Origin of the sequence: Motilimonas cestriensis (assembly GCF_021295315.1) — a bacterium.
In the GTDB taxonomy this organism is placed as follows: Bacteria; Pseudomonadota; Gammaproteobacteria; order Enterobacterales; family CBDFNC01; genus Motilimonas; species Motilimonas cestriensis.
In genome coordinates, this window is the sequence record NZ_JAIMJA010000027.1 from 1 (window position 1) to 56,015 (window position 56,015).

The 56,015-nt window shown below is 44.3% G+C and carries 49 protein-coding genes and 1 rRNA gene; 35 read left to right on the forward strand and 15 right to left on the reverse strand.

The features are described from left to right. Positions 1–112, forward strand: a 5S ribosomal RNA gene (gene rrf, locus K6Y31_RS19110); the annotation flags it as partial. 112 nt (positions 113–224) lie between these two features. Here rrf and K6Y31_RS19115 read toward each other — a convergent pair. From K6Y31_RS19115 to K6Y31_RS19125, 3 genes are all read right to left on the reverse strand, one after another. Next, a complete protein-coding gene (locus tag K6Y31_RS19115) occupies positions 225–434 on the reverse strand; it encodes a hypothetical protein (RefSeq protein ID WP_233054639.1) in 210 nt (69 codons plus the stop codon). A gap of 181 nt (positions 435–615) precedes the next feature. Further along, a complete protein-coding gene (locus K6Y31_RS19120; protein ID WP_233054640.1) occupies positions 616–1,071 on the reverse strand; it encodes a DUF3592 domain-containing protein in 456 nt (151 codons plus the stop codon). Positions 1,072–1,086: 15 nt separating this feature from the next. Further along, complete coding sequence (locus K6Y31_RS19125) at positions 1,087–1,542, reverse strand: DUF3592 domain-containing protein (protein ID WP_233054641.1); 456 nt, start codon at positions 1,540–1,542, stop codon at positions 1,087–1,089. 131 nt (positions 1,543–1,673) lie between these two features. Between K6Y31_RS19125 and K6Y31_RS19130 the strand changes: the two genes are divergently transcribed. The 4 genes from K6Y31_RS19130 (at position 1,674) to K6Y31_RS19145 (ending at position 4,877) form a co-directional block, all read left to right on the forward strand. After that, a complete protein-coding gene (locus tag K6Y31_RS19130) occupies positions 1,674–2,285 on the forward strand; it encodes a chromophore lyase CpcT/CpeT (protein ID WP_233054643.1) in 612 nt (203 codons plus the stop codon). A 95-nt stretch (positions 2,286–2,380) separates the two neighbouring features. Beyond that, positions 2,381–2,797, forward strand: a complete 417-nt coding sequence (locus K6Y31_RS19135; protein WP_233054645.1) for a globin — start codon at positions 2,381–2,383, stop codon at positions 2,795–2,797. Next, positions 2,743–3,351, forward strand: a complete 609-nt coding sequence (locus tag K6Y31_RS19140) for a hypothetical protein (RefSeq protein ID WP_233054647.1) — start codon at positions 2,743–2,745, stop codon at positions 3,349–3,351. Before K6Y31_RS19135 ends, K6Y31_RS19140 begins: the two co-directional genes overlap by 55 nt. Next, the gene (locus tag K6Y31_RS19145) at positions 3,348–4,877 is read left to right on the forward strand and encodes a hypothetical protein (protein ID WP_233054648.1); all 1,530 of its coding nucleotides are present in this window, start codon (positions 3,348–3,350) and stop codon (positions 4,875–4,877) included. Before K6Y31_RS19140 ends, K6Y31_RS19145 begins: the two co-directional genes overlap by 4 nt. Here K6Y31_RS19145 and rarD read toward each other — a convergent pair. Further along, entirely contained in the window at positions 4,867–5,784 is a 918-nt protein-coding gene (rarD, locus tag K6Y31_RS19150) for an EamA family transporter RarD (protein ID WP_233054649.1), read from the reverse strand. The two genes, K6Y31_RS19145 and rarD, sit on opposite strands and share 11 nt — an antisense overlap. A gap of 93 nt (positions 5,785–5,877) precedes the next feature. Next, positions 5,878–7,092 carry an RsmB/NOP family class I SAM-dependent RNA methyltransferase gene (locus K6Y31_RS19155; RefSeq protein WP_427901920.1) on the reverse strand — a complete coding sequence of 405 codons (1,215 nt, stop codon included), beginning with the start codon at positions 7,090–7,092 and terminating at the stop codon, positions 5,878–5,880. Positions 7,093–7,246: 154 nt separating this feature from the next. Between K6Y31_RS19155 and K6Y31_RS19160 the strand changes: the two genes are divergently transcribed. Continuing rightward, positions 7,247–8,185, forward strand: coding sequence for a L,D-transpeptidase family protein (locus K6Y31_RS19160; protein ID WP_233054651.1), 939 nt, complete (start codon positions 7,247–7,249; stop codon positions 8,183–8,185). A gap of 299 nt (positions 8,186–8,484) precedes the next feature. On the opposite strand, the gene K6Y31_RS19165 is transcribed toward K6Y31_RS19160, so the two are convergent. After that, positions 8,485–8,748: an Lpp/OprI family alanine-zipper lipoprotein gene (locus tag K6Y31_RS19165; protein ID WP_233054652.1), complete on the reverse strand. Its 264-nt coding sequence runs from the start codon at positions 8,746–8,748 to the stop codon at positions 8,485–8,487. 651 nt (positions 8,749–9,399) lie between these two features. Between K6Y31_RS19165 and K6Y31_RS19170 the strand changes: the two genes are divergently transcribed. The 3 genes from K6Y31_RS19170 (at position 9,400) to K6Y31_RS22405 (ending at position 13,472) form a co-directional block, all read left to right on the forward strand. Then, positions 9,400–9,768, forward strand: a complete 369-nt coding sequence (locus K6Y31_RS19170) for a hypothetical protein (protein WP_233054653.1) — start codon at positions 9,400–9,402, stop codon at positions 9,766–9,768. A 175-nt stretch (positions 9,769–9,943) separates the two neighbouring features. After that, complete coding sequence (locus tag K6Y31_RS19175; protein ID WP_233054654.1) at positions 9,944–11,134, forward strand: BaiN/RdsA family NAD(P)/FAD-dependent oxidoreductase; 1,191 nt, start codon at positions 9,944–9,946, stop codon at positions 11,132–11,134. A 289-nt stretch (positions 11,135–11,423) separates the two neighbouring features. After that, entirely contained in the window at positions 11,424–13,472 is a 2,049-nt protein-coding gene (locus tag K6Y31_RS22405) for a chitinase (protein ID WP_282560212.1), read from the forward strand. Positions 13,473–13,560: 88 nt separating this feature from the next. Here K6Y31_RS22405 and K6Y31_RS19185 read toward each other — a convergent pair whose 3' ends face one another. Further along, entirely contained in the window at positions 13,561–15,999 is a 2,439-nt protein-coding gene (locus K6Y31_RS19185; RefSeq protein WP_233054655.1) for an EAL domain-containing protein, read from the reverse strand. Positions 16,000–16,268: 269 nt separating this feature from the next. On the opposite strand from K6Y31_RS19185, the gene K6Y31_RS19190 reads away from it, so the two are divergent. From K6Y31_RS19190 to K6Y31_RS19240, 11 genes are all read left to right on the forward strand, one after another. Next, positions 16,269–17,414, forward strand: coding sequence for a methyl-accepting chemotaxis protein (locus K6Y31_RS19190; RefSeq protein ID WP_233054656.1), 1,146 nt, complete (start codon positions 16,269–16,271; stop codon positions 17,412–17,414). Positions 17,415–17,442: 28 nt separating this feature from the next. Further along, positions 17,443–17,727: an STAS domain-containing protein gene (locus K6Y31_RS19195; protein ID WP_233054657.1), complete on the forward strand. Its 285-nt coding sequence runs from the start codon at positions 17,443–17,445 to the stop codon at positions 17,725–17,727. Then, a complete protein-coding gene (locus tag K6Y31_RS19200; protein ID WP_233054658.1) occupies positions 17,714–19,402 on the forward strand; it encodes a fused response regulator/phosphatase in 1,689 nt (562 codons plus the stop codon). Before K6Y31_RS19195 ends, K6Y31_RS19200 begins: the two co-directional genes overlap by 14 nt. A gap of 2 nt (positions 19,403–19,404) precedes the next feature. Then, positions 19,405–19,770, forward strand: coding sequence for a response regulator (locus K6Y31_RS19205; protein ID WP_233054659.1), 366 nt, complete (start codon positions 19,405–19,407; stop codon positions 19,768–19,770). A gap of 27 nt (positions 19,771–19,797) precedes the next feature. After that, positions 19,798–21,849: a chemotaxis protein CheA gene (locus tag K6Y31_RS19210; RefSeq protein WP_233054660.1), complete on the forward strand. Its 2,052-nt coding sequence runs from the start codon at positions 19,798–19,800 to the stop codon at positions 21,847–21,849. Further along, complete coding sequence (locus K6Y31_RS19215) at positions 21,846–22,352, forward strand: chemotaxis protein CheW (protein WP_233054661.1); 507 nt, start codon at positions 21,846–21,848, stop codon at positions 22,350–22,352. Before K6Y31_RS19210 ends, K6Y31_RS19215 begins: the two co-directional genes overlap by 4 nt. A 2-nt stretch (positions 22,353–22,354) precedes the next feature. Continuing rightward, complete coding sequence (locus tag K6Y31_RS19220) at positions 22,355–24,676, forward strand: methyl-accepting chemotaxis protein (protein ID WP_282560213.1); 2,322 nt, start codon at positions 22,355–22,357, stop codon at positions 24,674–24,676. Positions 24,677–24,789: 113 nt separating this feature from the next. Further along, positions 24,790–25,626, forward strand: a complete 837-nt coding sequence (locus K6Y31_RS19225; protein WP_233054662.1) for a CheR family methyltransferase — start codon at positions 24,790–24,792, stop codon at positions 25,624–25,626. A 2-nt stretch (positions 25,627–25,628) separates the two neighbouring features. Further along, positions 25,629–26,249: a chemoreceptor glutamine deamidase CheD gene (gene cheD, locus K6Y31_RS19230; protein WP_233054663.1), complete on the forward strand. Its 621-nt coding sequence runs from the start codon at positions 25,629–25,631 to the stop codon at positions 26,247–26,249. Further along, positions 26,242–27,294: a protein-glutamate methylesterase/protein-glutamine glutaminase gene (locus K6Y31_RS19235; protein ID WP_233054664.1), complete on the forward strand. Its 1,053-nt coding sequence runs from the start codon at positions 26,242–26,244 to the stop codon at positions 27,292–27,294. The genes cheD and K6Y31_RS19235 overlap by 8 nt, the downstream gene beginning before the upstream one ends. Before the next feature lie 78 nt (positions 27,295–27,372). Next, a complete protein-coding gene (locus K6Y31_RS19240; RefSeq protein WP_233054665.1) occupies positions 27,373–28,227 on the forward strand; it encodes a class I SAM-dependent methyltransferase in 855 nt (284 codons plus the stop codon). A gap of 236 nt (positions 28,228–28,463) precedes the next feature. Here K6Y31_RS19240 and K6Y31_RS19245 read toward each other — a convergent pair whose 3' ends face one another. After that, positions 28,464–29,294 carry an HDOD domain-containing protein gene (locus K6Y31_RS19245; protein ID WP_233054666.1) on the reverse strand — a complete coding sequence of 277 codons (831 nt, stop codon included), beginning with the start codon at positions 29,292–29,294 and terminating at the stop codon, positions 28,464–28,466. A gap of 338 nt (positions 29,295–29,632) precedes the next feature. Here K6Y31_RS19245 and bufA2 point away from each other — a divergent pair, with 338 nt between their 5' ends. From bufA2 to K6Y31_RS19285, 8 genes are all read left to right on the forward strand, one after another. Continuing rightward, positions 29,633–30,088, forward strand: a complete 456-nt coding sequence (bufA2, locus tag K6Y31_RS19250) for a BufA2 family periplasmic bufferin-type metallophore (protein WP_233054667.1) — start codon at positions 29,633–29,635, stop codon at positions 30,086–30,088. An 84-nt stretch (positions 30,089–30,172) separates the two neighbouring features. After that, positions 30,173–31,063 (forward strand): MNIO family bufferin maturase, encoded by an 891-nt coding sequence (gene bufB, locus K6Y31_RS19255; protein ID WP_233054668.1) that lies wholly within the window; start codon positions 30,173–30,175, stop codon positions 31,061–31,063. Beyond that, positions 31,060–31,845, forward strand: a complete 786-nt coding sequence (locus K6Y31_RS19260) for an HvfC/BufC N-terminal domain-containing protein (protein ID WP_233054669.1) — start codon at positions 31,060–31,062, stop codon at positions 31,843–31,845. Before bufB ends, K6Y31_RS19260 begins: the two co-directional genes overlap by 4 nt. A gap of 212 nt (positions 31,846–32,057) precedes the next feature. Continuing rightward, entirely contained in the window at positions 32,058–35,663 is a 3,606-nt protein-coding gene (locus K6Y31_RS19265) for an ImpA family metalloprotease (RefSeq protein ID WP_233054670.1), read from the forward strand. A 245-nt stretch (positions 35,664–35,908) separates the two neighbouring features. Then, positions 35,909–36,253 carry a hypothetical protein gene (locus tag K6Y31_RS19270; RefSeq protein ID WP_233054671.1) on the forward strand — a complete coding sequence of 115 codons (345 nt, stop codon included), beginning with the start codon at positions 35,909–35,911 and terminating at the stop codon, positions 36,251–36,253. 175 nt (positions 36,254–36,428) lie between these two features. Continuing rightward, positions 36,429–37,454: a DUF2157 domain-containing protein gene (locus K6Y31_RS19275; protein WP_233054672.1), complete on the forward strand. Its 1,026-nt coding sequence runs from the start codon at positions 36,429–36,431 to the stop codon at positions 37,452–37,454. After that, positions 37,451–38,548 (forward strand): DUF4401 domain-containing protein, encoded by a 1,098-nt coding sequence (locus K6Y31_RS19280; protein WP_233054673.1) that lies wholly within the window; start codon positions 37,451–37,453, stop codon positions 38,546–38,548. Before K6Y31_RS19275 ends, K6Y31_RS19280 begins: the two co-directional genes overlap by 4 nt. Next, a complete protein-coding gene (locus K6Y31_RS19285; protein ID WP_233054674.1) occupies positions 38,545–39,054 on the forward strand; it encodes a GDYXXLXY domain-containing protein in 510 nt (169 codons plus the stop codon). Before K6Y31_RS19280 ends, K6Y31_RS19285 begins: the two co-directional genes overlap by 4 nt. A 67-nt stretch (positions 39,055–39,121) precedes the next feature. Here the strand turns inward: K6Y31_RS19285 and K6Y31_RS19290 are convergent, their stop codons facing one another. Both K6Y31_RS19290 and K6Y31_RS19295 read right to left on the reverse strand, forming a co-directional pair. Then, positions 39,122–39,544 carry a hypothetical protein gene (locus tag K6Y31_RS19290; protein WP_232800016.1) on the reverse strand — a complete coding sequence of 141 codons (423 nt, stop codon included), beginning with the start codon at positions 39,542–39,544 and terminating at the stop codon, positions 39,122–39,124. Positions 39,545–39,702: 158 nt separating this feature from the next. Then, entirely contained in the window at positions 39,703–41,310 is a 1,608-nt protein-coding gene (locus tag K6Y31_RS19295; protein WP_233054675.1) for an NAD(P)/FAD-dependent oxidoreductase, read from the reverse strand. 184 nt (positions 41,311–41,494) lie between these two features. Between K6Y31_RS19295 and fdxA the strand changes: the two genes are divergently transcribed. The 5 genes from fdxA (at position 41,495) to K6Y31_RS19320 (ending at position 45,964) form a co-directional block, all read left to right on the forward strand. Continuing rightward, on the forward strand, positions 41,495–41,818 hold the full coding sequence (gene fdxA / locus K6Y31_RS19300) for a ferredoxin FdxA (RefSeq protein WP_232800014.1): 324 nt from the start codon (positions 41,495–41,497) through the stop codon (positions 41,816–41,818). A 281-nt stretch (positions 41,819–42,099) separates the two neighbouring features. Then, positions 42,100–42,669 carry a DUF4124 domain-containing protein gene (locus K6Y31_RS19305; RefSeq protein ID WP_233054676.1) on the forward strand — a complete coding sequence of 190 codons (570 nt, stop codon included), beginning with the start codon at positions 42,100–42,102 and terminating at the stop codon, positions 42,667–42,669. Positions 42,670–42,974: 305 nt separating this feature from the next. Next, entirely contained in the window at positions 42,975–43,514 is a 540-nt protein-coding gene (locus K6Y31_RS19310) for a hypothetical protein (RefSeq protein WP_233054677.1), read from the forward strand. A 136-nt stretch (positions 43,515–43,650) separates the two neighbouring features. Next, complete coding sequence (locus tag K6Y31_RS19315) at positions 43,651–45,003, forward strand: hypothetical protein (RefSeq protein WP_233054678.1); 1,353 nt, start codon at positions 43,651–43,653, stop codon at positions 45,001–45,003. A gap of 52 nt (positions 45,004–45,055) precedes the next feature. Further along, complete coding sequence (locus K6Y31_RS19320) at positions 45,056–45,964, forward strand: hypothetical protein (protein ID WP_233054679.1); 909 nt, start codon at positions 45,056–45,058, stop codon at positions 45,962–45,964. A 110-nt stretch (positions 45,965–46,074) separates the two neighbouring features. Here K6Y31_RS19320 and K6Y31_RS19325 read toward each other — a convergent pair whose 3' ends face one another. From K6Y31_RS19325 to K6Y31_RS19335, 3 genes are all read right to left on the reverse strand, one after another. Further along, complete coding sequence (locus tag K6Y31_RS19325; RefSeq protein ID WP_233054680.1) at positions 46,075–46,845, reverse strand: ABC transporter substrate-binding protein; 771 nt, start codon at positions 46,843–46,845, stop codon at positions 46,075–46,077. A 204-nt stretch (positions 46,846–47,049) separates the two neighbouring features. After that, a complete protein-coding gene (locus tag K6Y31_RS19330; RefSeq protein WP_233054681.1) occupies positions 47,050–47,706 on the reverse strand; it encodes an START domain-containing protein in 657 nt (218 codons plus the stop codon). Between the two features lie 173 nt (positions 47,707–47,879). Beyond that, positions 47,880–50,678 (reverse strand): M16 family metallopeptidase, encoded by a 2,799-nt coding sequence (locus tag K6Y31_RS19335; RefSeq protein ID WP_233054682.1) that lies wholly within the window; start codon positions 50,676–50,678, stop codon positions 47,880–47,882. A 227-nt stretch (positions 50,679–50,905) separates the two neighbouring features. Here K6Y31_RS19335 and K6Y31_RS19340 point away from each other — a divergent pair, with 227 nt between their 5' ends. Then, positions 50,906–52,579, forward strand: a complete 1,674-nt coding sequence (locus tag K6Y31_RS19340) for a SulP family inorganic anion transporter (protein WP_233054683.1) — start codon at positions 50,906–50,908, stop codon at positions 52,577–52,579. Positions 52,580–52,850: 271 nt separating this feature from the next. Further along, positions 52,851–53,501: an NINE protein gene (locus K6Y31_RS19345; protein WP_233054684.1), complete on the forward strand. Its 651-nt coding sequence runs from the start codon at positions 52,851–52,853 to the stop codon at positions 53,499–53,501. 229 nt (positions 53,502–53,730) lie between these two features. Here K6Y31_RS19345 and K6Y31_RS19350 read toward each other — a convergent pair whose 3' ends face one another. Continuing rightward, positions 53,731–54,651 (reverse strand): manganese-dependent inorganic pyrophosphatase, encoded by a 921-nt coding sequence (locus tag K6Y31_RS19350; protein WP_232800000.1) that lies wholly within the window; start codon positions 54,649–54,651, stop codon positions 53,731–53,733. A gap of 157 nt (positions 54,652–54,808) precedes the next feature. Beyond that, on the reverse strand, positions 54,809–55,753 hold the full coding sequence (pfkB, locus tag K6Y31_RS19355) for a 6-phosphofructokinase II (RefSeq protein WP_233054685.1): 945 nt from the start codon (positions 55,751–55,753) through the stop codon (positions 54,809–54,811). Positions 55,754–56,015 lie beyond the last annotated feature (262 nt).

The window sequence follows — 56,015 nt, forward strand, 5'->3', positions numbered from 1 at the left end:
GCGGCAATAGCGCTGTGGAACCACCTGAATCCATGCCGAACTCAGAAGTGAAACGCAGCAGCGCCGATGGTAGTGTGGGGTTTCCCCATGTGAGAGTAGGACACCGCCAAGCGCCAATTAGGCTCATAGTGAGCAGTAGAAAGCCCGATTCGAAAGAGTCGGGCTTTTTTACGTTTGAAGAAAAAACTCACATCAAACAAAACAAAAAACCACCCGAAAGTGGTTTATTTTTTATCATGCTCAAAATAATAGCTGGTTCTCACCCTCGGGTTAAGGTACTCATGCACCGAGGGCGGTAGGCTTTGTGGTTTAATCACTTTTTCAATGGTCAACTCAGCTTCTTCGAGGTCAATAATCGGCGCTTCTGTTCTTGGTACAGCAGGATCAAACACTAGTACCTTGGGAAACAATAAACGATCCGAGGCAATAGACATTACCATGCCTAAGTGGCTGCTTATATAACTTATTAGACTTTATATGATGAGTGCTGGTATGAAACGATATGGCCTACAGGCGACTTAACTTTATGTTGGTAGTTCAGTAAGGATGTTGGTGAAATCCGCTGAGTTGAAGGTGAGGCCTGCAATATTTAAACTGCAAGCATCTATTGGATTGTTAGTAGCGCTTTCTCATCATTTTTGCAGAGCGTAAGAATAGAATTAGGCCCAAGGCCATAAAAAAAATACTGATGTACAGTGGACCGCGATTAAATGCATTTGGCAGTGCTGTATTTGGATCCGATATCAAGTAAACAACTTCAACCTGCTCACCTACTTTAGGTGGTACTAGGTAAGGCAATAAATCCACTTGATATGTTTTACCATTAAGTGCCGTAAACTCAACCTTAGGAATATTGTCCGTAAATTTTTCATTAGTGGCTTCGTCTACAAAGCTCACTTGGTTTACTTCGATAACATTCGCCATAGTGACCTCACCGCTAAAGCTTAAGCGAGCAGTTTTGGCTGCAATAATGCCAGGTACAATGACAAGGAACAGCGACATCAGCATTAGTAACCTAGCCACGTTTGATTCACTGCCATAGCCAGGTATAAAGTTTTTCATATCATCCATTTAAATTTAACCTTCCTATATTTTACCAATAATGAGGGCGATGCCCACTGCAATGAAGATGCCTATCGTCACCATAGGCAAAAAATTCCATTTGGTTAACCCTGTAATCAGTAATGATTGCTGAGGCTTGTTTGGGTTATAAGCAATCTCTAGCATTTCCTTCTCTGGAAACTTTGCCAGTAACTCATCACTTGCAACCATCAACTTAACGATCAAATCGGCTGCGGTTATTTGGCTATTTTCATAGTCTACACGCTCAACGTTGTAACGGTACTTAATCAAATCTCCGCCAAGTCGTGAGCGACCTTCCCAGTAGCCCGCTTTTTTTACCGCCAAGCTGTTGTAAGTAATCATTGCCATTCGTTTAGGCCAGTTTCGACTCTTAACAGCAATAAAAATATAATAGCAGACGGGGATCAGCGCTAAACAACCTAAAGCAACGAATACCCATCCTAAATATACCTTTTCCATCGTTCACCCATTGGTTAAAATTAAGATTATTGTACCCTATGATTGGATGCTTTACAGGCTGATTACACCGCAATGCGGACGTATGTTACTGGCTAATATAATTTCGCCAATGCTCTGCCCAAGGATGTACTATGAATAAATTGATATTTTGCCTTTTTTCTTTGTTTAGTGCGCCGTTGTGGGCTTTTTCAATGCAACTTGAGTTAATGACAGATTGGTTTGAAGGAGAATACTCTAATGCCAATCAGGCAACTAAAGATTCTACTTTTGAGTCACTGCAATTTCTAGTGAGGCGGTTTTGGCATACCCGAACAGACGGCGTCTGGTTTTATGTTGAGCAAATAAAAAACCAGCGTGGTGTATTGCCTTATCAGCAACGCATTATGCAATTAATCGATCAGCCCAATGGTTTGATAAGGCTACATACCTATACCACCCCTCAGCCTATCGATTTTACCGGGGCCTATTATCAGCCTCAGTTACTCGATAAGCTTACCTTGCAGCAATTAACCATGCAGCAGGGTTGCGATATCATTTTCAATTATGAAAAAGAGCTAAAGCAATTTGTTGGCGGAACCGAAAGTCATAACTGCCATCTCGATTATCGCGGCTCAACTCATGTGAAAATCACTTATACGCTTTATTCAGATCAGTTTTTTCAACAGGTTGCAGGGTATCAAGATAAAGAAAAGAAAGTGTGGTCAACGACTGCACCGGGTTACCACTTTATAAAGAAAAAATAACCCGATAGCATGCCTCACTTAACATATTATGTAAGCTTAGTTTGGTGATATGTGATGAGTTCTTTATCTTAGTTAGTCATAATATAAAGGAACTTATGATGAAGAATTTTGACCAAATATTCAACGACAGTTATGAGCGGATCATTTACCGTGGTGATCAAGGTGATGCTTTCTTCAGCCTTTTTTATGAATTATTTATTGCTTCATCTCCGGCTGTGGCAGAAATGTTTCGTGAGATAGATTTATCGAAGCAGAAATTAATGTTGCAGCGCTCTTTGTATTTGGCAATGGACTTTGCGAGTACACGCATCGAGACAGAAGCAATCAAAAAGTATGCTGATGTTCATGGGCCGTCGCAGTTGGACGTGCCTGCTAATATGTATGTATTGTGGCTAGAAGCTTTGATAAAAGCAGTTAAAAGCCATGATCCAAGATTTAATGCGGACATAGAGCTGGCATGGAAATTAGTTTTAAGCCCTTTGATTTTATACATGAGCGCCCACTCAAGTTAACTAATCAAAAAATCCGCCAAGGAATAGGATTAATGTATAAGTTTTTATTAGTTTTTTTCTCAATGATTAGCCCTGTCTTAGCAATGCCAGTGCCTGCTGACATTGCTCATCAAGTTAGCCAGCGGGCAAATATTCTTTCATCTGCTACCTTATCAGAGGATTATGAGCAAGTTATCGCCCTTAGCTATCCTGCTATGGTCAATAAAATAGGTGGGCCAAGCATGGCTGCAAAAATTGCCTATGAAGCCGTTCGCCTACTCAATGAGGAAGGAGTCGTCATTTCAGATTTAACCATCGGAAAGCCGCTAGAATATTTTGCTGCAAAAGATAAGGAATTGATTGTATTAAGCACTCACCTTGAATTAAAAAGTGAGCAAGGAAAGGTTAATACAGATAGCTATTTATTTGCTATTCGAGAAGATAATAGTGATTGGATGTTTATTGACAGTAACGCACTCAAAGATGTTGCTGAACTAAAAGTCTATTTTCCAGAATTACCGGAAGATTATAGCTTGCCACAAAAGGCTGTTAAATTTACTCCAGCTTCAAAATGAAAAAATACCTTTATTACTGGTGCGCATTTATTCTGGTTGTCGGTTTAGTGCTCGCTTGTTTAGACGTTGAGGGGCTCGCTTCGCAGCGATTAAATCGTGCATTGGAACACATAAAGCTTGCCGAGCAAGTAGAGCAAACCGCAAAAAAAAAGTACCACTACGAGCAAGCCCTCAGCGATATTTCAAAATTGAAACGTCAGTTCCCAGAGTCACAGGTGTACGCAGGTTTAATGCAAAACACCAGGCTAGATGTGAGCTTGCTGCAAGCTAAATATAATCAGCTAGTGCCTAAAACTCAGAATCCGTTACAGCCTGATTATTTATCAGAAGCGCTTAAGCTGATCCAACAGCAAGCTGAATATGAGCGCTTAGAATATTTACTCAAGCTGGCACCCGTGATGCGAGAGCAAGGCAGTGAGCGGCAAAAAATGGCTTTTTATTCGACGCTAAAGCAGCTGATGGAAACCGAATCTAATACGACATCTTTATGCCAAGCTTATGAAGTTTTAGCTTGGCAGTCGTTAGTGGAAGATAACCATCGCTGGTTGGAGCGGATCAGCCTATTACTCAGTGGCAATACTAACAAGAAAATGCAGCAGAACTGTATGGCTGCCTATTTTAACATTGCCAGTAGTACCAGTTATATCCCTGACTTACTCGGGTTATCTGACCTCTGGCAACTTAAGCAAGACACGCTTTATTTTAATTACAGTGCCGCTTTGGTGCGCCATGGCTTCTTTAATCTAGCAGAGATCCAGCAGCAAAAAATCAGCGAGCCGATTGTACAAGCTCAAGCTGAGTTATTTCAACTCAAAACGCAGTGGCCGAATTTAACTCAGAGGCAATGGCAAGAGCAGGCGTTACTTGATGCTTCAGTTAACATTGCTAACATCGCAGAAACTGAGCAGAAAGAGCTACAAATTATGCGCTTAGCTGAATTTTTATTCCAGCAACAAGCGCTCGGATATGCCAGTAATTTAAGGCAGCAAATCAATCAGCCGTTGAATAAGGTTTGGTATCGGGCTTTAGCTTTAAATGCAACAGATATAGAAACATACCAAAACCACAACCTAGACCAGGTAGACGCAGTAGTGGCCGCTTATCAGCAAGCTGAGCGGACATTAGAGCTGCAGCTAGGGTTTCATGAATTGATGGATATTTGGCTTAAAGAGCAAATATCCATCAGTGAAAAGGGCACATTTCATGCCATTGGTGAATTATTGTTCCGGCATTATTTAGCGCAGCCAAACCGTCGTTTAGAGATAATTGATATCCTAGATAGTTTGACAGAATATCATTCTATTGCGCACGTGAAAGGGCTAATTTTGTTGTTGCAACAGGCCGCTGATGCGTCAGGCGTTATGGTCGGCTTAAGTGAGGAAGAAAACTTACATGTGCTTGAATTAATTATTCAACAACAAGATCCTGAGCTATTGCAACGCTGGCTAGAACAGCCTTTTCCCCCTGCTAAACAAATCGCCAATCTGAGTTGGTTGGCGAGTTGGCAGGCAAAAGTTAAGGGCTGAGTTTTGCTCTTTTACTTTGCTTATGCTGATGTAAGCCATCAAAACTAAAAATAATGAGCGCAGCCCAAATGAAGGCAAAGGTCATTAACGTGTCTAGGTTAAAGTGCTCATCGTAAACAAAGACGGCGAGAATAAACATCAATGAAGGGCCGATGTATTGAAAGAAACCCAACGTTGAAAGTTTAAGTCGCTTGGCTGCCCCGGCAAAAAACAGTAGTGGTATGGTGGTGATTGCTCCTGCAGCAAGCAGCAGAATATTTAAATTTAGCCCATTTTGGCTTAAATTTGAACTGCTTGAATTGGCGAATAAGAATAAATAAATCAAAGCAACAGGCAGCAAAACTAAGGTTTCAAGTAACAGGCCAGTGATCGCATCTATTTGCAGTTGTTTTCTAATTAAACCATAACTGCCAAAGCTAAACGCCAACACCAAAGCGATCCAAGGCAGTGAGCCAAAACTGATCAATTGTACCAATACCCCAGTAATAGCTAGGGCGACAGCTATATACTGATTTCTTCTTAGCCTTTCATGTAAGAAAATCATCCCAATTAACACATTAACTAAGGGATTAATGAAATATCCCAAACTGGCTTCAAGCATGCGGTCATGATTAACTGACCAAATAAATACAAACCAGTTAACGCCGATCAAAATCGAGCTCAGGGTTAAATAGAGCAAGGTTTTAGGCGTGCGCAGGGCAGTAATAAGGCGGCGCGTATAACCAAACGATATCACTACTATAAATAACAATAGGCAAGACCAAATAACGCGATGGCTCAATACTTCGTAAGCTGGAACAGGAGCAAGGGACTTAAAATAAATAGGCGCTATCCCCCAAAAGATGTAGGCAAATAGGGCAAAAAATACCCCTTTACGGGTTTCAGCAAGTGTTTCGTCGGTATGCATGAGTAAAAACCAGAATGAACGGCTGTCTAGTTTATCAAGGGTGGTAGGCTTAAGCTATTTTTTGCTCAAGCCTTAGCCGCAATAGCTATCGTGCTATGCGTCGATACGCACGATTTTAGCCCAATAAAACCCATCAAACCCGGTTTCAGACGGGCTAATTGTCTGATCTTCGAGTAATAAGAAATTGGAATTATTAGCTAAGAACTGACGCACTTGGTCACCATTTTCTTGCGGCAAAATAGAGCAAGTAGCGTAAATCATAATCCCGCTCACTTTGAGTAACTGGCTGTAGCGCTGTAAAATATCTGCCTGTAATTGAGTCAATGCGTCTAAACGCTCAGCAGTATCATGCCATTTGGCCATGGGTTTACGTTTTAACACGCCGAGCCCCGAGCAAGGAACATCAAGTAACAATCGATCCGCGCTGAGCTTACGGCGTTTAATGGTTTTGCTACTTTCAATTAAGCGGGTCTCAATATTAAATGCGCCTGCGCGCTTGGCTCGTAGTTGTAATTTGTCTAGTTTCCATTGCTCTATATCCATGGCGACCAAGCGGCCTTTACCGCGCATCATGGCTGCTAGTTGCAGGGTTTTACCACCAGTACCGGCACAAGTATCAAATACTGTCATGCCGGGCTTTACATCAAGTGCTTGTACTACACATTGAGAGCCGGCATCTTGTTGTTCAAACCAACCTTGCTGATAAGCGTTGCTGCTAAACAGTGATGCTTGATCATTGATTTGTATTGCTGTAGCAACGTTTGTGACGGGCTCAGCATTAATGCCTTGCTTAATTAAATCGCCCAATAAATCTTCACGCGTCGTTTTTAGTTCGTTAACCCGAATATAGCGTCGTGCTCGTTCGGCAAGTGCAGCACGCTCTTTTGGCCATTGCTCACCTAATTGGCTAGCGCCTAACTCATCTAACCAAGTTGGACAGCCTTGCCATAATAGTGGCGTTGCTTTGGCTTGGAGTAGTCTGTCGTTAAATTCGAGGGGGGATAAAACCGCGCGCTTATGCAGTAACGGCTGTTCATAGCCTTGCAGTAAGTGCCACGCTGCAATCAGCTTTGCTCCGTTTTCATGGGCTTGCTCAAGTGGTACATCAGCAAGAAAACAAAATAGATTAAGCCTGCGTAAAATATCGCCGGTCGATGTCGTCACTTGCGCTTTCTGCATCGCGCTAAGAGATTGCCCTGCAAAAAACTTAGCGTAGGCGCGATCTGTAGCCATGCGCTGACTCAGCACTAACTCAACCACAGACACCACTAATTCAGCTTGAAACACAGTTAATACGGACATAAACAACCTTCTACTCAATTTAAGCAGGGGATGATAGAAGGAGTGTGTTATAGGTGCAAGTGACTTCGATAAATGGCCTGTCATCCAGCGGATAAAAGCATCGAGATCAAGCGCGGGTATCGCTATAATGAAACTCTGTTTTTCTATTGCTCGGTGTGTCATGAAATTACTGTTAAGTCTTTTGTTTTTGTTGTTTATCACTCCAGCCTCATGGGCAAATATTTATTCTCTACCCGATGATGGTGGACGTTTGATCGGACAGCTTCAGACACACACGGTGGCGAAAGGTGAAAACTTACACGAAATTGGTTTGCTTTATGGGGTAGGGTTACTGGAGCTAATGGATGCTAACCCAGCTGCGGATCCCTTTGTGCCAACACCGGGTATGCGATTAGTAATCCCTACGTTAATGTTACTGCCTGAAGTCGAGTACCAAGGCATCGTGATTAATTTACCTGAATTACGGTTATATTTTTTCCACCCTAATGGTAAAGAGGTGACCGTATTCCCAATTGGTATTGGCCGTGTTGGCCGTGAAACGCCGGTGATGATGACGAAGGTAAGTAGCAAACGCGCTAACCCAACGTGGACGCCAACCGCGACCACGCGGGCAGAGTATGCCGCCAAAGGGGAGCCTTTACCGGTTGTCGTTCCTGCTGGGCCTGAAAACCCACTCGGTGAGTATGCGATGCGTCTTGCTTATGGCCATGGGGAGTATTTGATCCACGGTACTAACAAAGATTTTGGTATAGGTATGCGCGTAAGTGCCGGTTGTATCCGTCTTGAACCTGCCAATATTGAATGGTTGTTTCATCAAGTGGAGCGAGGAGAGCAAGTTCGAATTATCAATGAGCCGATCAAGCAGTCTGTAGAGCCCAATGGTGATGTGTTAATAGAAGTTCATTCACCTTTATCTAAGTATGAAGGACAGCCGTCACCAAAATTGACTATGACCGATAGCGTGATGAATTTTGTTGCAGAGCACAATGGCGATCAAGCAGCTTTAGAAAGTATTTTTAAGACCATGAATGGTTTGCCGAATCTAGTGGGTCGCGCATGGGAAGAGCAAGCGACTGAAGAAATGGACTTTGAATTGTAATCGATTTAGTCATCATTGATTATATCTAACGGTCTACCTTAGTAGGCCGTTTTGCTAACTAAAGCCATGTTCGCTCGAAGGGTAGCAAAAAGTTTCTCTCGAGTGTTTAACACTGACTATAAGTTTGCTATTACGTTGTAGTTGCTGATTTTTTTGAAATATTGAGATTTGCTAAAGAAATTGGACTATCGAATTGGTTAAGAAGTTTAGCAGATGAAAAAGTCGAATTAATAAAGAGGTACCCAAGGAAAGGAATATCAGCTAGCACCTGATGATGCTAGCTGTAAACAACGCTATTATTACTTCTTGTAAGTAGTTGCGATGTTGTCGATACGGTCGTTAGCGCGCATAGCTTCGCTGCTTGCGTCCATTGCTGCTGCTTTAGCATCATTTACATCATTAGCTAGTGTCATTTGTTGATCTTTTAGTGAGCTAACTTCAGTAGTTAGTTGATCAACTTTGCTGCTTAATTCTGCAACGTTATTCTCTAGAGCAGTGTTAGAACAACCAGCTAGAGTTAAAGTCATAGCGGCACCAGCAAGGATCATTAGATTGCGTTTCATTGTTTTTCTCCAAAATTAGGGTTGGCTTAAATTACAGCATACTCATTATGGCACACCTGATTTAAGTTATTGCAATAATTAATTAAATTTAGACATTGAGCAAGTTTTTTTTTGCTTTCGAGCACGTTTTTTTGAAAAAATGATTGACTCCATTTTTATTAGCTCTCAAGCTGTTGCTCTTGACATAAGTAAAGCCATTGAAAGTATAGCATTTTTAGTCTATTTTATTTGACTGTTATAGATAAAATAACAGCTAAAAAAGTAGCCAATATTTCTCAAAATCCCTTTGACTTCCTCTCTTAAAATACAGTCATTTTTTTGTTAAAAAAATCGTATTCAGTGCCTCATCGACGCTAGGGGGCTGCAAGGTTTTACGTATTTTGAAGGAACTTTCTGCAAGTTTAATTATATTTTATCAAACTTACGCCGGAGTCTTGTTTGAGACTATTTTTATATTGAAAGGCTGGATGGCAAGGAGCAGCACTTAATATTCAATCCTCTTGAGCATTAATAGTAAGGCTCGCATTGGATGATATTTTTCGCTAACTATTTGGCGCGATCTGATTTTTTAGCTTTTCTACTTTCATTTATGGCTGTGGTGTGGATACTTTGCGTCACATTTTTCTAAAATTACATGTATTCGAGTGAGCTATGCAAACAAATAATCAAAAGTTAGGCCTAATGTTAAGCACTGCTGTGGGAGCGGTTTTGATTGCTCTGGGCGCTTTAATTATCTTTTATGTGTTACCTAGTGCGTTAGCCATTATTTCAATGCCGGCCAAAGTGCCTTTTATGAATGAAATGTTTAACTGGCTAATGGCCGGTTCTGAGCAACTTTCTAATCAAGTTAACATTGAGTTTTACCAAATTTTTCAAGCGTGTATCAAAGTAGTGGTCGTTGTCGTCTTTATTTATGCCTGCGTGAAATTGGTTGCCCTTGGCGCCATCATAATCAAAGAAGGTGTTGGCTTGATCCGTGAAGCAATCAAGGCCCTTAGCCCAGCCGAGCCTAAAGAATAGTAACGTGCCTTACTAAATAAATGACGTCGATTTTTAGTATTACAACGGCTTATCCTATCCACCTTCTATTAGAGGGTTGTCACCTTAAAGCTCGCACTCTTTACGCTAGCCAAGTAAAATCAGCGTAGGGTAATATCTTGTTGCCCTTAGCTGAATTCTAAGAGTAGGAAAAGTAGTGCAAAAAGTTGACGTCATCATCATCGGCGCAGGTGCTGCGGGGCTTATGTGCGCCGCCACAGCAGGGTATCGTGGTAAACAAGTGCTGGTGCTTGATAACGCGAAAAAAGCGGGCCGTAAAATCCTTATTAGTGGTGGCGGTAAGTGTAATTTTACCAACACTAAGGTAGATCCAAGTAATTTCCTCTGTCAAAATCCACATTTTGTTAAATCTGCTTTAGCCCGCTATCCCTCAAGTCAATTTATTGAATTAGTTGAGCGTCATGGGGTCGCGTTTGAACAGCGTAAGCACGGGCAATTATTCGCGTTAAACTCTGCTAAAGATATTCTTGACGTGTTATTAACAGAGTGCGACTGGGCTGGCGTACAAATTCAGCTGAAAACTGAAATAACTAAAATTAACAAGTTGGATCAAGGCTTTCAGCTAGTCACCAGTGCTGGCGAGTATCAATGTGATTCTCTGGTCGTGGCGACTGGCGGTTTATCAATGCCGAAATTAGGCGCGACACCATTTGGTTATAAAATTGCCGAGCAGTTTGGTTTAAAAGTCCTACCAACTAGCGCTGGCTTGGTTCCTTTCACTTGGCACCAGGGCGATAAAACCCTACTTGAACCGTTATCGGGGATCAGTATGCCGGTGGCGGTCAGCTCGGTATCAGGGGTAGAGTTTAAAGAAGACATGCTGCTAACCCATCGTGGTTTATCTGGCCCGGTAATGCTGCAAATATCTTCTTATTGGCAGGCTGGCGAGCCTATTTATATTAATCTGTTACCTGAGTTAGATGTTGCTGCCACATTAAACGAATTACGTGAGCAGCAACCTAAGCTCAGCTTAAAAAATGCCTTAAGCCGATTCTTAGTAAAACGTTTTGCTGAAACTTGGTTAGCTCAGCAAAAATTTGCTGACAGCCCGTTAAACCAAATTAGTCACAGTGAATGGGCGCGGCTTGGTCAAACCCTAACCCGTTGGCCATTGCTGATGAATGGCACCGAAGGTTATCGCACTGCGGAGGTTACTTTGGGCGGCGTTGATACTAACGAACTGTCTTCTAAAGATATGTCGACTAAAAAAGTAGCCGGTTTGTATTTTATTGGTGAGGTGGTTGACGTTAGTGGTTGGCTCGGAGGGTTCAACTTTCAATGGGCTTGGGCATCTGGCGTGGCATGTGGGTTGAGCGAGAATTTATAGATATACTCAAGCAACCTCAAGATGCGAAATTCGGAATGCGCACTTTATACAATATTTCGCTACCCTTTGTTTTATTAGCAAACATTTTACTCATGGTGGAATTTCGATTAATTCTTAGCGAACTTAAGTTCAAGTAGGGTTTAGCTTTAGATTAGTGGATTTTGTCCGCTGTAAAAGTAAGGATAAATAGAGGTAGCTCAAATTATATTCATCTAATGATTGCTAACATTAAGGTCGGTAATAGTATTTGCCGATTTTTTTATTATTAATTTGTTCAAGGATGATTGAAATGAGCATGAAACTCAGCCTGATCGCTGCGCTGGTGATGGGTGTGTCTGCCCAAGCACAAGCTGCGACGCCAACAACTTGGCAACCCGGTAAAACCAAAGTAAGTAATGGCGATTTAGTCATTTATAAAGACGCTTGTTATGTGGCTAAAAATAACCCCGGCTCTTGGGAAACGCCTACGGCTACTTCTACTTGGTTTTGGACCGCTGCAAGCTGTGGTGATGTACAACCAACCATCGCCCCGACGCCTAAACCAACGCCCGTTGTCACACCTGTGCCAACTACACAACCCACACCTGTCGTAACACCTGAGCCAACACCGGTTGTTACGCCAGTGCCGACTGGCGAGCCAAGCAATATTATTAAGTGGATCCCGGGCAAGACAAAAGTTGCCAATGGCGATTTAGTGATGTTTAACCAAAGTTGCTATGTCGCCAAAAACAACCCTGGTACTTGGGAAAACCCACGCAGTGGCAGCTGGTTTTGGGATGAGGCGAGTTGTGGTGATGTAACACCAACGCCGACCCCAACTGCAGAAGTAACGCCGGAGCCTACTCCAACACCAACACCTGAGATAACACCCACACCAACAAAAGAGCCTGAGTTATGTGGCGATAACTGGGTGTACGGTTACCATTTTTCCGGTTGTGGTCCACAAAATGAACTTGTTCTGTGTAGTAATGTGTTGGGTGTAAAAGCTTGTATTGAAACACCAGAAGATAGTCAAGCAATTGCAAATGCACAATCTGCCTATGATGTTGAGTTCTGGGCTGCCACTAAGTACAACTTACCATTACCACCTAAGCCAACTCCTATTCCAACACCCGTTCCAACTATTGCACCTACGCCAACCCCAACTCCTACTCCAGTTGACCCAAATGAGCTGACGGTACTGGAAGATGGTAAAGGTGGCTACTTGATCCCCCGTGCGCAATTAGAAGCGCGTGAAACGGCATTAACCTCTTCTGCGCTGTTTGATTTAGTTCGCGCTGATACACAAACTTTAGATAATGAGCTAGTAGAGGCTGTTGTACCGCTACGTGCCGCTAACCCTGACAACGTACGCCGTGCTGAAGCCATTGTCAGTGAAGCTGATTGGGAGTTCCTCTTCCCTATTCGCCATGAAAACTACACTTACCAACGCTTCTTACAAGCAATCGCTAAGTTCCCCGCGTTCTGTCGTACTTATGAAGACGGTCGAGACTCAGACGATATTTGTAAGCGTTCATTAGTCACTATGTTTGCTCACTTTGTGCAAGAAACGGGCGCTCATGCACCAAACTGGGAAGGCGCGAAAGGTAACCCTGAATGGCGTCAAGGTTTGTACTACGTTCGTGAGATGTATAAATCAGAAACCGATACCACTGGTCCTTACAACAAGTGTACTGGCTGGGCGGGTGAAAGATGGCCTTGCCAAAACAAGAGCTACTTTGGTCGTGGTGCTAAACAGTTAAGCTGGAACTATAACTATGGTCCATTCTCTGAAGCCATGTTTGGCGACAAGATGGTACTACTGAAAAATCCAGAGTTAGTGGCAGATACTTGGCTGAACTTAGCGTCAGCAGTGTTCTTCTACGTTTACCCACAACCACCTAAGCCAAGCATGTTACACGTCATTGATGGCACTTGGCAGCCAAACGCCGCTGATAAAGCTGCAGGTATTGAGCATGGCTTTGGTTCAACCATTCAAATCATCAACGGTGCCTTTGAATGTGGTAAAGGTTCAACAACCAACCAAGCGAAAGCGCGTATTGCTTACTACAAAGAAATTGCTAACTACCTAAACTTAGATATCACAGGTGAGAAACTTGATTGTGCTGATATGAAAGCCTTTGATACTAGCGGCTCGGGCGCATTACAAGTTTACTGGGATAAAGACTGGGGTTGGGATGCCAACACGCCAGGCAATCATAGCTTTAAGTGTAAGCTTGCTGGTTACCAAACTGCCTACAGTGCTTGGGGCAAAGGTGATTACGAAATCTGTGTTGAAGACATTTTCAATGTACAAGCAACGGATGAGTTTGGCGAGGTGATCCCAGAAGGGAAGTAATTCTGTCAAATCAATTCATTTAGTATAGCCACCTCCGGGTGGCTTTTTTATGTATTCATTATGCTGCTAGGCTTAAAAAAAGCTGAGGTTAATTAGGGGTGAGCTGCCGTAACATTTCTTTTGCCGTGATCACGCCCATACACACATCTACACTGCCGGTGACGATAATGATGTCTTGACTGTGCTTGAGTAACCATTGGCTACATTGTTCTAGAGGTGTGGTGGTCATCATTGTTTTTGGGCTATTTGCTATAATTTGATGTACCCGCTTATTTAAGGTAACGGTATCTCGGTGTTGCTCGCTTTGAGTGTTTATATACGGACTAAGCGCCTGAAATAACATCGCTCTAGTCACCACGCCTTGGCACTGACTGTTTTCAATTACTACAAGGTGCTCAACAGGATGCTGAGCAAAGAGCTGTTTAACCTTTCTCAACCTATCGTCTAGGCTAATGGCAATAAAATCCTTTTCCATTATATCGGCCGCGGTTAGCTCTGCGTGACAATAAACATGAGGTGTTAAATGGACGAAAGTATTTTCCGATTCCAATTGAAGCGTGTCCGCTAAGTTTCTTGGTTTACTAAATAAGTAACCCTGAAGCATGTCCACGTTAACCTTTGATAATAAGTTTAACTGTTGAACGGACTCCACGCCTTCCACAATAACCTTGCCGCCAATTTTGTGCGTGAGGGCAGATAACATTTCAATCATGGCAAGTTCGCAGCTGTTTTCTTTAAGATTATCAACAAATAGTTTGTCAATTTTAACAATATTCACTGGTAGATTAAGTAAATAGGAAAAAGATGAGTAGCCGGTACCGAAATCATCGATCGCAATTTTAATTCCTATTTCATTTAATTTATTTATCCATTGTTTTTGTCGTGTAAGATCTTGAAAAAAAGCGGATTCAGTGAGCTCTAATGTGACATGATTTAAGTCGACGCCAGAGTAAGAGAGGATTTGTAGTGTTTCTTCTAAGCAGCTTTGGCTGACGAGATCATTGTGCAAAGAGCGATTAATAGACATTTCTAAGTTTGGATTGTTGAAGTGGCGCTGCAACTTGGGCAAATCTTGTAAAGCTTGGCGTGCCACCGTGGCATCAATTCGATCGATCCAAAGGTTTTTCTCCGCAATTTGAATTAATTCTTGGGTTGAGTATTCCATATCCGTGTCTAGGTGGGTTCGAAATAAGGCTTCAAACTTCACAACCTTGAGATCTGGCAAAGTGACAATAGGCTGATAAAACACTTCGATTCGCTCAGCCTGCAGGGCGTTATCGAGTAACTTAGTTAACACTGTAACGCGTTCAAAGCGGTGGCTTAAGCGGCGATCAAAATAATAGAGTGTCGAGCTAAGTTGCTGCTGATTAGCAATTAAAGACTGGATAGCATGAGCTAATAGCTGTTTGGGGCTGGTTGCATCTAAGGCTAACACTGAGCAACCTACTGTCATCACCGGAGCAAGTTTTAAGGCATCATCTTTACGTGTGCCCACTAAGCGACGAATAATAGACCAGAGGGTTGTGTTGATGATATCGACCTTTTTTTCACTGCACCAACACAAGCCGAACAGCGATGGATTTATTTGCCCAAGAAAACCATTAAAAGCCATCGAGTCAAATCGCTGTGAGATTAACCAAGCTTTCATATCGTCGCTAATTGAAGTGCTCATATTGGCATTAAAGGCGATACAAACAATTGTTTGATTACTTGGTAGACTTTGATAAAGACGCTCAAGTTCGACACTGAATGCCTTTTTATCGGGCAATCGAATATGAGGCTCAATCGCTTGTTGGTTTGATAAGGCTGCTAATGAAACATCAAGCTTACGTGTGGTGGTGGCATATACCTTCGTATTGTTAGCAAGCATGATGCGTTTGATTAAAGCGTGGTGCGCATAACTGTCGCCATGTTTCGTTTGTGCTAGTAACTCTCCTTCCCAGTAGCCATGCTGATTAACTGCATCCCAAAGCTTGCTGTAAAAATCGCTATCGTATCGCGAACTTTTAATTACGCCAGCATGGGTGCCGAGTAGCTCCATTTCCGAAAATTCAGTTTCCCGACAAAATTCCTTATTAACCATCAATATATGATGGTTAGTATCAGCGACCATTAAGCCATTTTTTGCTTCATTAAAAAGTGTTTTGAGCAAAGTAGTTTCTTGTTCGTGACTGAGGTAGCACTGAAGTAATTTTAAGTGGCCATGAAGGTTAGCTGCGCCCACATCCCCTTTCGTAATAATGTACTCTGCCAAGTAACGTTGTTTTGTAACACTAATGATCAGGCGCAGTTGCGTTGCTAAGCCTTGCTCACAGGCTGATTTCATCGCTAGCTTTAATAGATGCGTTTGGCTTACGTCGCACAAAGCCACAAACTGACTAAGAGGCACATTGTTTGAGGCCAGTTCAAGTTGCTTAGCAAGCAGTGCTGAACAAGAAAAGCGCTGACTTTTAAGCTGAATAGACCACGGCTGAGCAGCCTCTTCCTTCATTGAATGAAAAAGGGAGCTGTCAATGACAGTCGCCATAAGGAAACCTCGCAACTAATAATAGGCGTTTAGCTAGGTGAGGGCATGGCGTGAATGCGACCTGCTAAAAAAATGAACAAGTTAAATATAACTCTGTTTTAGCGGGTTATTTCAGTAACTGCAATTTCCTCCTTGAAGAAATAAATAAAATGAGAGTGGAAGCAAACAAAAAGAAAATTCTGATAAAAAAAACATCACAGCTGTGTTTTTCTGACTAAACTGAAAAACTACAGGCTGGATTAATATATCTATTAATAGGGAGGGCTTTTATGTCGATTTCTACGATGCGCTTAGCATTTGGGGCCTTCATTGCACTATTGGTCAGTATTGCCTTACTTAATTTGCTTCCAGCTGTTTGGGTTGTGGTTGTCGCAGTCATCATTAGCACGGCATCGGGTGTATTGGCGCTGCAGGCATCGCAAGCTAAGACAGAAGAAAATAAGCAAGAATATCATCACACTGAGCCTCAAACTTTACAACTGCAACAGCGTTTGTTGCAAGATATTGCCGACACCTTAGCTGAATGTAAACGTGGCGTGGATGATGTTAACAGTACTCAATCGGATGCCGTTGAAACCCTCACCACGGCCTTTACTCAGCTGAAAGAGCTTGCTGAATTACAAAGTGAGCGAGTCGTGCACTTATTGGCATCGGAGGTTGATGAAAGTGGTGATTCTTGGATGGCGGTTTTTGCCAATGAAACCAGTACCACCTTAGAGCAGTTTGTTGAAACTACTGTCAATATGTCTGCCGCCTCGATGGATTTAGTTGAAAAAGTAGACAAAATTAATCGCTTGGTACCTGATGTTGTTAAAGCCATGCAAGACATCGATCAAATCGCCTCTCAAACTAATTTACTGGCATTAAATGCGGCAATTGAAGCAGCGCGAGCAGGTGAAGCGGGTCGAGGTTTTGCAGTTGTAGCTGATGAAGTTCGGTCCCTTTCAACTCGCTCGGCAGGGTTTAGTCATCAAATTCAGCAGAAACTGAAAAACATGGCAGATCAAATCGAAGCGTTAACCCATGATATTGGCGAAGTGGCTTCTCAGGATGTAACGTATGTGATGGAAGCGAAAAAAAATGTCCATAACGCCATTGAATTACTCATGACCAATGCGTCGCGTAACAAAGGCCACGCCACCGCGCTAGAAGAGCATAACAAGTTACTGCAGCAGTCTTTATATGATGCTATGCGAGGTCTGCAGTTTGGCGACATTAATTCACAGCACCTCAGTTTTACCGCCTCACAATTAAGCGCCATAAATACTCAGTTACATGAATTAATGGTGTCTGAAAATTTAATGGATGCCGGAAAATTACAAAGGGTTATAGATGGTCTGGTGCGGTTTAAAGCTGAAAAATCTAATCCTGTCTCTGCCAGCTCAATGGCCAGTGGCGGAGTGAACTTTTTTTAATCACCCTGTGTGAGCAAAGGAAACTTAAATGGAAAAACATAGCATCCGGCTACCAAACAAATTTGATTTTCACTATCACAGAGTTTTTAACCAAGACTTAGACCTACTCCTTGCTAAATCCGACCTAAAAGAAATAGAACTCGATTTTTCTCAAGTTCAGTATCTTGATAGCTCGGCGCTGGGGATGCTCGTGTTAATGTCTAAAAAGAATGAGGAATCTGCACAAGCTAAGTTAGTCATTCGTGGCGCCCAAGGCAACGCCTTGGATATCTTAGAAATGGCTAACATGGCAAAACTGTATGCCTTTCTCTAACCCTTCACTTAATATTAGCCCGCCTTATTCGGTGCTGGTCGTAGAAGACAGCACCGTATTTACGCTGATGTATCAGCATTTCCTTAAAGAAAAAGGGGTGGTAACGACCACCTGTTTAACTTTAGAGGATGCGAGTAACGTTATTTCTCGGCCACAGCAACATTTTGATGTCATATTGCTTGATAACCATCTTACCGATGGGGAAGGGGTGACCTTGCTGCCGATGATTAAAGAGCAGCTAAAAGCGACGGCAGTGATCATGGTTAGTGCTAATGACGATGCAGACTTCTTCCTCAGGGCGTTTAATCAAGGTATTGATGACTACGCATTAAAACCGGTCAATATGGATTTACTTTGGCTAAAGATGAAGAAATCGGTTCATCAACGTCGCCTCGAAAAGCTAAACAATGAACAACGTGAAGCATTAAACCAATGGCGCGATGCAGAGTTACAGGAACAGGCGCTTGCTAGGCACTTAATAGGAGCCATGTTTGCCAAGATCCGCTCAGATGTTGATGCGATCCATTACTGGGTCAAGCCCTCTTCGCAATTCAGTGGTGATAGTGTCATTAACTGCCAAGGCGTAGATGGCAGTGATTATGTGATGCTGGCTGATGCCATGGGACATGGCTTAACAGCGGCGGTTTCGTTAATGCCAGTGGTACCCATATTTAAAGCCATGGCAGAAAAGGCCTTACCCCTTTCTAATATCGTCTTTGAGATCAACAGTAAGTTAACCCGTTTGTTGCCGCAAGATCGCTTTGTCGCTGTAATCATCCTGCATATTCAACCTGCCAGTAAGATTATTGATATTTGGAATGGTTCGATGCCACCTGTATTAGTGCTTGACGAGAATGGGCAACTAGTTAAGCAACTTGACTCTGACAATATGGCGTTGGGTATCCTACCCGATACTCTATTCAGTGTTCATCCTGAGCGGATAGAGCTAAGAGATAACCAACGTATTATTATGTTTAGTGATGGCGTAATTGAAACCTTATCCAATAATGGTGAACTGCTGAGCCAAGAGGCGCTGATTCCGCTACTTAATATGCCGGGAAACCCACTTGATGGCGTGAAGAAATACTTCAACGTTGACTGCCCTCCAGCATCTGACGATATCTCAATTGTACAAATCAATACTCATAACATTATCCAATCGCCTAAAGCCAATCGATCAATCCCGATAGAGCAACAAAGCGGCTTTCTGATTGAGCATACCTTGTGTGGCGCGGCGCTAGAATTACTTGATATACCGGGGCACTTTTCCGACTTGTTAGCTAGGCAATTGCCTTTGCCTTTGGTGCAAAAAGTTTTCACTGTATTAACTGAGCTCTATATGAATGCGTTTGAACATGGTGTGCTAGGGCTTAGCAGTGAAGTTAAGTCACAAGAAAATGGCTTTTTGACCTTCTATGAGCAGAAAGAGCAAAGAGTAAAAGCACTGACGATAGAGCATAAAGTAGAGCTGAAAGTGCAGTGGCAAAGTGCGTTAAGTCGTTTAGACATTTACATCAAAGACAGTGGTCATGGTTTCTTGCATGGCGACATTAAAGACACTGACTTATCAAAAAGCTATGGCCGAGGCTTAAGACTCATTGAGCACTTAGCTGATTCCCTTGAAATTATTGCACCCGGTAATGCTATTCGGGTGGTACTAGTTGGAAGTAATTAACCATGAGTAAAAGCATTTTAATTGTTGATGATTCAGCGGCAATTCGCCAAATGGTCGAAGCGACTTTAAAGTCAGCAAGCTATCAAGTCACTTTGGCGAAAGACGGTCAAGAAGCATTTGATTTATGTAAAACCAAAAGTTTTGACTTTGTCCTAACGGATCAAAATATGCCGAGAATGGACGGTTTAACGTTGATTAAATCATTGAGAGGGCTCGCAACTTATCGCAGCAAGCCCATTGTCGTACTAACCACAGAAGCCAGCGAGGAAATGAAAGCGAAAGGTAAGGCTGCAGGCGCCACAGGCTGGATGGTAAAACCCTTTGATCCTAGCAAGTTACTTCAAGTTGCTGCAAGGGTGTTGGGGTAAAACACTAGACCAAAGTTGGGGCAGATTATGTCGATGGATATGAGCCAGTTTCATGGCGTTTTTATTGAGGAAAGTCACGAGCATTTAGACGAGATGGAGCATTTATTGTTAGCGCTCGATCCCAGCAGTCCCGATCTCGAAGAACTTAATAGTATTTTCCGCGCAGCTCATTCCATTAAAGGGGGCAGCGGTATGTTTGCCTTTGATGCTTTGATCACCGTTACCCATGTGATGGAAAACATCTTTGACCGCGCTCGCCAAGGTAAATTTCAATTTTCGGCGCAAGTTATCGACGGTTTATTAAGTGCCGTTGACATCCTGCGCACACTATTAAAAAGCTATTCTGAGGCCACTGATCCTGATTGGGCTCTAGTGAACACAGCGACTGCCGATTTAGAGCTGATTTTAGATCCTGCCAGTCAGCCCGAAGTTGAAAATAAAGCCCAAGGCTATGGTTTTTTTGTTCCTTTAAATTTGGCTTCGTCATCTTCTAAGCCATTAGCGAGCTCAATTAGCGTAGAGGTTGAAGCTGGCGAAAATGACGAAGATTTTGGCTTTTTTGAGCCGTTAGCCAATACAACCGAGGAGCAGGTCGAGGGAGCTACCACTGCAGTTGAAAATGATAGTGATGAGGGCTTTGGTTTTTTTGAGCCAATCGCAAATGCAGCTGAGTCAGATCATGTTGATGATGAAGGTTTCGGCTTTTTTGCTCCATTAGGTCCAGTAGAGGTTAAGCTTGATATCAGTGATGCGTCGAATCCTGTTAGCGTAAGTGTTAATGATATACCAATTAACTCGCCAGCTGCAGTCATGAGTGAGCAGCCTCCTATTACCGCTAAATTAGCAGCTGTCACTTTTGCTAAAGAGGATGTCAAAGCAAAACCTGAAAGTGCTGAAGCGAGTAGTATTCGCGTTGATATTGCAAAAATAGATAGTCTCGTTAACTTAGTCGGTGAGCTCGTGATCACGCAATCAATGCTCAATCTTATTGGTGATGAGCTCACTGGTCCAACCGCTGAGCGCTTACATGGCGCACTGTCGGAGTTAGAGCGCAACACACGCGAACTACAAGAGGGCATTATGTCGATTCGCATGTTGCCAATGTCATTTGTTTTTAATCGCTTTCCTCGTGTGGTCAGAGACCTATCCAAGAAACTACACAAAAAAGTCGACTTACGAATTCAAGGTGGACAAACAGAAATAGATAAAGGGTTGATTGAGCGGCTGGTGGACCCGTTAACGCATCTTGTACGCAATAGCTTAGATCACGGTATCGAATTGCCTGAGATCAGAGCCGCTCGTGACAAGCCTGAAATGGGACAGCTCATACTTAAAGCAGAACAAAAAGGCGGCAATATTTTTATTTCGGTACTCGATGATGGTGGCGGCCTAAATCGCGATCGTATTCTTGCCAAAGCCGATGAGAATCATATTGATGTACCGGAAAATCCAACCGATCAGCAAGTATGGCAGTTGATTATGTCGGCGGGTTTCTCAACCGCTGCAGAGGTGACCGATGTATCGGGCCGCGGCGTAGGTATGGATGTGGTGAAACGAAACATCGAGTCGATGGGCGGACGCTTAGAAATTGAGTCACAAGCGGGCTTTGGCTCGTCTTTTCAAATTCGATTGCCTTTAACCTTAGCGATTCTTGATGGCATGTCTATTGCGGTTGGTGGACAAATGTTCATTATTCCGTTGGTGAATATCATCGAATCAGTGCAACCCGCAGTATCGCAACTGAAGCGCATTGGTAATCAGCAAGTGCTGGACTTACGCGACGCCTACTGGCCGATTGTGCGGCTGCATCAAGTGATGGAAGTTGAGCCTAAGTCAGACCATGCCAACGAGGGCATTTTAGTTTTAATTGAAACCAGCAAAACCCGCTTTGCCCTGTTAGTGGATGAATTAATCGGTCAGCAACAGGTCGTGATCAAAAGTTTAGAGCAGCACTATCGGCGTGTACCGGGCGTTGCAGGGGCGACCATAATGGGCGATGGCAGCGTCGCGTTGATCTTAGATGCAGAGTCTCTCGCCCTGCGTGTAGAGGAGTCTGAAGTCGTGAAGGAATGGGTATGAATAATCAGCAAGCAGTGGCTCAAATGAGCCAAGATACCGTCTCCCTAGAGTATTTAACTTTTACCTTAGGGGATGAGCATTACGGTTTAGATATTATGAAAGTGCGTGAAATTAGAGGTTATGAACCCGTGACCAAAATTGCCAATGCGCCCGCATTCATTAAAGGTGTGCTAAACCTGCGCGGCGACATTGTGCCTATTGTTGATTTGCGGCTGAAGTTTAATGTTGGTGAAGCCAGTTACAACGAGTTCACCATCGTCATCATGTTACACATTAATGAGCGTATTGTTGGCATCGTCGTTGATGCTGTGTCTGATGTCATCAATATGCAAGCTACTGATATCAAACCCCCACCTGAGTTTGGTGTGGCCTTTGATAGCCAATATCTATATGGCCTTGCGCCGGTGAATGAACAAATGATTATTTTACTGAATATTGAAAAATTAATTTCCAGCCAAGAGCTGGGCTTATTTGATAATAATGCGGTGGCGCTGGAGGGATAACTATGGGTATCGCATCTTGGTTTGGAAATAGTGAACAACAAAAGTCGTTAGCCCGTGCTAGCCTGGCATTAGACAACAGTAGCACTTGCTTTATGATTGCCGATGCTCAGCGCAACATTGTGTACGCCAACAAATCAGTGGTTCGTTTACTGACCGACGCACAAGACGACATTCGCAAAGACTTGCCTCACTTTTCAGTGGCTTCTATGGTGGGAAGCAGCATAGATGTTTTTCACCAACAGCCGCAGCATCAACAAAATATTCTTGGCCAGCTTTCTCGTACGCACGTTGCTGAAATTAAAGTGGGGGGGCGCTGTTTTAAGTTAGTGCTTAACCCATTGCGTAACGAACTAGGCGAATCCCTCGGCACGTCAGTCGAATGGCACGATCTCACAGAGTTGAAAAAGCATGAGTTACTCTCACTAAGAGTTACTTCTGCTCTTGAGGCAACGTCATCTAACGTGATGGTGGCTGATGTTGATCGCAATATTATCTTCATGAACCAAGCTGTTAAGCGCATGCTAAGTGAAGCAGAGTCTGATTTGCGCAAGGCGCTGCCGCACTTTTCAGTGGATACGCTGCTGGGCAGCAATATGGATATTTTCCATAAAGACCCCTCTCACCAGCGCCAGTTATTGGCTAAGTTAGAAAAAACCTATGTGGGTAATATTTTGGTCGCAGGACGCAGTTTTCGCCTGATTGCGAACCCGATTTTTGATGACAACGGTGGTCGCTTAGGTTCGGTGGTGGAGTGGATAGATCGCACTAAAGAGGTGGCAGCAGAGCAAGAGCTCAGTCGTATTCTTGGTGCACTTGATACCACCACGACCAATGTGATGATCGCTGATACCGAGCGCAAGATTATTTATATGAACAAGTCGGTAGAAACCATGTTACGTGCTGCCGAAGCCGATTTAAAAGCAGTGCTACCCAATTTTTCGGTGGAAAAAATTGTGGGTAGTAATATGGATATATTCCACCAAAATCCTGCGCATCAAATGAACTTACTAGAAAAATTAACCAAATCTTATACCGCCAATATTGTGGTTGGAACGCGTCATTTTAGATTGGTGGCGAACCCTATTTTTGCCAAAGATGGCTCGCGTTTAGGTTCAGTCGTGGAGTGGCTAGATCGCACTCAAGAAGAGTTTATCGAGGCGGAAGTAAGCTCTGTGGTAGAAGCCGCAGCGGCAGGTGATTTTAGCAGCCTGGTGTCGACAGAAGGTAAAGAAGGCTTTTTCTTAAAGCTGTCTGAAGGGTTAAATTCATTGCTACGCACCACCGAAAGTGGTCTAAGTGATATCGGCCGTGTGCTCAAGGCGATATCAGAAGGTGACTTGACCGAACGGGTCGAAGCGGATTATCAAGGGACATTTGAATCCCTTAAAAATGGCTGTAACCAAACGGCGCAAAACCTCTCTCAAATGCTCGGAGAGATCCGCCAAGCCGCAGATACCATTAACACAGCTTCCAGCGAAATTTCGCAAGGCAATACTGATCTTTCCAGTCGCACTGAACAGCAAGCGTCAAGCTTAGAGGAAACCGCGTCGAGCATGGAAGAGCTCACCGGCACCGTGCGTCAAAATGCTGATAACGCCAGACAAGCAAATACGCTGTCAGCCAAGGCCTCGGAAGTGGCGGTTAATGGCGGTGAATTAATAGAGCAAGTGGTTAAAACCATGGCCTCCATTAATGAATCATCGCAGAAAATTTCCGACATCATAGGGGTAATTGATGGTATTGCCTTCCAAACCAATATTCTGGCGTTAAATGCTGCGGTTGAAGCGGCGCGTGCCGGTGAGCAAGGGCGTGGCTTTGCCGTGGTGGCATCAGAAGTGAGAACCTTAGCGCAGCGCTCGGCCAATGCCGCGAAAGATATTAAAGCACTGATTTCAGACTCAGTCGGAAAAATTAATAACGGTAATGAGCTGGTGGGGAAATCGGGCGATACCATGAAAGAAATTGTCACCTCAATTAAGCGGGTAAACGACATCATGGCTGAAATCGCTGCTGCTTCCACCGAACAAGCTTCCGGTCTTGATGAAGTAGGTAAAGCGGTTAATCAAATGGATGAAATGACGCAGCAAAACGCAGCGTTGGTTGAAGAAGCCGCCGCAGCAGCAGAAAGCTTGCTATCGCAAGCGGCGCAAATGGCCCGTAATGTCGCCCAATTCAAGTTAGATGACAGCCAACATATGCAGCTTGCTGCACCTCAACCAAGTAGGGCGACTTTTAACTCTCGATCATTATCAACCACTCCAACGTTGAATCGCGCGCCTGTGAAACCGGCGAAATCCGATGATGATGAGTGGGAAAGCTTTTGATGCTAATACTGATCCGGCGTCTAGTCCATGACACCGAGGTGAATTGGAGCAACAGAGTGTTCAGCCCATGATAGCAGCGGATAGCTTAGTTGGAACGACGGAGAGCTTAGCTCATGACACAAGCAGATAGTTGGAGCGACAGAGAGTTTAGTTACGGCAAGGCGGACTTTGATGCCGCTCGAAGTTTGTTATACCAATTAACGGGGATCCGTTTAGCAGACAGCAAAGACTCGATGGTGTATAGCCGGTTAGCGCGACGGGTAAGGGCGTTGAAGTTAACTGGTTTTACTCAGTATTTAGGTTATCTCAATCAGCATCCGGCAGAAGAAGAGCTATTTATCAATGCCCTTACCACGAACTTAACTTCATTTTTTCGTGAGCCTCACCATTTTGACGTGCTAAAGGAGTATTTAATTACCCACCCGCAAACGCGCACTATTTGGTGTGCTGCAAGTAGTACTGGTGAAGAGCCCTATTCTATCGCCATGGTGGTAGCTGAAACCTTTGGCCGCTTTGACGGGCCGGTGAAAATCATTGCGTCAGACATTGATAGCCAGGTGTTGCAAAAGGCCCAAGCGGGCATTTATCAACTCGATCGCATTAAAACCCTGTCAGCGGAGCGTTGTAAACAGTTTTTTTTCAAGGGTAAAGGTGCGCAGGCCGGCTTGGTTAAAGTAGTGCCAGAATTGCAAAAAATGATCGATTTTAGGCAACTTAATTTGCTTAAACCGCAGTGGTCGGTCAAGGGGCCGATTGATGTGATTTTCTGCCGCAATGTGATGATTTATTTTGACCGTCCGACTCAATTACAAATTTTAGCGCGTATGGTCCAACTTTTACCTGCGGATGGCCTTTATATTGCCGGGCATTCGGAAAACTTTGGTCATGCTAGTCACTTAGTTAAACCTGCCGGACGCACTACTTACTATCCTAATTTAGCAGCGAGGTAAGATTGTTTACATTTGACGTTAATAACCCGCATTTGGCGCCGAACCGATATTTTGATCGGCATTTTGATTGTGATGCCGTAAAAATATTACCCGGTGAGTACTTTGCTACTAAACAAAATACTTTAATTGTCACCGTGCTCGGGTCGTGCGTATCTGTGTGTCTGCGCGACCCATTGTTAGGCATTGCCGGGATGAATCATTTTTTGCTGCCACAAGATAACACTCTGCAGGAAGGCATATTATCTGAATCTGCTCGCTATGGCGTTTATGCTATGGAAATACTCATTAACCACCTATTAAAGTTAGGGGCAAAAAAAGAGCGCCTTGAGGCCAAAGTGTTCGGTGGCGGTAATGTGTTAAAAGGATTTACGACCGTTAATGTCGGCGAACGTAACGCAGAATTTGTACAAGATTACTTAACAAGGGAGCAGATTCCGATTCTTGCCTGTGACTTGCTCGATATTTACCCGCGTAAGGTCTATTTTTTCCCTGACTCAGGTCGAGTTATGGTGCGCAAGATTAAAAATCTGCATAACAGCACCATTATTGATCGTGAAAGTGCTTATAGATTGAAACTACGAGCGCAGCCAGAGAGTGGTGAAGTGGAGTTGTTTAATGACTAAAAAAATAAAAGTATTAGTAGTTGATGATTCCGCTCTAATTCGCAGCTTATTAAGTGAAATAGTGCGTGCGGAATCTGACTTTATATTAGTGGGGGCTGCGCCCGATGCTTATATCGCTAAAGACATGGTGAATACTTACAGCCCTGATGTGATCACCCTTGATGTTGAAATGCCCAAAGTGGATGGCTTAACTTTTTTAGACCGCCTAATGAAAGCCAGGCCGACACCCGTACTCATGGTATCAAGTTTGACCGAGCAGGGGGCAGACGTAACATTAAAAGCATTGGAGTTGGGCGCGGTAGACTTTTTTCCTAAACCTAAATTAGACATAGCAAAAGGTATTGAAGATTATCGGTGTGAAATTGTGGCTAAAATCCGCTCGGTGGCGAGCGCTAAGTTACAGCAACGACCACTTAAACCAAGCCCTAGCCCTTATACTTTTAAATTTAAAACCACGGAAAAAATTATTGCTATTGGCGCCTCTACGGGCGGAACAGAGGCATTAAAATCTCTGTTATCACAAATGCCTGTAGACAGTCCCGCGATAGTGTTTACCCAGCATATGCCGCCAGGCTTTACCAAAACGTTTGCTGAACGTTTAAATACACACTGTGCGATTTCAGTAAAAGAAGCGCAAGATGGTGAGCGTTTACTACCAGGTTGTGCTTATCTTGCACCGGGTGATTTGCATTTACTGGTGGTACGCAGCGGTGCTGATTATCGAATCAAACTCATTGATGGTGAGCGAGTAAGTGGTCATAAACCTTCAGTCGACGTGATGTTTCAATCAGTTGCACAAGCTGCAGGACAAAATGCGCTTGGGGTTATTTTAACGGGAATGGGTAAAGATGGTGCGCTGGGGATGTTAGATATTGCTCACGCTGGCGGTATTACCATGGCGCAAGATGAAGCCAGCTCAGTTATTTTTGGTATGCCCAAGGCGGCCATTGAAGCGGGTGGCGTGCAAATGGTGTTAGGGTTACAAGACATGCCAGCGCAAATAGTTAAAACCATGAACCAGTTAGGCGTCGAATACCGAGTTTAGGCGTGACTAAAAGACGGTAAACTTGCTACGTCTTAAGCGCCTTTGTAATATGCCCGTTTTGATTACTAAAGGCGCATTATGTTTCTGGATCCTAATTGGCGAATTCTAGTGGTTGGGGATGGTGATTTTTCATTTTCAGCTGCGTTAGCCAAACATTTTCCTCCCCACTATTTGTGCGCGACTATTTACGACAGTGAAACAACGCTTGCCTCTAAGTATGGTGAGCAATATCTGTTGCAATTACTGCAGGCGCAACAAGCTCATCCGGTGCAAGTATTAACTGAATTTGATGTGACAAATCCAGAGCAATGGCAAGCCTTGGTTGTTGCTCATCAGCAGTTTGATTTAATTGTGTTTCAATTTCCTTTGGTGCCAGGGTTCACCTCTAAAGCTGAGTTTGAAGCCCACGGCAGAATCGACAGTAATTTGCGTAATCGCCGATTGCTGCATCAGTTTTTATTGCATTCCCAGCAGGTTGGCCTTGATCCTAACGGCGCGGGCCTTATCTATATCAGCTCAAAAGAGGTTAAGCCTTATAGCGAGTGGGATATTGAACATAGCCTACACTTAAAAACCGATTTACAGTTTTTGGGTAAGATGCCATTTTTATTTGAGCAATTTCCCGGTTATCAAATGCGTAATGTCGATCGTGATAAATTTGTAAGAGACACAGCGAGTTACACTTATGTATGGCGGTTGAATCAGTGTCAACAGACGCTTCCTTCGGCCTTAGCTACATCATTACAGGCTGCAGACCCAGAGACAGAAACAAATTTGCCTTATTGCGAACGTTGCCAAGCCGGACCTTTTCATTCGCAGCAAGAGCAGCGCGATCATCAAGCGTCTAAACGGCACCTGAAAATGCAAGGATTTCACCAGCGCTGGTTGGCAGATTTAGGATTATCTGAAGCGGACGTTAATACTATTTCGTAGCGCCAGTACTTGGGTTAGTTAACTTGAATTTTGGATAATCGAAATAGTATTTTTCCACCGCCAACACGCGGTGAATAGAACCAAGCAAGACTCAGAAAATAACATTGAACTTTACGTCTTGATATTGCTTGGGTATATGTCCCTATACGCTTGGCGTTTTCATCCCTGAAAACGAAACTTTGTGGCACAAACATACTATTCATTTAGGCGATAGGCTTAAACAGAACTGAGGTTAGTTAAGATTTATTAGGTGATAACTCGTTAAATAAGTTATCAAGCTGCTCTTGGTCCAATTGCAGCTGAGAAAGTATGATTTGTTCACATGTTTTCCATTCAATTTCACCTTGGGGCAAGCAGACTCTTCGGGCTATTTTGATAATTGATATTAAATCTAAACCAGTGGTACTGACGTTTTTACAGCGCGTTAAATGCGCTAAATCGTATTGATGGAAAATAATTTCAATCAGCTGTTTGGGTAGCTGCCAGCGTTGCGCCAACATGGCGGCTACCGTTGAGTGGGAAGAGCCATAGTAGTCCCTCTCTTCTGTTAATAAGTTGTACCAACCGATTTGTGTTGCCCGTGGCAGCATGTCCGTTTCGTAGTTATCAAACGACACGATCATGACAGGGATCCCAGCCATGTGAAATAGGCTTAACATATAAGCCGTCTCAGCCAGTTGCGGCTTTTTTAATAGTTTTGCGATACGGATACAAACCAGGCCGAGCTGATTAATTTGTTGCCAAAAGTCCACCAGTGCGGGGCTTTGTTCGAAAGCATTTTTTAATGCTATCGCTTTGACTAACGGAATGGTGCGGGCAAGGCCGAGCATTAGCACGGCTTTGTGTACGGATGTCACCTTTTTATAAAGCATATATTCGGCAGAGTTAACGAGCTGTAATATCACGCCAGACATCGCCATATCTGAAGCGATGAGCTCGGCGAGCACGTCAATTCTCGGCTCTTTCTTATCTGCTTCCTCTAACAGCTTGATTAATGTATTGGGCTGGGGCGGAATAATAAGCTCGGATAAAATACGCTTTTCTTTGCTGCTGAGGTTAGCTGCCATAATTTTCCTCTGCGACACTGATCATAAATACTCTTTCTACTTCGCTAATTGAGCGACGATTACAGCAGTATGAAAAAGAACCGTCAAACTCATTTAAAGTTAGTCTATTCCGAAAGTAATATTTATAAATTTTTCATTATCGCACGAAAGTTTTTTCTATCGGCTGAGGTCTATCTTATTACCTGTATGTTGCAGGTTTGTTAGGGTTGGGTATCTATTTTGTTGCTGGCGGTGTAATGGCATTAGGTACGTATAACCTCAATTAATTGATAATTAACTTAGTTAGCACAATGGTCGCCCACAGGGTAAGCCTACATGCGAGCAATGAGGAACGAATAATGAACAAAACAGCGCAAAATGTCTTTACTGGTGCAGCTCTTGCGATGGCAATGGCTGGTATGTCACAGCTGGCTCATGCTGGTAGCACGGAAAAAGCGGCTGCTAGCTCAGCGGACTTAATCCATTGTTATGGTGTGAATGTATGCGGTGGACATAATGATTGTAAAACAGCAGCTAATGCCTGTGCCGGTCAAGCCAGTTGTAAAGGCCAAGGTTTTGTTGCGATGCCAAGCAAAGCCTGTGGTGATGTTGGCGGTAAAGTGAAAGATGATTGGAAAGGCGAAACAACCAAAGCTGAGTTAGTGCAATGTTATGGCGTGAATACTTGTAAAGGCCACAACGATTGTAAAACCGCGGATAATGCGTGTGCAGGTCATGCTAGCTGTAAAGGCCAAGGTTTTGTTAATACATCTGAAAAATCTTGTGCTGACATTGGCGGTAAAACTAGCGCCTAGCCCTTGCAAGTGGCCTTCAGCTTGCCTTTCACTATTTAGTTGATAGGCAAGCTGTTCTGATAACTTCCATTTGTTAGGAATAACATGGTAAACGATCAACTGACTCTCGACTTTTTAGGCTTTGGCCTTGGCTTGCGCACCGCCCATTTTGAGCATGTTTTGCAGCATCAGCCATTGGTGGATTGGTTTGAAGTGCTATCAGAAAATTTTATGGTGGCAGGCGGTAAACCGAAATATTATTTACATGCCATTGCCGAGCAATATCCCTTGGTAATGCATGGCGTGTCTATGTCCATTGGCGGCACTGACCCGCTGAACATGGATTATCTTAAAGCACTGAAAAAACTCGCTAATGAAGTGCAGCCAAAATGGATTTCCGATCACTTATGTTGGACTTCTGTGCACGGTCAAAACAGCCATGATTTATTGCCGTTGCCTTACACGCAAGACACCATTAACCATGTCGCAGCGCGAGTAGGGCAAGTGCAAGATTTTCTCGGGCGGCGTATTTTACTGGAAAACGTATCAAGCTATTTGTCATATCATGATTCGACCATGGACGAGTGGGATTTCTTAAACGCGCTCGCCGAGCAAGCCGATTGTTTGATTTTGCTCGATATAAATAATATTTACGTCAGCGCCCGCAATCATGGCTTTGATCCCCTCGAATACCTAAGCAAGATCAATCCTAAGCGAGTACAGCAATTTCATCTCGCGGGCCATAGCGACTACGGCGACTATGTGATTGATACCCACGATCAAGACGTAGTAGAGCCGGTTTGGCAGTTGTATCAACAAGCGCTGCAGCGTTTTGGTTTGGTCAGTACCATGATTGAACGCGATGGCAATATTCCCGAATTTCCAGCACTGCAACAAGAGCTGCAGCAAGCGGCAATGTTGGCCGCTAAACAATTTCCCCATTTATCGACTCGCACCCTTGATGCGATGGCATTAGCACAAGGGCAAGCGGTATGAGTGAATCATTACGCCAATTGCAACACGCCTTTATGGATTATCTAAACACAGGTGAAACAGCATCATTTCAGCCACATGTTATTGCGCAAGGCAGAATTACAGTAGATACGCGGCTGGCGATTTATCGCAATGCCTATCGCATTCGTTTAACCGAAACCATCGAAACTGACCACGAAGTGCTTGGCCTTTATTTAGGTGATGACTTATTTGACCAAATGACGCGCGGTTACATCCAGCAACACCCTTCAACGGTGCCCTCATTACGGGATTTTTGCGATGCTTTACCGACATTCTTAGCTCAGAAAATGCCTTTTTCTGAGCATCCCATTTTAGCCGACATTGCTGCCTTTGAGCGCCGCTTGCTTAATGCTTTTGATGCGCCAGATGCACAGCGCCTTGGCTTTAGTGATTTACAGCAGCTACCTGTGCCAGATTGGCCCCGTTGTCAGTTGCGGTTTCATCCTAGCGTACAGATTTACAGTTGCCAAAGTAATGCGGTTGAGGCATGGCAAAGTATTAAAGCAGAGCAAACGCCCACTGCACCGGATTATAGTGCTACTCGACACTGGCTATTATGGCGTGGCGATACTCGGTTGACCGAATTTATCTCCCTCGCACCTTTTCAACATGAACTACTAATGGGTTTTATCCAAGGTCGTAATTTCGCTGAGCAATGTGAATTGATGATGCAGTTTTTCGACGTCGAACAAGCCCCGCAGCAAGTGCTAAGTGCGTTGCAAGCTTGGTTTGAAATGGGCTTGATCGCAAAGTTGCAAACTTAAGGTTAACTTGTGGCCTTGAATCAATATGAGTGCGAAACCGGTTTATAAAGGCTCTGAAATATAGGCTTTTTATCTGGTTTGCTGTTTTTGTCTCGCTATATTTTTGCATGCATCAGTGATCTATATTGCAGCTTTAAGTATCTCTACTGACAATTATCCTTATATTGGATTATATTCACCACCGTTTAATACTAAAGCATTAGGTGGTTGATTTGGATTGGTTCAATACAGGTAAAGTTTTTGCGCTAACAGGCGTATTGTTTAGTTTAGCAGCCTGTGGTGGTGGCTCTGGAGGAAATGATGCGAGCGGTGATAATGGTGGCTCAGAAATCGCACCTAGTATTGCCCCTAGTGTTAGCCCAAGTGCTGAGCCAACATTAGCCCCTAGTATTGCACCGACTATTACTCCGACTATTGCCCCTACTATTACACCGAGTGTTGCACCGACTATTACACCGAGTACTGCACCGACTATTACACCGAGTATTGCACCGACTATTGCTCCGACTATTACACCGAGTATTGCACCGACTATTGCTCCGACTATTGCACCGACTATTGCTCCGACTATTGCTCCGACTATTGCTCCGACTATTGCCCCTACTATTATACCGAGTGTTGCCCCTACCAATGCGCCTATTGCTCAGGTAGTTATTACCAGCAGCAGTAATCAAGGCGGGCAAATTACACCAGCCCAACTGCAAGTATCACAGGGTGAAAGTGTCAGTGTTAGCGTTCAAGCAAGCTCGGGCTATCAACTATTGAATATCCAAGGCTGTGGTGGTCAATTATCTGCGATGCAGTATCAGTTTAACGCAGTGCAAAATTGTCAGATCCAAGCCGAATTTATCTCCAACCCAGAGCTCGCATTGCAACGGGGCGATCATCGTTTGGCCTCTGAAACAGAGCTAATTAGCTTTGCTCTGCAGCAAATTACTGAGCTTGGACGAGTGCAACAGAGCCGTTTAACTCAGATTTATCAAGGTAATATTGCGCCTCTGTCTCGAAGCAACCAAGAGAGTGCCAGTGTTAACGAGGTTAAAATTGCGCAAGCTATTACGACTCCGCTAACTTGGTATCCTAGTCACGACAGCATCACTTTTAGTGTGGTTGATCCCAGCCAAAGCACCATTGTATTGCGCGCCAATCAAAACGGCGGTGGCGACCCTTCAGAAGCGGGATTGATCGTTGCGGGAGAGAAAAATGGTCATCGATATAGTGCCATGGCGGCTAATTTATTTGCGGTTAATACCAATGCCGAAACCGACCAGTTATTAAAAAACTTGCTTACTTGGCTAACCGCGCGCGATCTTTCTAGTGGTCAGCTAAAGGTGATTACCAGTCATGTGCCGTCTAACGCTGACAGCTGGTATTTCCCTCATAATGAGCGGATCCGCAGTTGGTTAGATACTCACTTTGCCGATCGCTATCAGATTAATTCTGCTAATACCTGTGACTATGAAGCCTTGTTGGATTGTATTAATCAGCAGCAGCCCGATTTAATTATTCTTAGTGATATTGATCGCGAAGAACGTGGTAACGCCGCCCTTGAGCCTGCCATTGAATTAGCAAAACGTAACAAAATCCCATTGCTGGTGGCTAATTATCGCCGCCAAGCCAGCGCCATGAGTGCAGACTTGTACCGATATATGGCACTGCACACCAGTGGTAACTATTGGTCTAAGCATCAAGTGGTGAATGCATTGCCAAGTGAGCAGATGGCAGCAGATGCCGACCTTAGTAAGGTCGCGACATTATTAACAAAATACGGCCAAGGACAGGTTGCCAGTGACAGCGTGTTAGCTTGTAACACTAACTATATCAATTGTGGTGATGCAACCTTCAGTGCCGAGTTTAAAAACGCGGCAGACTGGCTGCGGTCAGGTGCCATTGCCGTTGATAATTGGGGCTTAGATGTTTTTAACGACACTTCAGCATCGAGCTATCGTGTACTGAAAACCGCCCTGCTATTAGCAGATAAATACCGCCAGCAAATTGATTACCCGATTACCTTGGCGCAGCCAAAAGCCTTTTCTGAGGCGCTACTTGCTGATTGGCTGGTAAGCTATGCCCGTGCTAAAAATGCTGCCCAGCCTGATTTAGGCCAATTTGTGGTGGACAGAAGCCAAGTTAAACAAGGTAGCAATAGTCACTATGCTTATCCCGCGACTGCAGAGCAAACCCAGTGGGTTGAAGTGCCTTATCAAGGCCAATGGACCACCACGGGTTGGTATGCGCTACCCGGGCAAACCATTAGCTTAACGCGCCTTGATAGCAATAGTGCCAATGTAAAGATCAAACTTAACTACCATAGATCAAACACTAACCGCGTTTTTAGCGGCGCTAGTTATTACTCGCCATTAGAGCTAGAGCAGTCTCGTTTATCGTTGGCGGCAGGTGAAACCACCACCTTTAGTAGCCCCTATGGCGGCCCCATTTATCTATATATTCAAGGCGGTGAAGCGCCGTATCGGGTGAATGTGAAAGCCCAAGGCATTAGCTTTCATCCGGCGATTTTAGACCCTAGTGATGACGCACAAGTGGCACGCTTTACGCAGCTGATGTTGAACACAAAAATCCCCCATGTTGACTTGCGCACCGAAGGCGCTGAGCAGCACATGCGTCGCGATAAATTTTTGGCCGGCAGCGCCGTTGATGCCTCTGCAGTAACTGCGCTATTAAAATCAGTACAACAAGATCACATCGGCGCGGTTTACACCTTGGCTGGCTTTAAGGTACAAGGTCAAACCTTGGCCGAGTCATTGCCGGCAGATGTGCTAGCCAGTTGCACCGGCTTATTTGGCCGCGATGTCTGTGTTGATACTGGGCTACATACACGCCAGTTAATCCAACATGCTAACTACGATCAAAGTGCCCATTGTGGCGCAGGCTGTAGCGGCAATCCTTGGGATGCATCTTGGAGTATTTCGCCAACCGGTTGGGGTGATAACCACGAACTGGGTCATAACCTGCAAACCAACAAGTTGAATGTGCAATACGTCGCCGCAGCGGGTCGCAATGATTGGGCGCAATACGGTTCACGTGCGGGGGAGAACTCCAACAATATTTTCCCTTACTTTGTTAAATGGCGCGCCCATTACCAGCGCGACTTGCAAACCAGCACGATCACGGATGGTCATATGAATCATAAAGACTTATTTTATGTGTTTATGTCTGACGCCTTGGCACTGAAAAATGGCCAAGGCGATCGCGTGGTACTCGGCAGTCGCTGTCGCGCGTTAGACACTGGCGATCGTTTTGAAGGGCCGTGGGCCAGTAATGCTTACGCCACTCACAATGGCTATCGCATGGCGTTTTATATTCAATTAGCGTTGCAAAACCATAAAGCGGTACTGCGTGATGGCAGCCAGCTAGAGAACGGTTTTCACTTATTCACCTTGATGTATCAATACAGCCGCATTTTTGCCGATGCCGCGCGCGATCAAGCTAGTTGGGATGCGCAAAAAGCCAGCTTAGGCTTTGCCCAATTTGCTTACTCTGGCGATGCCACTTATGGCGGTCGTAATGTGTCGAGCATACCGGGTAACGATTTTATGCTGGTGGCCTTGAGCCATTTAACCGCAAAAAACTGGCAGCCGTATTTTGACCTGTTCGGGCTACGTTATTCCGACTTAGCCGCGAGTCAAGCTGCTGCTAACGCGACCAAGGGGAGCGTGACACCAGGGATGTATGTGTTAGAAACCGACCTTCCGCCAGCGAATATGAGCGAAGGCTTAGACTTTATTGCGCTGGATTTAGCCAATCCGACGGCGCGCTGGCCCAAAGATAACAGCTCGCCTGCGGATTGTGGGTTGTAGGCTGATTGCTGTGTGATTTTTATAAACCATACCAGTCGTGAGAGGCTGGTATGGTTTGGTGTTAACCAAAACTAATTAACCTCAGTTTATATAAGCTTATTATGAGAGGACAAAGTATATTTTTACTGCTAAATTTCGTTTTCAGGGGTGAAAACGCAAAGCGTATAGGGATATAAACCTAAGCAACCAGAGGTGCTTTCAGATTTACTCGAAATTCCTCAAATATATGTAAGGTAAGGGCTAGCATGAAGCAGAAAATAGTAGCCGCCGTCTTTTTTATGGCGTTGGGTTTTTTCGCTGGGGGAGAAAGTTATAAGTATCTAGCGTTTGATGAATTGAATCGTAATATCGAAGCGGGTTACAGTAATGATCTCATAGATACCCTTGATTATTTGGTTATTGCAAAGGCTATTCGGGATGAAAGATACGCAGAAGCCCTATCTTTTGCCGAGTCGATGATCGAAAACAGCGTGAGGCACCTTCCTGAAGACTCGATTCGGGGGGCTGATGGCAGCAAGGTGTTCGAAAAAATAAAACAATATAAAAATGAAGATTGCGATGGTCAATGCCTACCTAAATTGTCGTTTTGAATTTAATAATATTTAGCGCTCAATCGCGGTATAAATACCGCTCTTACAAATTTGAGCCACCTGTTCACTCCCTTTTCTCAAAGCAACTAATCGACCCTGCTATTACATCCCTTAACAATAAGCGCTAATATCATCTTCAGTTAACTGGCAATATTAGCCAGATAGGGGAAGACAAATGAGTAATCTGCGTGACCAAGTGTGGGCTTGGTATCAACAAGGTGAAATCAAGGCTGAGCACATGCCCAAAGCGTTGACGCTGGCTGGCGAGGCGCAACCTGACGTGGCGTGGCGTGAGGTGATAGGGCAATTATTACTTTGGTTGGGTGTGTTGTTTATTGGCGCGGGCGTAATCATCTTTTTCGCCTTCAATTGGCAAGAGTTAGGTAAATTTGGCAAGTTTGCACTCGTGCAAGGCTTGTTGCTGATTTGCGCCTTGGCTTATGGCGGGTTGCGCTGGCAAGAGCGTGATATCAACCCTAGAGGTTTAGGCGCGACTAAGGCCAATGCCAGCTTGCTGGGTTTAAGCTTGATGATTGGCGCGCTATTAGCATTGGTGGGGCAAACCTATCAAACCGGCGCTGATCCTTGGCAGTTGTTTGCTATTTGGTCGCTGTGTTTGCTACCACTGGCGTGGTTGGCGGGCTTTGATTTGTTGTGGCTTAAGCTATTGGCATTAATCAACCTTACTTTAGTGTTGTATTTTCATACTTGGCCGCTGGCTTGGTGGTTTTTTGATTCTTATGTATTTGTGTTAGTTGCGATAAGTTTATTCAATGGCATGGTTTATTTGGCTTTCTTGGCCGTGCAACAACTTAATATTACACGCTTAAATGCGCCTATTTGTCAGTCTCTTAGTATTTTATTGGCGCTGGTGGCGCTGACTTGGTACGGCTGCTGGCAAGCTCTTGAAATTGGCGATTCTTCCCCTTTTAGCTTTTATTTGCTCTACAGTGCGACAGTGTTTTTGCTATCGCGTTTTGTCTTTAAACAGTTATTACCGCTGGCCTTGGTGTGCTTTAGTGCCATTGCGGTGAGCACGGTTTGGCTAGGGCGGAATATGTTTGATGCCAGCAGTGAGGTGGGCGTTTTTTTCTTTTTAGCCATGTATATCGTGGGCGCGACAGCGGGGGTATCGGTTTGGTTAACCAAAATGCGCGCCTTGTTTAACGCCGCCGAGCTCAATGGGAAGGTCAGCCAATGAAAACTGAACATGCGCAATTATGGCAAGTCTTGCAGCAAGCGAGCTGCGTTGATACTGCGTCGCCTCTACCTGATCAGCCATTAATGCCACCTTGGTATTTAGGCATTTTACAGGGCTTTGCTGGCTGGGTGGCAGCCTTGTTCTTACTCGGCTTTATGGGCAGCTTTTTGGCGTTGTCATTGGGTGAAGTGCTTGACGAGGGGATCTTGTTCATTGGTGCCATCTTTGTGGTGATTGGTGCGGTACTGGACCGTAAATCGCTGCAACAACAGGTCTTTGTTACTCAGCTGGCTCTCGTGTTTGGTTTAAGTGGCTTACTGGGCGTTGGCTGGGGACTGTCAGAAATACTGGGCTATCGCAGTGAGCAAGCTTGGTTTTTCAGTTTTGGTGCATTGCTGATTGTTCACAGCGCATTTATTAATAATCGCTTGAGTGTGTTTTTAAATAGCATTGGCATTGCTGGCTGTATTACTGGCTTACTGTATCAATGGCAGATGATGAGCGTGATGCCGCTAGTGATGCTGGTGTTAGCGATAGTGTTATGTCTGAATTTAGAGCGCTTCGGCGCGCATTATGGCCGCTTGTGTACTTTGGCCTATGGCTTTGCGAGCTGGACCTTACTGGCACAAGGTTTGTTAAGCCTTGGCGCGTCGGAGTTAGATTTTTTCAGCGCGACTATCGGTGAATTATCCATTTGGTCTTGGCTATTGCCTTGGTCACTGAGCCTACTGGCCAGTTTGTTGTTGGTGCGCCATATTTTTGCGCAAAGGCAAATCTCGTTATCGACGCCTGTAGGCTACGGCGCGATGGCCACTGTGGTGGTGATTGGCGCGCTAGCCGTGCCATTAACGGGGCTAAGCACGGCGGTGCTGTTTTTATTATTGGGCTTACAACTGCGCGATAAGGTATTCACGGCGTTAGCTATTTTCAGCATTCCACTGTTTATTAGCGCCTATTATTACTCCCTTAGTGTGAGCCTGCTGGAAAAATCCCTATTATTGACCGCGTTAGGTGCTGTGCTGTTATTGGCGCGCTGGGGGCTTAATCGTTACCTGTCTCAGTCAAGTTCAGTCACATCGCAGGAGGCGTTATGAAATCATTACGGCAAGTAAAGTTGAGTATCGCCGCAGTGCTGCTATTAAGTGTAGGCCTATTGGCGATGATCAATTGGGATATCGTTAAACGTGAGGCTTGGTTAGCAGAGGGCGAGGTGGTGCGCCTTGAACTGGCGCCGGTTGATCCCCGCTCGTTAATGCAAGGTGATTACATGACGTTGAATTATCAGATCATGGCAACGATCCGTTCAAAAGCCGACGGCGACAACCTAAATGGTTATGTGCGGGTGAAACGCAATGCCGATCTAGTCGCCCAGTTTGTTGCCTTTGAAGCCAATTACCTTGATGCCAGTACACTGCCTGAAAATGAACTGTTGCTGCAAGTTCGACTGCGCGGCCAAGTTAAACTGGCAACCAATGCGTTCTTTTTTCAAGAAGGCCAAGGCGAGCGTTTTGAGGCGGCGCAATACGGCGAGTTTAGAGTGAATGAACAGGGCGAGTTGTTGCTTGATGCCTTGCTTGATCAAGATTTGCAGAAACTGTAGGTATTTTGAGTTAATGTAAACCATGGCTGTTAGTCTGATACAGCCATGCTTTACTAATTAGTTTCTATTAAAGTTGCTCTATTTGTTGTGCATCATTTTTACTCGCAGCAATAACTTCCTTGGCTGAGCGTAGTGCCGCATCTAATTGCTCATAGCTAAAGGCTCTTATCCCAGTAGCCCCTTTCCAAGTATCATGAAAATACTCATGGCTTGATAAGATCGCTTCGTGCGCATTGTAGAGCTGTACAAATTCAGCTTTTAACCGACCTACTTCAGCGTATTTTTCAGCCGCTTCAGGATCTGGCGAATTAGTGTCTAATGAGAATAAAATGATTATGCAAATCAATGGACTCAATATTAATGAAAGAGCAAACCAAGCGGGTCCACTGCGCATACGATTTTCTGCCATATAGGCTGGGATTAAACATATCGCTAAAGCGAAAATAAAATGGAATATGCTCATCCCTTTAATAAGACCAACAAGCAACATAGATTGTTTCCTTTAGTGTAAAGATTGAAAGGATTATCGCATGCAAATGATTATCTTTTGATTTATTTTTTATTTTTGGTGTGATCTGTTTCTATTTTTATAAAGGCGTTCACAAAAACAGGAGCCTAAGCTCCCGTTGTCGTTTTAGCAAATCGAGTTTACTGTTTCGCCAATATATCCAGCGCCAGTGCCTCAGCCACTTTAATACCGTCTATCCCTGACGATAGAATACCGCCAGCATAGCCTGCGCCTTCGCCGGTGGGGTAAAGGCCTTTGATGTTGATGCTTTGATAATCTTTACCGCGCTTAATGCAAATGGGTGATGAGGTGCGGGTTTCTACACCGGTTAATAGGCCATCTGCATTGGCAAAACCTTTAATCTTTTTATCAAAGGCGGGCATGGCTTCGCGCACGGCTTCAATCACGTAATCGGGTAACACGCCTTTAAAGCTGGTTAGGGTAATGCCGGGGGTGTATGACGGGGTGATGTTACCTAATTCACTAGAATCTTTACCAGCCAGTAAATCGCCAACTAACTGCGCGGGCGCATTGTAGTTACTGCCGCCCGCTACATAGGCTTTTTGCTCTAAATCGCGCTGGAATTCAATGCCCGCTAATGGGTGGCCGGGGAAGTCTTTTTCCGGATCAACACCAACCACAATCGCACTGTTAGCGTTGCGTTCGTTACGTGAATATTGGCTCATGCCGTTGGTGACCACGCGGCCCGGCTCTGATGATGAAGCAACCACAGTGCCGCCCGGACACATACAAAAACTATACACAGTGCGACCATTTTTACAGTGATGTACTAGCTTGTAATCCGCTGCGCCTAAAATCGGATTGCCAGCATTAGGGCCAAAGCGGCATTCATCAATCATTGACTGCTTGTGTTCAACGCGAAAGCCAACTGAGAAGGGTTTAGGCTCAATGTAAACGCCTTTGTCGTGCAGCATATAAAAGGTATCGCGGGCACTGTGACCGACTGCTAACACCACATGGCGGCTATCAATGCGTTCACCGTCTGCTAGGGTCACGCCGGTAATTTGCTCGCCGTCTAAATGAATGTCATCAACGCGGGCGCTAAAGCGAATTTCACCGCCAAGGGCAATAATTTCAGCGCGCATTTTTTCAATCATGGTCACCAGTTTAAAGGTACCGATATGCGGCTTGCTAACGTACATTATTTCTTCTGGCGCGCCAGCGGCAACAAATTCGGTAAGTACCTTGCGGCCATAGTGGTTAGGATCTTTTACTTGGCTATAAAGCTTGCCATCAGAGAAGGTGCCTGCGCCGCCTTCACCAAATTGCACGTTTGATTCTGGGTTCAGTGTGCGCTTGCGCCAAAAACCAAAGGTGTCTTTGGTGCGTTCGCGCACTTCTTTGCCACGCTCTAAAATAATCGGGTTAAACCCCATTTGCGCTAATACTAAGCCGGCAAATAAACCACTGGGGCCAAAGCCAATCACCACTGGGCGTTCGGTCAAGTTGGATGGTGCCTTGGCAACAAACTTGTAGCTGGTATCAGGTGCCATTTTAACGTGGGGGTCGTCTTTAAATTGCGCCAGCAGCTCGGCTTCGTTGTCCACTTCAATATCTAAGGTGTAAACCAGAAAGATGTTGGTTTTTTTACGCGCGTCATAGCCACGTTTAAACATATGAAAAGAATGTAATTGATCAGCGCTAATATTCAGCTTAGTAACGATGGCAGCAGGTAAGGCCGCTTCATCATGATCAAGAGGCAGTTTTATTTCGGTTAAACGTAGCATAGGGATACTCAGGTTTTGGTTGGTGTCTTAGCGTTTGACTTACATCAGCGGCTCACAATGGCGCGTATTTTACGTTAAGCAGGGCGAGGTGTCAGGCCATTTGTTGCTTGTTTTTTAACACCAGTTAAGTATGATCCCGCCACGAATTTTTGGGCGTACTTGAAACGCGATAGAGGATGTGAACATGGCGTTTGTTGTTACCGAGAACTGCATTAAATGTAAATACACTGACTGTGTTGCTGTGTGCCCTGCCGATGCGTTTTACGAAGGCCCAAATTTTTTAGCCATTAGCCCAATTGACTGTATTGATTGTGGTTTATGTGAGCCGGAATGCCCAGCTAACGCCATCGTGCAGGAAGATGATTTAACCCCCGAACAGCAAGATTTTCTCGCCCTTAATGAAGAGCTAGCACTGACTTGGCCCAACATTACCGAAGTAAAAGACGCGCCAGCGGATGCTGATGAGTGGAATGGTGTTGCCGACAAGCTGCAATATCTTGAAACTTAATTCTTCAATTTAGCGTTTAGTTAAACGCTAAAGATTGTGAACTCTTAGGCTTTTTCATTTTCAGCGTAAATTAGTTGACCCCTTCTTATTTCCTTATGGTTAATAAAATTCAACACAAAGCACTCAGTCAAACTTATTAGGTTGGCTGTACTTTGGTCTATTTTTTATCAATAATACAGACGTGTGAAAGTCATTTTGGCTAACGTTAGCAGTAACGGTATACAAATTATTTAGAGCTAAAACTGGGTCTCTTCATTGGGCCGCGAAATCGGAACATAAAGATGAAAAAATGGCTTAACGCAATAGCATTTACCCTTATGATGGCGCTAGTTAGTCAGCCCAGTATGGCGAAAAAAGTATATAAATGGGTTGATGAGCAAGGTGTTACTCATTACAGCGACAGCACGCCAGCCTCCGCCATGAGCGACACCCACAATGTTAATCAAGTCTCAGTCACCGAAGATTTACCGTCTGGAAATTACCGAGGAGTGGCCAAAAAGCCAACCTACACTAGCCTAAGTAGTCAATCAGAGAAACAAAGTGCTAAAAAGCAACGGGGCAAAGATCCCGCCACGCAATGCTATAGTGCCATTAAAAACCTCACCGCAGGCCTCAAGTCGATAAAGCAACAAGCTAAAAAACGCCATATGAGTAACGGCATGAAAGAAAACGAATTTGAGAAAAAGTATGCTGAAGCGATGAAAAAAATTGAATCAGCAAAATCCAGTTGTGTTGAAAGTTACGAAACAGGTAAAAGTCGAGATATCGATTGTTTGGCGAATTTAAGCCATCCCGATGATTTTGTTTATTGTGTGTATGCCAGTCGTTTAACGGGCTTTTCAGGGTATTAAAAATCATGAATGAAACGGATTTTTTAAAAGCATTAAAAAGTGTTAAAGCCTTGCGATTGGTCGCTTCATTATTGCTACCTTAACCCGCCTTTAAGTTAATCAACTCTTGCAGCGCTGCGCGCTAAGTCAAATTATTATAATTTTCCCATATGGGTAAAAATAAAAATCATTTAATATTGATGACGTTAGATAACCAGTATCTTGAAGTTGCTTGGGTATACAAGTTGAAGAAAGGCCAGAATAGGTAAGTTGGCTCATAAGCCGCAAACGTTGCGAAAATAACAACCGAAGCACAGGAGTGAAATATGGCCCCAGAATTAGTGGCGCTGCAGCAGAAGCTAGCGCAGTTAAATGATGCGAGCTTAATCAGGTCGATGGACTCGTTCAAAGTGGCTTTCGATCCTTGCGAGTGGGATGACGAGGAAGAATACGAGGCAGAGCTGGCGGATGAATTACCCGTTTATCAAATGATGGTTGATATTGCAGTGCAACGAGGCATGAAAGAGGGGCTGCATCAGCAAGCATTTTTTCATGCCAAAGCGTTTGACCAAACAAACGATCCCGCAGACCGGGCGCAAGCCATCGAGTTGCTCAAAAAGGCGGTAGAGGCTGGCTGTGGCGGCGCTGCAATTGACCTTGGCGGCGAAATTCGTTTCGATCTGAATGTCGATATCGTTGATCTTCTCGCCTACTCTTGTTTACCCGGTGGCGATGTAGCAGAGCAGGCAATTTATTTTCCCGACCAAGCAACTCCAGAAGTGATTGCACAAGCGAATGCGAAACTTAAGGCACTACGCGACAAGGGCGTTGAGCTCGATTACGAGTGTCACTGCATCTTTGACTAGCCCAGCTTGGCTTAATCCCTTTAAGGAAAGCGTTAATGGATTTAGAACTAATGTGGCAACAGGTGAGGGCCAAAGGAGTGGCGTTTGATGAGCCTTGGGTGCCTAAGCGCTAGGCCTTTTGTAAGGAGTATTGAAGATGAAAAAAATGATAGCCTGTTATATGGGCGAAATTAATAGCGAACGTTATTCTGACTTTTTTGCTATGTACAATGCCGCAACGTTTGATTTTATTGATTCATATAATAGTGAACAAGGCAAAAGGGTGGGCAATGTTGATAAAAATCTAATCAATATCAAGCTTGATAATGAACGATATTTGACTTGGTTTAACCGCATTGAAAATAAATCTGATTCATTTCAATTGCCAGAAAACGTGGTCGGGCAAATTGTTGTGTCAACAAAGTATATTATTTTTTCCTATCAAGAAGATACGGAACGTTTTTTTGTTTACAACCTCGCTTCTCGGGAGAAGGTGGCTGAAATTAAATGCGGTAATGTATTTTTTTCTTTTGCCAATGAGCAGTTTTGTATTGCAGAGCGTGATGACGATAAATCGCTAATGAAAATTGACCTGTTAACAGGCACCGTTTTATGGCAAGCGGATGTCGGCAATTTTACCTTTAGGACCTTTTCTGAAAAGTCGAATTGTATTATCACTGAACGCAACAAAAGCTGGATAGCATTAGACGTGAATACCGGTAAGGAAGTCACTCGGCTTGAGTTAACGGACACATTAGGCCCTGATTTTTTTTCAAACTATATTCACACTTTTTCTGAGGCTGGGCATCATTGGCTCTGGAATATCGATACGCTGGAGCTTGTGGAATTTGATGTCGCGGCCTATTCCTCATCTTATCGTTACCAACATTTGTTGTTTGACAATGCAACTAAACTCCTTGTTTTTGAAGAGCTGGAAAAAGGTTGCAATGGCTGGGTTTATTTATATGAGGTGCCCAGTGGCAAAGCGCTGGGGAAGGCGCGCTTACTAGATCAATCCCTTGCTTTTACTCATAGTTGGACTTGCTTAAATGGTCGAATTTATTGTCGCGCGCGGACTCATGCAGAGTTTAGCGCCAGACTATTAAGTTTTGCATTAAGTGAGCTAGATGGCACGGCATTAACAGTAACGGAGGAAGAGCAAAATGTGGTGCAAACCCATCATCATTTATTGAAGTCCAGTTACGATATTCAACTCTCATTCCCGTTACCGGCTCGCTTTGATACCGCGTTGCGCCATTTAACTGAGCGCCTTTGGGCCATATTAGATGCTTGGCATGAGAAGCAAGAGCGACGAGAAGATAGGCGTTTTAGCAATAAGCTCACTTTAAATTTATCTGGACTCGAGCTTAATGACGAGCAAAGATCGATTTTTGATAAAATGATCACCTACTTTGTGGCTTGCTTTAAAGTGCGTGATGCGCCCGAGTATCAACCGGAAAAGCAGCTTTATACTTTTAAGTTGAAAAGAGGCGGTAATCGTTGGAGCTAGTAGCCTAAGTAATGACAACGCAATTTAATGGGTTATCAAGGATGAAAAACAGATGACATTAGCACAACTCGACACCAGTTTCTGGCTCACCAAAGACAAGGCTTGGGTAGCCGAGCGTAAAGCCAAGTGGCAAGATATCGAGCCGGGCATCGCACTGCGCAGGAACAAGGGCGAGACCAATATGGCTAAGGCCTATTATTTACGTGGCAAGCAGCCCAACTGGGAAAAATTAAAAACCAGTGATAAATCGCCGCGGCCGCTGGATTTAATGATGTTTTTATGGCTGCATCCCAGCGATGATCCTGAGGTGTTAACCCCCTTATTTAAAGCCTATATGGAATCTGATCAGGTCCATGAAGAAGATATCCTGTTAGGGCTAATGTTTATGTCTACCGAATTTATCGATCATACCGGTACGACTAAATCATTACATGAATACCAGTTTCCTTATCTCGGTAACAAGAATATAACCTTGTTTCGCATTATGTTTGCCGACTCCTTGTACGTTAAAAATAGGTTGCAGCAGGTTATTACCGCAGGACGCGTCGATGTCAGGGAGCGCAAGCTAGCCAAAGCCGAGCAGGAGATATTCGGTATGCTAGGTTATAAGCACTTTGTCTTTTTTGGTGCTTGGCTAATACAAGATTCCACGTCGATATTTTGTCGCGATTGTTTATATCAATACCCCGATGTGTTGGATTGGTGTATGACAACCCTAAAATATGATGCTGAATTTATTGCAAGAATCCAACATCCATCGGCATTAGCGTCATATCACAAAGCCCTTTATCGCATTGCTCATTTTAACTTAGAGCAAGAAGGCGACACCCCTCGCGCCAATGCCGTGCGTTATTTGCGCGAGCTAATCGAAGTCGGTGACTTCTTGCCTGAATTCAAACAACTATGGCAGCAAGTCAAAGCCGGTGAAGTGGAAGTAGAAAAGCCATGGCAGCGGTTTTGACCGTAAGCTTTGAAAAAATTTGTATATTAATCAATACAGTTGCTTATTTTCGAGCCGTTGTTTGATCTTGTTGTGAGGCTCCAGCAATGCTAGCTCATATGAGGAAATCGCTAAAGTTTGTTTGGCAATTGAATATTTTGAAATAATTGTGCTAGTTGTCCAGTCTCAGCTAACTCTTTTAAAAGTTGGTTAATTTCACCAATATCAGGCTTAATGCCACGGCGAAGAATGATGGTGTGATTATATTCTTGGTCCATTTTATCAGATACTAATATGCGCTCACGATGTTGCGGGTGGTTAGCAAAGTATTGCGCCAAAAAGGCCTTGGAAACCACTGCTATGTCTCCGCGATTTCCCGAGAGTATCATTAATATACTGCCTAAGTTGCTGCGGGTCAGTTGCATATTAAAGGTCTGTTTTAAGTAATCTGGATCGGCGTTATAGTCAGCAAAAGCGTAATGGTAACCTTCAACGCCGACCATGGTTTTATTTTTAAAGTCACTAAAGTAACTTTGGTCTCGGCCCTCTTTCATCTCTGCAATATAGACTTCTCCTCCCCGTAAATAGACATTGGACGCATCTACCGGTAAGTCTTGCCAGCCCCAATGCAGGCTGTCAAACATCGACATATCATAACGGCCTAGCTTAAAAAGTTGGAGCCGAGTGGCAGGGAGCAATTTTACTCCTTTGAACAAGTATTGATCTTGCTGCGCATTCATCAAATCAATCATATCAATGGCTAGGCCTCCGAGGTGGTTGCCACGCGCTTCAATAAAAGGGGGAAAGTGGGATAAGCCAACTAGCACGACTTGCTTCGCCACGCTGACAGAGCTAAATAGAAGTAGTAGTGACGCGATTAGCTTGGTGACTATTTTATACACTCGTCAACTCCTTGGCGTGTTGTTATCTGTCTAATCAATCATAACAGAAGTCTTATCTGAGCATTATAGTCAACCAGTTGTATATATGCCTAAGTAACCTACAGATGTTTCTTTGGGTAGGTTGACCAAGGTTAGTTGCCCCGTATTTTTTAGCAAATGTGTGAGCAATAATAGGGCAATCACTTCGACATGCATTTTTATTGATTACTGCATAAGCCCTTGTTCACGCGCTAGTTTGACCACGTGAGGGTTTACTTGATCTTGGTACTTGGCTAGCTCGCGGCGTAAGCCGATAAATGTGTTAAATACACTGTCGATGGATAGTTTATTTACCAGCCACTTTGGCAGTGCGCCGCCGGGATCGGCAAAAGCAAGGTATTCAATATGAGTGGTGCCGTTGCTGAGCTGTTGTAATGTCCACTCGCCGCTGACTTTGGTGATGCGAATATAACCGTCTTGTGTTGGTAGGGTGTTGGACGCGTCTGATATGTGTAATTTAAAAGCGCCTTGGTCAAAGAAGTATCGAGAGTTGGTCACCATATCGCGATCCTTCGCTGGCCAAGGCGCATTAAATATGGTGTGTACCTTATTTTCAGTTGGGCTGATTTGCGTAAGTACGCGAATGCCTGTAACGCTTTTAATCCAATTGGGTACATGCTGAGTGTCTTCCAGCAAGTTGATAAAGGCAGAGTAGCTGGTTGGCGTAAACATTTGTGCGCGAATTTCAATTAGCCCATCACTATGCTTGCGTGAGTGCAGGGTGATGTCTTGTTCCGATTTGACTAGCTGCCAATCCCTTTGCGGGGCAGAGAGCGTGACAGACGAAAACAGCAAGGCCAGTAAAGCGCAATATCTTAGCAATCAAAGCTCCTTGGTTATCGCTTGGTTGTGTGGTGGTGGAAAACACCTTTTGTTGAGCGCTTTAATTATACGGCGTGAGGTTCAGATTAGTTTTATTTCTTTTGCTGGGCCAATGGCTTGGCGATAAGTACAAGTGAGGGCTTGGCCTCACTTGTACTGAGTGGTTGCAGTGATTATTTTGGCAAGTTGACTAAAGTGAGTTGCCCTGCGTTTTGTAGCATTTGTTTGATTAAACCATCGATATAAGGTTTGTCGATGCTGGCAACAATGGCTTTGGGATCGAGTACCTCACCTACTTGGTAGCCTGAAACAAAATCGCGATGGATAAACCAAGCGCGGCTTTGTGGATCTTTAAAGGTGTCTAGCATTGCAGTTTCCAATGCATTTTTGTGTAGCGACAGTGCTTTGTTATCCGCTCCAGTTTGATACAGCTGCGTCAATATTTTTTCGACGGCTTGTTTGGCTTTATCGGCGTCTTGTGGTGCGGTCACAAAGGCAATACGGCAGTAGCTGTAATTTATGTTATCACTGGCAGGATCGCAGCCTGCATAGGGAGAGTAAGCCAGCGATAGGTCTTCACGGACGGTTGCCATCAGCTGTTCGCTGATAATCCGGCTGATTAAATCAGTCGCGTATATTTGCTTTTCGCTAGGCTCAACGCCTTGGTAAACAAACTGAAATACAATATCGGCACGGTCGTTATCATTGCGATTTTCGTTGATCTCGGTTTTGTTTTTGGTTGCCCATAACGTTTGAGGCGAAGCTTGGTGCTGCGTCCCTTTTGGCAAAGTAGCAAGGTGTTGGCTAATGAGGGCTTTAGCTTCATCGATCTCAAAATCACCAACAAGGGTTAGCTTAAAGCCATTGGCAGAGCCAAACAGCTGTTGTTTTACGTATAGTAAATCAGCCGTTGTTACTTGCTCTATTTGCTTAAGGGATAGAGGTCCTTCATAAGGATTTTTGCCATACAGCGCATTGAAGTAGCGTATATCGACCTGACCTTGATTACTATTAAGGTAGTTTTTGACGTTGTTGAAAATACCTTCTTTAACCTGCTTAAATGCGGCAGGGTCAATTTTGTCGGAGACAAAGCCGCGTTTTAGTAACGTTAAAGCAAAATCAAGCTGTGCTGTTGGCATTGAGCCATCAAAACCTTGTGCACTGTTATTAATAAACGGATTTACTGTAGTAAGGTGGCTGGCGAGTGCTTGCTGCACTTGTTGCGCCGATTGCTTGCCTAACCCGCTGTTTATTTGAGTATCAATCAACATGTTGGCTGCTGAGCGGTATTTGGCATCGAGACTGGTGATGCCGCCGGGCGCCGAAAACTGAAAATACACCATGCCTTTTTTAGTGCTATCTGGTTGCAGTAAAACTGATAGGCCATTGTCAAAGTTCAGCTGCTCAATACCTAGCTCTTTATAGCTTTGTTGCGATAACAACTTGCCTGTTGCTGTTGCTAGTGTGTCATCTGTTTGCTGCGCCACCAATACGCCTGCTGCATAAGGCTGCACGCTTTGCTTTAACGCTGCTGTCACCCAGCTTTCAAGCTGTTGATGGGATTTTAATACGCCAGCATTGAGTGGGCTTTCTTCACCCATTTCTGGTGCGACTTGATAAATTTGCGGGTTAACTAAGGTTTGCTGAGCAAATTGATTGACCTCGGCCAGTGTGAGCTGTTCAAGAAAATCGTTGTAGAGTAATAGAGTGGTTTTTTTATCAACTGGGACTTGTTCTGCTTTTAGAGCGCCTAGGTAATTGTTGATGATATTGCTTGATGTTAGATTATCGTAGGTTTGATCATAGTTAGCAATATGAAGGCTATACAGCTGTTTTAGCTGGTCAAATTCGGCTTGAGTAAAGCCAAATTGATTGATTTTTGCAATCTCAGCGCCAAGCCAGTCAATGGCGGCTTGGTCTTGACTTAGTCGGTATTCTACCTCTAGTGAGTAGACTCTATTGTTGCCTACCCACATGGGTAAACCAACATAGCTATTAATAGAAGCAAACGGGGTGCCACTTAATTCATGAGCACGATTTAGGCGGTTCATGATTAACAGGTGTGTGAATTCGATTTTATTATTTATTTTAGTATCCGCTTCGGTGGCTACGCTTACTGGCGGCAAGATAAAGTTGAGACTGACGCCATTTTGCTTCACTTCTACGCTGGAGAAGGTTTGCGTGGCATGAGAAAACTGAGGCTCTGCTGGACGATTTTTGGTTTTCGCCTGTCCGTGTAGACGATTGAATTGCTTGGCGATGGCTTGGCTGATTTGCGGCTTGTCAATCTTACCCACCACTAACAATTCCATGTTATCCGGGCGATACCAAGCGCGGTAATAGTCTTGTAGCTTGTTGGCATTCAGGGTGTCTAACTGTGCGGGCAGCCCGCCTATGTTATTGAGGATGTATTCTGTCCCGGCTGACATCTTATCCATATAAGCATTTTCTTTTATCTGCTCGTAACTTAGTCGCGTGTAATATTCTCCCTTAACTACGCCGATTTCTTTGGCTACTTCGGTTTCATCCAGCTCGATATTTTGCGCAACATCGGATAAGTAGAGCAGAACGTCGTTCATTAACTCTGGGTTATTGTCGGGGATGTTTAGGGTGTAAACCGTCTCTTTAAAGTTGGTGTAGGCATTTATGTCTTGACCAAAGCCCAGTCCCGCCTCTTTAAATAACTGTTCAATTTTGTGACCGGGAAAATGCTTAGTGCCGTTGAACGCCATGTGTTCTAGTAAATGCGCACCGCCTTTTTGTTCGGCAGTTTCATCAGCAGAGCCCGATTTCACCCAAAGGTAAAGTTGCACGCGATCGCTGCTTTCATCCACCGAATACAGCCGATATTGAAAGCCGTTGTCTAGTTTCTGAATCGTCCAATTGGGATCGGGTTGAAGTGGTTTGGCTGCTGACGGCAAACTGATTAACAGTGCGGTGAGTGCAAGGCATAGTGTGCGTAATATTCTCATGCTCGGCTCCTGAGCTTAGGGGAGGGGTCTAAGTGATAATAAAAAGGGTAGAGCGATTAGACATATTATGTCAAACGGTTTTTTATTTTCTTTTGATTTTTATATCGATTTCATCTTTTTTGCTTAGCTTTTCGCTGGTTGCGAAGGCTGCCTAACATAAAAAATGCTATTCATCTGTGACTTAAATGGTAGAATTCTGAAAATTTAACCTAACATGGAATGCTGTTGTGTCTCTTCAGAGGTTTAAAGAATTTAATTTAAAAGGTGATGCGTTTGGTGGTGTTACTACCGCAATCGTTTCATTGCCCCTCGCGTTAGCGTTTGGTGTTGCATCCGGAGCTGGCGCAGAAGCCGGTTTATGGGGCGCCATTCTTGTTGGCTTATTTGCTGCCTTATTTGGTGGTTCATCTTCCCTTATTTCCGAACCAACCGGCCCGATGACAGTGATCATGACGGCGGTGTTAACCGCGATGGTTGCTAAATACCCCGAAGCGGGGATCGCCATGAGTTTCACTGTGGTGATGATGGCTGGCTTATTTCAGATTATTCTCGGCTCATTAAAAATGGGCAAATACATAACCTTAATGCCTTATAGTGTGATATCTGGCTTTATGTCGGGCATCGGCGTCATTCTTATCATTTTGCAGTTGTCGCCGTTAATGGGCCATGCCGCGCCTTCCGGCGGGGTGTCTGGTACGCTGATGTCGCTGCCAGAAACCATCAGTAATTTGCATTTCAATGAATTGTTTCTGGGTGGTTTAACCCTCGCGATCCTATTTTTAATGCCGAAGGCTTATCGTAAATATGTGCCCGCTCAGCTGGTGGCATTGGTGTCGGTAACGCTGCTGTCAGTGTGGTTGTTTGATATGGACAGCATTCGCCGCATTGGTGAAATTCCAAGTGGTTTGCCCAGTATTGTTTTGCCTACGTTTACCCCTGAGTTGCTTACCACCATGGTAATTGATGCTTTAGTGTTGGGTACGCTAGGTTGTATTGATACCTTGTTAACGGCCGTTATCGGTGACTCGCTCACTCGTAAAGAGCACGATTCTGACAAAGAGCTGCGCGGCCAAGGCATTGCTAATATGATTTCGGGTTTGTTTGGTGCTTTGCCGGGCGCTGGCGCGACCATGGGCACGGTTGTTAACATTCAAGTGGGTGCGCGCTCTCCGCTGTCTGGGGTTATTCGTGCCTTAGTATTGGCGTTAGTGGTATTGGTTGCTGGCGGTTTAACCGAGCCTATTCCAATGTCGGTACTGGCCGGTATTGCGGTTTACGTTGGCTTTAATATCCTTGATTGGAGCTTTTTACAACGCGCCCATAAAGTGAGTATGCAAAGTACGGTTATTATGTATGGCGTGATGTTGCTGACCGTTTTTGTTGATTTGATTGTAGCGGTGGGATTAGGGGTATTTATTTCTAATATCATCATCATTGAGCGTTTAAGTCGCGAGCAAGCAAAACAAGTTAAAGCCATCAGTGATGCTGAAGATGATGTGCCATTAACGCCGGAAGAGCGTGATTTGTTAGACCAAACCAACGGTAAGGTGTTGTTCTTTTATCTGTCTGGTCCGATGATTTTTAGTGTCTCAAAAGCCATCACTCGCCAGCACAGCAGTATCAATAAATATCAGGCGATGATCTTAGATTTAAGCGATGTGCCGATGATAGATGTCACAGTGGCATTGGCCTTGGAAAACGCAATTAAAGATGCATTAGAAGCGCGTTGTCAGGTCTTTATTTTGTGCCCTCATCAAGATACACAAGCACAGCTTGATCGTCTTTCTGTATCCGAAATGGTGCCGAAATCGCAGTTCTTAGACTCACGCCAAGCGGCACTAGAAGCGGCTTTGGATGTGGTGCAAGGCGAGCGCTTACGCCTGTCTAATAAAATGGCTTAGCTAAAAGGGATTAGCAGCTGATTGTTAGCTTGTTCACATTAAGCCTAAAACCTTGGCGGTTTTAGGCTTTTTTTGTATCTAAAACTAAATTTTTTGTCAAAATGAGCCGCTTAAGTAGTGGTAAGTCATCTTGATTTTGATTGAACGAGTATCCAAGGCAGGGATGCCTTGATTTAAGCCTACATGGATGTATTTACGGCGTCTCGTGAAACAAGAGCAAGATGGCTTGGATGCAGAGTTAAGCCTGATTAAAAATCATAAGGGATGATTAATGGAACAAGTAGAGCTGAAATATAAAAGCCGGGTGGCGTCGGCGTTGTTGGCTATTATTGGTGGCTCGTTGGGCTTACACCGGTTTTTTCTCGGTCAATGGTGGGGCGTGTTTTACTTGTTATTTAGCTGGACTTTGATTCCTGCGATTGTTGGTTTAATTGAAGGCATTGTGTTTTTAGCCACGGATCAGCAGCAATGGAATAATAAATACAATCAGGGCCGCCAGCTGGGCAATGAAGGTGGCACTGTGCTTATTTTGGTGATGGTGTTATTGCCTTTTGTCTCGGTGCCCGTGATCGGTATCTTGGCGGCGATTTCGATCCCTGCTTATCAAGATTACACCATTAAAGCGAATGCTGGTATGGGCCATGCGCAGGCGCAGTTAGTGCAAGCAAAAATAGCTGCTTATGTTGCACAAGAGCAAGTATTACCAGCCGATAACGAAGCGATTGATGTAGTGCGCTATCCTGATAATAAAGCAGTGGCGCTGCTTGATGTGCATAATGGCCGCATTAGAGTGGAGTTTACCCCAGAATCTAAGTTGACTGGCGCGTTGATTTATCAGGCGAGCTTAAATGGCGATCAAGTTGAATGGGATTGTAAGGGGTCTACCCTTGCTGAGAAATACTTGCCTGCTGCTTGTCGCTAAATCAGCTGCGGAAATCATATTTGAGGCATAAAAAAACCGGCTGTTTAAGCCGGTTTTTTTGCTAATCAGCTAATTAATCCGAATCTTGGATAAGCGAAATAGTATGCTTTCCTGCAAAAACGCTGTGAATATCTCCCTATAAGCTTTGCGTTTTCATCCCTGAAAACGAAATTTTGCCGTAAAACATACTTTATCTGGCTGCGTTAGGCTTAAACAGAACTGAGGTTAATTAAGCTAGTGCATCTTGTAATGGTGGCACAACTTGCTTTTTACGGCTTAATACGCCGTCTAGCCAAACACGACCATCTACTGGCGCTTTACCGTAGGCACGCTCAACAACGCTCACATCATCACTTACTACTAGTAGCTCTGAGCCTTCTTTCATGATGTCGGTTAGCAGTAGCATTACGCTGTGACGCTTGCCTTCTTCTTTTAGTGCTGCGATATCTGCTTCTAAGTCCGCTTTGATTTCATCAAACACAGACAGATCAATCACTTCTAACTGGCCAATACCGATTAGGTTGCCATTCATGTTGAAGTCTTTGAAGTCACGCATCACAAGGTCGCGCGCCGGCGTGCCGTCAACGGCAGATTTTACTCTAAACATTTCCATGCCGAGTTCTTTAAAGTCTGCAATACCTGCGATTTCTGCAAGGGCTTCAACACATTTAATGTCGGCAGTGGTACAAGTAGGAGATTTGAAGATAACCGTGTCACTTAAGATAGCGCACATCATAATGCCCGCGATATTGGCTGGAATTTCAACGTTGTGAAAGTCGTACATCATTTTAATAATGGTGTTACTACAGCCGACAGGGCGGATCCAACACTCAAGGGGGGTTGAAGTGGTTAGGTCGCCTAGTTTGTGATGGTCAACAATGCCAACGATAGTGGCTTGGTCAATGTCATCTGGCGCTTGAGTAAGCTCTGAGTGGTCAACAATGTAAACTTCTTCACCGGCGTAGCTGGTTTTGTATTCAGGTGCTTCAAAACCAAATTTTTCTAAGATAAATGCAGTTTCAGGTGATAGCTCACCTAAACGTGCTGGCACTGATGCTTCACCAATTTGATTTTTTAGGTAAGCAAGGGCGATAGCGCCACAAATAGAATCTGAATCTGGGATTTTATGACCCACTACATAAACTGGCATGGTGTAACTCTCCTTTAATTTTCGGCGATTTTAACAAAGTTTACATCTGTTCGGAAATCATTATCGGCTTAAAAAGTAGCAAAAATGTTACGACTTAACCGTTTATACCCAATCAACCTGGAGATGCTTGAGGCATGCATCTTCAAGTTGATTGGGTTTACACTAGGGGATGCTTGCTTAATATCCACTGGTACAAGTTAGCAACATCATCAGCATTACATAGCTGAGTGCCATGGTTCATGGTGGCGGCAGTGCCTGCAGCCACGCCTAAACGCGCCGCTTCGCGAAGGCTTTTGCCTTGTGCTAGTGCCATGCTAACGGCGCCAACCATGCTGTCGCCAGCACCTACGGTACTATTCTTTTTGACCCTTGGCGGCACGATTTGTTCACAAATATCGTTACTGACAAGGAGTGCGCCTTGTGGACCTAATGACACTAATACCACCTCGGCTTTACCTTGGTTGATAATTTCTCGCGCCTTTTGCTCTAGCTCTTCGGGCACAATCAGTTCTGAGCCAGTTAGCAATGCGAGCTCGTTGGCGTTGGGTTTGATGAGATATAACCCACCTTGTGCGACCGCTTTCTCAAGGGCTGGGCCTGAGGCATCAAAAATCACTTTAATCTGCTGGCTTTGGCAATAGTTAACAATGTCGGCAACCAAGTCGCCGGGCATGCCTTCGGCTAAGCTGCCGCTTATCACGCAGTAATCGGCATCTTGATGCAGCGCCAGTTGCGCTAATAGTTGCTGTTGCTCGTCAGCCGAAAGCGACGCGCCGGGCATAATAAAACGGTATTGTGCGTTATCGTTGGGCGTGACTACATTAAGGTTTTGTCTGGTCCAAGTCGCGCAGGTTGATGGCTGGCAAGTGATGCCTTCTTGCTCAAGTAATTGGGTTAAGTGCTCGCCCGTTGAGCCGCCGGTAGGATAAATAGCCACTGAATCGCCACCCAGTTTTTTAATGGCGCGAGACACGTTAATGCCACCGCCACCGGGCTCAAACACGGGGTCAGTACAGCGTAGTTTCGCTTCGGCAATGATACGAGGTGTGGTTGATGCGCAATCTAGTGCGGGGTTGGCGGTAATGGTGACTATTTTTTGCATTTGGCTGATTCCTAAACTGAAACAGCCATAATCATGTAATGGTTAGTAGCCTTGTGTCTATTAATAAAATAAATAATTTAGCGCAAAGTGGACCTTTAACGCTAAATAAAGCACTTAAACTATTTGCGGGTGTAGCACTGAGGAATCCCCTGATGATTTCATTAAAAATCATAAATTTAAGTAGAATGGCATCTTTCCGTATGATCTAATGAATTCGCCAAAACACAAAAAACCAAACAGAAAGATGCGCGAACTTAAGATT

What these genes read in the sequence shown, in the direction of transcription:
- K6Y31_RS19185 (WP_233054655.1), bottom strand. Translation starts at nt 15,999, where the DNA reads ATGGCGACTGTCATTGACAGCTCCCTTTTTCATTCAATGAAGGAAGAG.
- K6Y31_RS19240 (WP_233054665.1), top strand. Translation starts at nt 27,373, where the DNA reads ATGTTTCTGGATCCTAATTGGCGAATTCTAGTGGTTGGGGATGGTGAT.
- K6Y31_RS19165 (WP_233054652.1), bottom strand. Translation starts at nt 8,748, where the DNA reads ATGAAACGCAATCTAATGATCCTTGCTGGTGCCGCTATGACTTTAACT.
- K6Y31_RS19315 (WP_233054678.1), top strand. Translation starts at nt 43,651, where the DNA reads ATGAAAAAAATGATAGCCTGTTATATGGGCGAAATTAATAGCGAACGT.
- fdxA (WP_232800014.1), top strand. Translation starts at nt 41,495, where the DNA reads ATGGCGTTTGTTGTTACCGAGAACTGCATTAAATGTAAATACACTGAC.
- bufB (WP_233054668.1), top strand. Translation starts at nt 30,173, where the DNA reads ATGGTAAACGATCAACTGACTCTCGACTTTTTAGGCTTTGGCCTTGGC.
- K6Y31_RS19130 (WP_233054643.1), top strand. Translation starts at nt 1,674, where the DNA reads ATGAATAAATTGATATTTTGCCTTTTTTCTTTGTTTAGTGCGCCGTTG.
- K6Y31_RS19225 (WP_233054662.1), top strand. Translation starts at nt 24,790, where the DNA reads ATGACACAAGCAGATAGTTGGAGCGACAGAGAGTTTAGTTACGGCAAG.
- K6Y31_RS19345 (WP_233054684.1), top strand. Translation starts at nt 52,851, where the DNA reads ATGGAACAAGTAGAGCTGAAATATAAAAGCCGGGTGGCGTCGGCGTTG.
- K6Y31_RS19310 (WP_233054677.1), top strand. Translation starts at nt 42,975, where the DNA reads ATGGCCCCAGAATTAGTGGCGCTGCAGCAGAAGCTAGCGCAGTTAAAT.
- K6Y31_RS19220 (WP_282560213.1), top strand. Translation starts at nt 22,355, where the DNA reads ATGGGTATCGCATCTTGGTTTGGAAATAGTGAACAACAAAAGTCGTTA.
- K6Y31_RS19295 (WP_233054675.1), bottom strand. Translation starts at nt 41,310, where the DNA reads ATGCTACGTTTAACCGAAATAAAACTGCCTCTTGATCATGATGAAGCG.
- K6Y31_RS19260 (WP_233054669.1), top strand. Translation starts at nt 31,060, where the DNA reads ATGAGTGAATCATTACGCCAATTGCAACACGCCTTTATGGATTATCTA.
- K6Y31_RS19285 (WP_233054674.1), top strand. Translation starts at nt 38,545, where the DNA reads ATGAAATCATTACGGCAAGTAAAGTTGAGTATCGCCGCAGTGCTGCTA.
- K6Y31_RS19245 (WP_233054666.1), bottom strand. Translation starts at nt 29,294, where the DNA reads ATGGCAGCTAACCTCAGCAGCAAAGAAAAGCGTATTTTATCCGAGCTT.
- K6Y31_RS19120 (WP_233054640.1), bottom strand. Translation starts at nt 1,071, where the DNA reads ATGGATGATATGAAAAACTTTATACCTGGCTATGGCAGTGAATCAAAC.
- K6Y31_RS19200 (WP_233054658.1), top strand. Translation starts at nt 17,714, where the DNA reads ATGCCTTTCTCTAACCCTTCACTTAATATTAGCCCGCCTTATTCGGTG.
- K6Y31_RS19320 (WP_233054679.1), top strand. Translation starts at nt 45,056, where the DNA reads ATGACATTAGCACAACTCGACACCAGTTTCTGGCTCACCAAAGACAAG.
- K6Y31_RS19290 (WP_232800016.1), bottom strand. Translation starts at nt 39,544, where the DNA reads ATGTTGCTTGTTGGTCTTATTAAAGGGATGAGCATATTCCATTTTATT.
- K6Y31_RS19280 (WP_233054673.1), top strand. Translation starts at nt 37,451, where the DNA reads ATGAAAACTGAACATGCGCAATTATGGCAAGTCTTGCAGCAAGCGAGC.
- K6Y31_RS19305 (WP_233054676.1), top strand. Translation starts at nt 42,100, where the DNA reads ATGAAAAAATGGCTTAACGCAATAGCATTTACCCTTATGATGGCGCTA.
- K6Y31_RS19125 (WP_233054641.1), bottom strand. Translation starts at nt 1,542, where the DNA reads ATGGAAAAGGTATATTTAGGATGGGTATTCGTTGCTTTAGGTTGTTTA.
- K6Y31_RS19195 (WP_233054657.1), top strand. Translation starts at nt 17,443, where the DNA reads ATGGAAAAACATAGCATCCGGCTACCAAACAAATTTGATTTTCACTAT.
- K6Y31_RS19135 (WP_233054645.1), top strand. Translation starts at nt 2,381, where the DNA reads ATGATGAAGAATTTTGACCAAATATTCAACGACAGTTATGAGCGGATC.
- rarD (WP_233054649.1), bottom strand. Translation starts at nt 5,784, where the DNA reads ATGCATACCGACGAAACACTTGCTGAAACCCGTAAAGGGGTATTTTTT.
- bufA2 (WP_233054667.1), top strand. Translation starts at nt 29,633, where the DNA reads ATGAACAAAACAGCGCAAAATGTCTTTACTGGTGCAGCTCTTGCGATG.
- K6Y31_RS19170 (WP_233054653.1), top strand. Translation starts at nt 9,400, where the DNA reads ATGCAAACAAATAATCAAAAGTTAGGCCTAATGTTAAGCACTGCTGTG.
- K6Y31_RS19210 (WP_233054660.1), top strand. Translation starts at nt 19,798, where the DNA reads ATGTCGATGGATATGAGCCAGTTTCATGGCGTTTTTATTGAGGAAAGT.
- K6Y31_RS19160 (WP_233054651.1), top strand. Translation starts at nt 7,247, where the DNA reads ATGAAATTACTGTTAAGTCTTTTGTTTTTGTTGTTTATCACTCCAGCC.
- K6Y31_RS19140 (WP_233054647.1), top strand. Translation starts at nt 2,743, where the DNA reads ATGGAAATTAGTTTTAAGCCCTTTGATTTTATACATGAGCGCCCACTC.
- K6Y31_RS19335 (WP_233054682.1), bottom strand. Translation starts at nt 50,678, where the DNA reads ATGAGAATATTACGCACACTATGCCTTGCACTCACCGCACTGTTAATC.
- K6Y31_RS19145 (WP_233054648.1), top strand. Translation starts at nt 3,348, where the DNA reads ATGAAAAAATACCTTTATTACTGGTGCGCATTTATTCTGGTTGTCGGT.
- K6Y31_RS19205 (WP_233054659.1), top strand. Translation starts at nt 19,405, where the DNA reads ATGAGTAAAAGCATTTTAATTGTTGATGATTCAGCGGCAATTCGCCAA.
- K6Y31_RS19350 (WP_232800000.1), bottom strand. Translation starts at nt 54,651, where the DNA reads ATGCCAGTTTATGTAGTGGGTCATAAAATCCCAGATTCAGATTCTATT.
- K6Y31_RS19115 (WP_233054639.1), bottom strand. Translation starts at nt 434, where the DNA reads ATGTCTATTGCCTCGGATCGTTTATTGTTTCCCAAGGTACTAGTGTTT.
- K6Y31_RS19235 (WP_233054664.1), top strand. Translation starts at nt 26,242, where the DNA reads ATGACTAAAAAAATAAAAGTATTAGTAGTTGATGATTCCGCTCTAATT.
- K6Y31_RS19190 (WP_233054656.1), top strand. Translation starts at nt 16,269, where the DNA reads ATGTCGATTTCTACGATGCGCTTAGCATTTGGGGCCTTCATTGCACTA.
- K6Y31_RS19270 (WP_233054671.1), top strand. Translation starts at nt 35,909, where the DNA reads ATGAAGCAGAAAATAGTAGCCGCCGTCTTTTTTATGGCGTTGGGTTTT.
- pfkB (WP_233054685.1), bottom strand. Translation starts at nt 55,753, where the DNA reads ATGCAAAAAATAGTCACCATTACCGCCAACCCCGCACTAGATTGCGCA.
- K6Y31_RS19275 (WP_233054672.1), top strand. Translation starts at nt 36,429, where the DNA reads ATGAGTAATCTGCGTGACCAAGTGTGGGCTTGGTATCAACAAGGTGAA.
- K6Y31_RS22405 (WP_282560212.1), top strand. Translation starts at nt 11,424, where the DNA reads ATGAGCATGAAACTCAGCCTGATCGCTGCGCTGGTGATGGGTGTGTCT.
- K6Y31_RS19215 (WP_233054661.1), top strand. Translation starts at nt 21,846, where the DNA reads ATGAATAATCAGCAAGCAGTGGCTCAAATGAGCCAAGATACCGTCTCC.